The following is a 53229-nucleotide window of genomic DNA, read 5'->3' on the forward strand; positions in this document are numbered from 1 at the left end:
CGTTCTGGCCGCTTCCACTGCCGGTGCCGACCAAGGCACGATCGACGAACACGTTGACGTGGCAGCAGGTGCTGGCCTGGGGCGTGATCATCGCGATCGCCGCTCCGGTCGCCATTACCGTCGCTGCCATGGTCATCATCGCCCTCGAGCTCTTGTTCGGCGTCCATCGATAACAGCGGCGCCGTATGCGCCCTGGGAGGCGTGAAATGAATGACCTGGCAAGCTCGAGCCGCGTAGTGGCAACGGACCTTCGGCGTGCGGAGCGCTCGATCAACATGGCGGCGCGCGACACTGCGCAATTTCTGCTGACGACGCTCGATGTGACCGAGACCCACAAGCTTTCTCCGGCGATCGTCCATCGCACGGTCAAAGCGACAGTGAGCGCTCTGGCGGCATTGGTCGAAAGCCAGGAGCAGATGGCACTGCGCGCTCATCTCAGCATCGAGAAGGTAGGCGTGGGGCTGGGTCTTACCGAAACTGATTGGGGGGAGAGCCTGCCAAAGCCGGCAATCGAGCCGCAGGAATCCTTGGCTGTGGTCGTGGCCTGAGTAGCTTTGCCAAGGAGCGAAACATATGCGCAGGTGGTGCGATGGATACTCGTATAATCCTTGCCTGTGCCTTCAATGGCACTCTCTTCGCAATCTGCAGCTTTGCGCTGTGGCGAGGCGGGAGACCGGAACGGGTCGGTGCTGTGGTAAACCTGTTCGGGTGCCTCACCACTGCGGTGGTGAGGCTTGCCTTCTCCGGGGCGTGGGCACCGGCCCACTACCTGGTGACGATCATCGATTTTGGAGTTTTGGCTGTCTTTTTCTGGCTTGCTACGCACACCACCCGCTTCTGGCCTATCTGGGCTTCAGGCTTCGCACTCGCCGATATCGTTATTACTCTGGCCGGGGCCGCCCTGCCCAAAACCCAGCTGTTCGCCTATCACACGGGGCTTGGAATATACGCGTACCTAGCCCTCGCTGCCCTCGCGATGGGCACTTATCGCCTCCCGCGCGACGCCACACCCGAACAGCGACGGGGGCTTAGATCACAATGGAAAGCCCCGATTTAGACCTGATCGACGTCAACGTGCGCCTGCCGCGTACACTCATCGAATCCGTCATCATGCAAGCAGCGGCACCTCCTGGCGATCAGCCGGCGCGACGATTGGCCTTCGCCAAATGGGTCTTGGGAAGCCGTCGGCGCCGATCGAAGGCGCTGAAAAGCCTCCGCCTCGGCGAACCGACTTGGGATATGATACTCGACCTTTACATCGCCGATCGCGAGGGACGGCGCGTCGATGTCTCAAGCCTTTGCCTCGCCAGCGGCGTCGCGCCTACGACGGCCAATCGATATGTCGATCTACTCGTCGAAGATGAACTGATTTCGAAGGTCGGCGATGTCGATGACGGACGCCGCTCCTTCGTTAATATCAGCGCGGCACTGCGCGCCGCGATCGACGAGTGGTTGGATCAGGCGGAAGCGGGATTAACCGTTGCGGGCTGGACCGGTCCTTCGAACGCGATATCCGACCATGATGGGGATACCGAGCGGGCGCGCTGACAATAAGCGACCCCGAACCGCCGCGGTGCGGTCGCGCGGACGCGCAGGCAAGCGATGACGAGCCTGCGCGCCTGGCGCTCATCATCGGCGACGTGCGTGATCGATCGGCCGGCTGTCCCAAGGCGACCGAACGTGATCGTCACCAACCAAGCGCCGAACAAATCCTGTCGCGCTTCGACGCAGTAGCGTCGCCGACAATTGCGAGCGGCGTCTATCGCCGCGAGCTCGATGCTGAAACTCATGCGCACACGCTACCGAAAGCGGCATCGCCGTTCTAACGACTTGTCTGAATCACCCGGCGTGGGTGATCGATCTCCTGAATCTCCGGGGAACCGGGCGGCCCGCCAATGGCCGCCCGCGATTTTCAGGCTACCTCAAAGGGTAGCCTGGGTGGCCGATCAGCCGCTTTTGCGCGCTGCTCCCGCATATCCTACGTCCCAATATCTTGGTGCTTAGTTGGGACGCTATGTCCGTCAACAGTGCCGAAGGATGCTTCACTGGCCGCAATCAGCGACCTCGGATAGCTGTGACCTCTGCCGCGGAGCCGCGCATCCGCATGGCAAAGTCGACTCGCTGTCCGACTTTCACGGTTTTGAGCAGTGTCGGTGGGATTGCCGTGAACGCCATCGTCATCGCAGGCCAGCCCAATGCCGCGATCGGCCCATGCTGGATCGTCACCTTGGTGGCTTTGGGATCAATCGCGGTCACGACGCCACTGCCGCGACCGACCTTCACGGTCCCCTTCATCGGCATGCCGTGCATGGAAGCGCTCGACTGCGCCGATGCTGTGGTCGTCGTGAGGCCCGCGAGGACGGCGAATGCCAACAGGGTCTTCTTCATAGCGTATTCCTTTGCAGCGGTGGGACTGGGGTCGAAGGGTGAGGGGAACGCCGGGAGCGCCGCAGCAGCAGGAACGCTGCCGGCAGTACCAGCATCGAGAGCAACGGTGCGGTGAGCATGCCTCCGATCATGGGAGCCGCGATCCGGCTCATCACTTCGGAGCCGGTGCCTGTACCGATCAGAATCGGAAACAGGCCAGCCAGGATCACCGCGACCGTCATAGCCTTGGGCCGGACACGAAGCAGGGCGCCTTCGCGCACGGCAGCTTCGACCTCGGCATCGTCCGGCACCGGGCCTCGGGCATCCAGCGCATGCTTGAGGTAGATCAGCATCACCACGCCGAACTCCGCTGAGACACCGGCGAGCGCGATGAACCCGACACCGGTCGCGACCGATTGGTTGTAGCCGAGCAGATAGAGCAGCCATAGACCGCCGGTGAGCGCGAACGGGAGCGTGCCCATCACCAGCGCGGCTTCATCGAGCCGGCGAAATGTCGCGTAGAGCAGCAGGAAGATGATGACCAAGGTCGCCGGAACGACGATCTTCAATCGCTCGACTGCGCGCTGCAGATACTCGAACTGGCCGGTATAGGTGACACTGACGCCGGGCGGCAGTTTCACCTTGGCGGCGATCGCGTTCTGCAGATCACGAACGATGGTGGTGAGCGGCGCGCCGCGTCCATCGATATAGATCCACGTCACCGGCCGGCCATTCTCGCTGCGCAGCATCGGCGGTCCATCGGTGATGCGGACGTCGGCGACGGTGCCGAGCGTGATCTGCTGCCCTGCCGGCGTCAGCACGGCCAGGTTGCGCAAACCCTCGATGCTATCGCGCAGCTCGCGCGGATAACGCACGCTGATCGGATACCGCGCGAGCCCTTCGACGGTCTGGCCGATCGTCTCGCCGCCGATCGCGCCCGACACGATCGACTGCACGTCGGCAACGTTGAGGCCATAGCGTGCCGCGGCGGCCCGGTTGATATCGACATCGATATACCGCCCGCCGGTGAGCCGTTCGGCCAGCGCCGACCCCACGCCTGGTACGGTCTTCGCGACCTGTTCGATCTCGCGCGCGGCCGCATCGATCTCGGCGAGGTTCGCGCCTGCCACCTTGATGCCGATCGGACTCTTGATGCCGGTCGACAGCATCTCGATCCGATTACGGATCGGGGGAATCCAGAAATTGGCGAGGCCCGGCACCTTCACCGCCTTGTCGAGCTGATCGATCAATTTGTCCTGCGTCATGCCCGCGCGCCACTGATCCTTGGGCTTGAAGCGGATCGTGGTCTCGAACATTTCGAGCGGGGCAGGGTCGGTCGCGGTGTCGGCGCGGCCGGCCTTGCCGAACACGCTTTCCACTTCGGGTACGGTCTTGATGAGCCGGTCGGTGAGCTGGAGAAGCTGGCCGGCCTTGGCGGTCGAGATCCCGGGCAGCGCGGACGGCATGTAGAGCAGGTCGCCCTCGTTCATCTGCGGGATGAACTCGCCGCCTAGCTGGCTGATCGGCCAGAGGCTGGTCGCAAACACGAGGCCGGCGATGACCAGCGCCTCTTTCGGCCGCACCAGTACCCAGTCGAGCGCCGGACGGTAGATGTGGGTGAGGACGCGATTGATCGGGTTGGCATTCTCGGACGGGATGCGTCCGCGGATCAGTAGCCCCATCAGCACCGGGATCAGCGTGATCGACAGGATCGCCGCACCCGCCATCGCATAGGTCTTGGTAAAGGCGAGGGGCGCGAACAGCCGCCCCTCCTGACCCTGAAGCGAGAAGATCGGCACGAACGAGAAAGTGATAATGAGAAGGCTGAGGAACAGCGCCGGGCCGACCTCGACCGCTGCCGCGGTGATCACGCGCCAGCGCTCGGCACCCGCCAATGTCTCATCGGGATGATTGTGCGCCCAATGTTCGAGATGCTTGTGCGCGTTTTCGATCATGACGACGGCCGCATCGACCATTGCGCCGATGGCGATGGCGATGCCGCCCAGCGAGAGGATATTGGCGTTCAGTCCCTGCACGCGCATCGCAATGAAGGCGATGAGGATACCGAGCGGAAGCGTAAGAATGGCGACCAGCGCCGATCGAACGTGCCAGAGGAATAGCGCGCAGACGAGCGCCACGACGATGAACTCCTCGATCAGCTTACTGCGCAAATTGTCGACCGCGCGATCGATCAGGCCCGACCTGTCATAGGTGGTGACGACCTCCACGCCGGGTGGCAGGCTCTTCTTCAATTCCTCGAGCCGGGTGCGTACCCCGTCGATCACCTCGCGCGCGTTCTTGCCCTGGCGCATCACGATGACGCCGCCTGCGACCTCGCCCTCGCCATTGAGCTCGGCCAACCCGCGCCGCATTTCCGGACCGATCTGGATCGTGGCGACGTCGCCGAGTGTCACGGGCACGCCGCCAACCGTCTTGAGCGGCACGCTGCGGAAATCGTCGAGCGTCTTCAGATAGCCGGTCGCGCGGACGATATATTCGGCCTCGGCCATCTCGAGGACCGATCCGCCGCTCTCCTGGTTGCCGCGCTTCAGTGCCTCGGTCACCGCCTCGTGGGTGATCCCGTAAGCGGCCAGCTTCTGCGGATCGAGGACGACCTGATACTCTTTCACCATCCCGCCGATGCTCGCGACCTCGGCGACCCCCGGCACGGTCTTCAATTCGTAGCGCAGGAACCAGTCCTGGATGCTGCGGAGCTGTGCGAGGTCGTGACGCCCGGTCCGGTCGACCAACGCATATTCATAGACCCAGCCCACCCCGGTAGCATCCGGGCCGAGCGATGCCTTTGCACCTTCGGGCAGGCGGCTTTGTACCTGGCTCAGATATTCGAGGACCCGGCTGCGCGCCCAATAGAGATCGGTTGCGTCGTCGAACAGGACATAGACGAAGCTGTCGCCGACGAACGAATAGCCGCGCACCACGCGCGCGCCCGGCACGGACAGCATCGTCGTCGCGAGCGGGTAGGTGACCTGGTTCTCGACGATCTGTGGGGCTTGGCCCGGATAGGTGGTGCGGATGATGACCTGAACGTCGGACAGGTCGGGCAGCGCATCGACCGCGGTCGAGCGGAGCGCGCCCACCCCGACGACGATCAGCGCGAGGGCTGCGAGCAGGACGAGGACGCGCGCCTTGACGGACGCCTCGATGATCCTCGCGATCACTTCGTGTCCCCCGTGATCGGGCGCGCGGCGATGCCGGTCAGGCTCGCCTCGCTGTCGAGCAGGAACTGGCCCGATGCGACGACCTTCTCCCCTGCCGCCAGTCCTGCGAGGATTTCGGTCTGACCGCTCGCCTCGCGCCCGATACGGACCTCGGCCGGTCGGAAACGACCCTTGCCGTCGGCGAGCATGACGAGCGTGCGCTTGCCGGTGCGGATTACGGCTTCGGTCGGCACCAGCAGCGCGGTGTCGGACGTGCCGCCTAGATGGACGGTCGCGAACATGCCGGGGCGCAGGCGACCACCCGGGTTACGCAGCTCGATCCGTACAGTGAGCGTTCGGCTGTCCGCCTGCGTCGTCGGCAAGACGGCGATTACGCGGCCGGTGAAACGCTCACCGGGGAACCCCGCCAGATCGGCCGTCGCCGTCTGCCCGACTTGGACAGCGCTCGCGCGCACTTCCGGCACCGCAGCGTTCAACCAGACCGTGCCGAGGCCGTTGACTTGCGCGAGCGTCTGGCCGGGCGCGAGCGTGACGCCGGCGCGGGCATCGAGTGTCTGGATAACGCCCCCGATCGGGCTGCGGATGGTGGTCATCCCGCGCCCGCCCGCCACGCCGCCCGGAATGCCGACCAGTCGCAGACGCTGGCGTGCGGCAGCGATCAACGATGGATCGCCGGTTTTGCGCACCGCTTCATATTCGCCCTGCGCGCCGCCCCATTCGGGGACCAGCACGTCGGCGATCGGCGCCCCGGCACGAATTATGTCTCCCGGTGCGCGGCCATAGACGCGCTGGATGAAGCCTGCGGCACGTGCCTGCACGATTGCGATGTCGCGCTGATTGAAGTCGATCGCGCCGGTCACATCGAGCGTGCCGGCCAACGTGCCGGTGGTTGCGGTCGCAAGCCGAATGCCGAGGCTCTGCATTGCCGAAGGGTCGACCGTGACGCCTGGCTTTGCCGTTGGGCCGCTACTCGCGTCGGCATATTTGGGGACCGTCTTCATCCCCATCGACGACAGGGAATCCGGATCGTCGTAATGCTCCTGCGGCACCATCGGGTCGTAATAATAGAGCGGCTTGCGAGGAGTATCCGGCGTCCCGGCGGCAGGTGTCCCATTGCGCGTTCCAGCCAGATAATAGCCTCCAGCGCCCGCGACGAGGGCGACAGCGGCAAGCGTCGCAGCGATCTGCGACCGTTGAAGTGACGTGGTCATTGGTCCGCGCTCCCGAACAGGAGAATGAGCCGCGCGCCATCCGCGGCGACAGTCGCTCTGCGATCGAGCGTGGTGAGGACCGCGTCGGCAAGCGCGGCATGCGCGTCGGCGATGTCGGTGAGCGTGGCGCGCCCGGCGCTGTAACTGCCGGTCTCGAGCGTCACCCGCTGCTCGGCGAGCGGCTCCAGCACGTCCCGAGCGCGCGACCATTGCGCGTGGTGCATCGCGTGATCGGCAAGACCTGCTTCGAGATCGGCGGTCAGTTCGCGCAAACTGGCATCTGCGCCGGCGCGTGCACTGTTGGCATCGGCAGCGCGGGCCGCGATCAACGGTTCCTGACGCCGCTTTTTGAACAACGGCAGGCCGATCGTAACCCCGGCAGACACGTAATCGCCGAACCGGGGATCGCGGCGTTGGTAGGACAGATCGACGCCGAAATCGGAACGCCGTTCGGCCTCGGCGATGCGGAGGTCGGCATCCGCGCGACCGATCGTGGCACCGGCCAACACCAGCGTCGGATGCTCGCGAAGCGACGCGCGCAGGCGCGCCGGCTCTACCGTGAAGTTCGGGATAGGACCTGCGATGTCGGGGTCGGCTTCGCCCGTCCAGCGCGTGAGGTCCGCGCGCGCGCGGCCGACCATCGACACCAGCTCGTCGCGCCGGTCCTGTAATTTCGCAACGGCTTCGCGCCCGGCGAGCACCTGCGCTGGCCGCGACGCCCCCGACGCGACCGCACCGGGCGACGCTTTGACGAAGCGCTCGAGCCGTTGGAGCACCGTGTCGAGCGCTGCAAGTCGCTGCCCGGCATAAGCGAGACTGATCCAGGCAAGCGCGGCCTGAACCTTGACGATGCGGGCCACCACGCCGGTCTCTGCGTCGGCGACGCCTATGTCCGCTTCGGCGCGACCACGTTGCGCGCGACGCTTGGCGAGATTGGGAATGTCCTGCGAGACACCGACGCGCGCCCAGGTGAAGTTATCGCGCTGCGGCTCGAACGCGAGCGGTCCCGAGATCGGAAAGCTGTCGATCCCGAGCGCGAGCTTGGGATCGGGCAACTGCCCCGCGGCGCTTCGCGCCGATCGCGTAGCATCGGCGCCGAGCGACTTCGCCTTGATCGACGGCGCGTCGGCAGCAGCTTTTTGGAGTGCCGCGTCGAAGGTCAGCGGTCCGGCAATCGCCGGCATACTGACCGACGCGAGCGCGAGCCATACCAGCGCGCGCGACGCGCGGCGGCGTAAGGGGGTTCGCATTTCGTCATGTCCTGATCCTAGAGTTCACATCGCGTCGTACCCGGCGCATGCGCGCCGGGTCGCGTGACGGGCACGCGCGCGGACTTGAAATCAGATCAGGATTGAAGGCGGTTCTGGTTCCGGAGCGGTCGAACGGCCCCGTAAGGCTGCGAAGATACCGATCTGCTCGTCACGATCGGAGCGGGCCGCAGCCTGGAGAACCATCGATGCGTCGGACAGCATCATCGGTCCGCCCGACGCCATCATGGCGATGCAGCCGGCCAAGCCGCACTTGCACGGCTTGTGGGCTGCGTTCTTCTCCGCCGCTGACATGCAGTCCGGCATGGATGCCATGTCGCTGGTTGCCATCGCTGCCATGTCCATCGCACCTGCCGGCGCGGCAAGCGCCTGGGCCGGCTGCTGCACAGCCAGCCCGACCATCACGCCGATCAGCATCAGGAAAAGGAACAGGCGCTTCACATTCACTTCCTGCGGGGCGCCTCTCAACCTGTCAATCGGCCAAGTCTTCTTCGCGAGATCATCGATTTGGTTACATGATGAATCGGAAGTCCGCCCTGTTGCTCGTGCTTGATAAAACAGGGCGGCGCAACAATCGGCTCCGGCCGGGCAGAGACTGAGTAGGCAGGCTTGACCTTGACACGATGTCAGACCCTACATGCCCCCGGGTAGAAGGAGTTTCACGCCATGAACGACCCTCATTCCCATACGCCTCAAGCCAGCGGGTGCGGCTGTTCCGGGCAGAGTACCGCTGAACCTGCGGCCGCGAATGTCTCTCCCGCGCCAGCGGCCAGCTGCTCGGGTGGAGCGGCTGAGGGGCCTCCTGAGACGGCCAAAAACGACGAGCATCACTCTGAGGCTAGAGGTTGCTGCGCTGGCGGCAAAGTCTCTCAAGGCGCAGCGACCGTTACGGACCCGGTGTGCGGGATGACGGTCGATCCGGCAAAAACGGCGCATCATGCCGAGCACGCCGACCAAACCTATCACTTTTGCAGCGCCGGGTGCCGGACAAAATTCGTCGCCAACCCTGACGCCTATCTCGGCGACAAGCCGAAGCCTGAGCCAACGGCGACGCCGGGGGCTATCTGGACGTGTCCCATGCACCCGCAAATCCGCCAGGAGGGACCGGGGACATGTCCGATTTGCAGCATGGCGCTCGAACCGGAAGAACCGTCGCTTGATGATGGGCCTAATCCGGAGCTGGTCGACTTCACGCGTCGGCTGTGGGTGGCGGGCGTGCTCGCCGTGCCGCTGCTGGCAATCTCGATGGTCGCCGAAATGCTCGGCGTCCATGTCGTCAGTGCTGCCGCATCGCCTTGGGTACAGCTTGCGCTGAGCGCCCCGATCGTACTGTGGGCGGGCTTGCCGTTTTTCCAGCGGGGATGGACCTCGCTTGGCACCCGCCATCTCAATATGTTCACGCTGATATCTATCGGGGTCGGTGCCGCCTTCCTCTACAGCCTGGTCGCGACGGTCGCGCCCGGCATTTTCCCCCCGACCTTCCGCATGCACGGCGGTGTGGTCCCGGTCTATTACGAGGCGGCTGGGGTAGTGGTGGCGCTGGTGCTGCTCGGACAGGTCCTTGAACTGCGTGCCAGGGCTGCAACCGGGCGCGCGATCCGCGCCCTCATGGATCTTGCCCCCAAGACGGCGCGCCGGGTGCGATCGGACGGGTCCGAGGAGGAAGTCAGCCTTGCCGATGTGGCGGCCGGTGATCGGCTTCGCGTTCGTCCCGGGGATGCTATCCCGGTTGACGGCGTGGTGGTCGAGGGACGCTCCTCGGTCGATGAATCCATGCTCACCGGCGAGCCCGCCCCTGTCCTCAAGGAGGTTGAGGCGGCCGTCACGGGTGGAACGGTCAACGGCACGGGAAGCCTCGTCATGGAAGCGCGCGCAGTCGGGTCGGATACGATGCTGGCGCGGATCGTCCGCATGGTCGCGGACGCGCAGCGCAGCCGTGCGCCGATCCAGGCAGTCGCCGATCAGGTGTCTGGCTGGTTCGTGCCGTTGGTCGTGCTGGTTTCCATCGCAACGTTCGTGGTCTGGTCGCTGGTCGGTCCTGAGCCGCGCATGGGCCACGCCATGCTTAATGCCATTGCCGTGCTCGTCATCGCCTGCCCCTGCGCGCTGGGTCTCGCTACGCCCATGTCGATCATGGTCGGGACGGGCCGCGGGGCTCAGGCCGGCGTTCTGGTGAAGAACGCGGAAGCGCTACAGGGGCTAGAGAAAGTCGATACACTGGTCATCGACAAGACGGGCACGCTCACGGAAGGCAAGCCTAAGCTCATCGCCGTCCAGACGATCGGCTCGGTCGTGGAGAACGACATGCTAGCGCTTGCTGCGGCCGTCGAAGGGCAATCCGAACATCCGCTCGCACACGCGATCGTCGTTGCCGCCAAGGATCGAGAATTGCAGCTCGGCACGGTCACGGACTTCGCCTCGCAAACCGGTCTGGGGGTCAGCGCCAAGGTCGATGGCCGTTCGGTCGTGATCGGGAACGCCGAGCAGATGCGCCGGATCGGCGCTGATCCCAAAGCGCTCGACGCCGATGCCGATCGTCATCGTGGCGAGGGTGCAGGCGTCATTCTGGTGGCGATCGATGGCGCTCTTGCCGGCTTGCTCGCGGTCGCCGATCCGGTCCGCGCCAACGCCGGAGAGGCAATCGCCGCGCTTCGCCAGCAGGGGCTTCGCGTCATCATGCTGACCGGTGACAATCAGACGACTGCCGATGCGGTCGGCCGCGCTGTCGGCGGACTCGACGACGTGCGCGCCGGTCTGCGCCCGGAAGACAAGGCGCGTATCATCGGCGAGCTGAAGGCGAGCGGTGCCAAGGTCGCGATGGCCGGCGACGGAATTAACGATGCGCCCGCTCTGGCGGCTGCGGACGTGGGCCTAGCGATGGGCACGGGAACAGACGTAGCGATCGAAAGTGCCGGCATAACGCTCACGCGCGGCGATCTGTCGGCGATCGTGCGAGCGCGGAAGCTCGCCCAGGCGACGATGCGGAATATCCGTCAGAACCTGTTCTTCTCGTTCCTGTTCAACGGGATCGGCGTGCCGGTCGCGGCCGGGGTGCTCTACCCCGTGGCGGGCATCCTCCTATCGCCGATGCTAGCCGGCGCGGCGATGGCGCTCTCGTCCCTTACCGTGGTCCTCAACGCGCTACGATTGAACACGGTGAAGCTATGAACATCGGAGCGGCATCAGATGCCAGCGGCGTCTCGCAGCGCATGATCCGCCATTACGAGAAGATCGGTCTCGTGCCCGCGCCGGCAAGGCGTGGGAATTACCGCGACTATGCCGACCCCGACGTTCATCGCCTTCGCTTCATCGCCAACGCCCGCGATCTTGGGTTTCCGATCGAAGAGATAAGGACGCTGCTCGGCCTGTGGTCCGATCGGGCGCGTTCGAGCGGGGAAGTGAAGGCGCTGGCGGAAGCGCGCGCGGCCGAGTTGGGTCGCAAAGCCCAAGCGCTCGAAGCTATGCAACGCTCGCTGATCGACCTTGCCCAAGCCTGTCACGGCGATGATCGGCCTAACTGTCCGATTATCGACCGCTTGGCAGAATAGGTGACGTGAAGAAGCCTCTCAAACTGCTGCCGGTCCCATATAAACGGGGTTAAGCTACCTGCGCCTTCCGGCGGAATCTTTTCTTGTCGTTTCTATTCAACGCGATCGGCCGGTGGCGGACGTGCTCTATCTGGTCGCGGGCGCGGCGATGGCGTTATCTCGCTGACGGTCGTACTCAATTGGCTGCGCTTGAACAGCGTGAAGCTTTGAGGCGGCGCTAGCCGGCGGATCGGCCGCGTGCGATCTCGACGATCGCATCGAAATCTTCCGCCCGCAGGCTGGCACCCCCGATCAGCACGCCATCGACATCGGGCGTAGCCAGTATCGCGCGCGCGTTTTCGGCTTTGACCGACCCGCCGTAGAGGATGCGTATCGGTTGCGCAGCGTTAGCGAACCGCAAGTCGAGCGCCGCGCGGACATGGCCAAGCACTTCGGCGATTTGCTCGCGTGTCGGCATCGTGCCCGTTCCGATCGCCCATAAAGGCTCGTACGCGATCGAGGTGCGCGCGCCGGGCGGCATGTCGGGCAAGCTCGCCGCGAGCTGGTCGCCGCAGACCTTCAACGCGTTGCCTTTGCTGCGCTGCGCCTCAGTCTCACCGATGCAGACGATCGTCGCCAGATCATGCTGCCACGCCGCCGCTACCTTTGCGGCCACAATAGCGTCGGTCTCGTGATGGTTCTGACGGCGCTCGGAATGGCCCAGTATGACACTCGTCGCGCCTGCGTCGCGCAGCATCGCGGCATCGATATCTCCGGTGAAGGGGCCCGCTTCCGCGGCGCTGCAATCCTCCCCGCCGATCTGCAACACGCCGCCGGCTGCTTGAACGGCACCTGTGATCAGCGTGGCCGGAACGCAGACGAGCACATCGACGGCGCTCGGATGGGCCACAATCGACCGCGTGATCGCGCCAATCTCGCCGAGCCGCGCCTGCAGCCCGTGCATCTTCCAGTTGCCCGCGATCAGGGTGCGCATCGGTGCTCGCCTCCTCATTCCATCGCCGCCAGCAGCGCGTCGATCGAAACGCTGGCGAAGGTCGTGAAGCTGTCGGCGATGGCATAGGGCAGCAGCAACATACGCTGGTGCACAATTGCACCGCAGCTGTAGAGCACGTTCGGCACATAGCCGTCATGGTCGCCCGGATCGGGACGGATCAGCGGCTCGCTCAGCCGTGCGAGCAGTTTCGACGGGTCCTGCTTGTCGAGCAAGCACGCGCCAAGGCAATAATTGCGAACCGCGCCGACGCCGTGGGTAATCACCAGCCAGCCCTCGTCGAGCTCGATCGGCGAGCCGCAATTGCCGATCTGAACGATCTCCCAGGAGAAGCAAGGCGCGACGATCTTTACGCCGGCATCCCAATTATAGAGATCGTCCGAGCGCTGTAGCCAGATATTCTCGTGATCCTGCCGGCCGAGCATGGCGTAACGCCCGTCGATCTTGCGCGGGAATAGCGCCATACCTTTGTTGTCAGTGCCGGGGCCACGCAGCGCGGTGAGGTCGATGGTCCTGAAGTCGGTTGTGCGCAGTAGCTCCTGTCGGATTCCTGCCCCGCTGAAGGCGGTGTAGGTGCCGAGATAGGTCGCGTTCCCATCGTCATCGACGAAGCGGACGAGGCGGAGGTCCTCGATGCCGTGTCGCTGCGCTGGGGTGACCGGAAAGATGACGATCTCGGAAGGGTCGCGGGCGTCTTCGCAGAACAGCCGGACACCGGGATCGTCGGCCTCGCCGCCCGGAATCAGCTTAATGCGCGGCGATATCGCCTGTCCGCTTGGCGGATCGAACGCGAGCGTGCCGTCCTTCGCCAACAGGCCGGTGCGAAAGGTGACCGAGGAAATGTTTCCCTCACCAACGCCGCGCAACGACAGCAGAATGCGTACGTCGCCGTCGGCGACACCCGTCTGATCGGGATGCGGCACGATGCTGGGATTGAACAGCGCCGCCGCCTCGAACGCATATTCCTCGCTGAAATAGGCACCGATCAGCAGCGCGCGGTCTGCGTCGATCGAGCCGGGGTCGATGACCAGCCCGTTGATCTCGTGAAAGCGCCGCGAGAGGACCTCGGAAACGTCACGATGATGCTTCGACAGCTTGGCGGTGAACGCCGCGAGTTCTTCCTTCGCAGCGACAGCGTCCAGGCCAAGGATGCGCTCGGCGATGCGTTGCGCTCGCGATCTGGTCGGGCAAACGAACGGCGGCTGGTCGTCGGCCGGGATGAACGGCCGGATGACCACGCTTGAGGGGTCTGGGCGGAGCGACGATGGAAGACGCTTGGCGAGCTCAGCTCTGGCCATATCTGCTCCCGCTCGTGGATTGGCGGGGGGCCGCAGATGGCCCCCCGTTCCACTGGCAGATCGCCGGCAGATGCGGGTGGCCCGGCTTGGGCCCGAGGATGCTGACCGAGGCGGGAGCGAGCGTGAAATGTTCCGCCTCGGCGATCTCCAGTCCGATCCAGCGTGCCGCCAGGACGGCGCCGAACTGACCGTGCGAGAAGAGCGCAATGGTTCCCTCGACGGCGAGGACTCCGGCGATGAGCCGATCGGCTCGCTCGGACACTTGCGTCGGTGTCTCGCCGCCCGGACAGCCGTCGCGACATACGCTCCAATCGGGACGTTCGACGCGGATCTCGGCGCTAGTGCGGCCTTCATAGGTGCCGTAATCCCATTCCGATAGATCGGCCGCGATTTGCGCTTGCGCACCGAGCCCCGCGAGATCGCAGGTTCGCGCGCCCGCAGCAGCGGGCTGGTCAGCACCAGCGCAAAGGATGTGCTCGCCAGATAGGCCTGCAATGCGCGCGTCATCGCGATGCCGTGGTCGGTCAAGGGTAGGTCGGTCTTGCCGGTGTGCTGTCCGGAGAGCGACCATGCGGTTTCGCCGTGCCGGATCAGGCACAGCTGCGGCAGGCCAAGCATCACTGTGCCGAGACCATTCGTGGAACCGTCGCCGAATCCATCGTAGCTTCATAGGTACCTTGGCGTGCGGCCCGATCGCACCGCGCGCGGTGGGCGAGCGCGTGTTGCGATGCCTCCTGCCGCCCGTCATCGCCACCCCAGATCGCCAGCGCCGGCTGCTGGATCGCGCGGGCGAAGGAGAAGCCGAGTTCCCACGGCATGCGCCCCATGAACCGGACATTCATGGCGTTGAGCCGCGCCGACGCCAGTTCGCCCGTCTGTCCGCCGGACAGGAAGGTGATCGCCGGAACTGCGGCGGGGACGGCGCGGAGCAAGCTTTCCACCGTCGTGTCGGCGATCGTGTCGAGGTCCGATCGGTCAGGGCAGGTCGAGCCGGGCAGCACCATGTTGGCCTTGAGGATCATCGCCTCGAGTACGACGCCCTGTTCGTCGGCGTGGCGGAAGAAGGCGTGCAGCACGGCCGCGGTCACCGCACCGCAGCGGGCCAAATCGTGCGGCCCGTCCATCAGCACTTCGGGCTCGACCACCGGCAGCAGGCCGACTTGCTGACAGATCGCCGCATAGCGTGCGAGTGTCTGCGCGTTAGCCTCGATACAACCGCGCGAGGGAAGGCCGGTGTCGATCGTGATCACGCCGCGCCATTTGGCGAAGCGCGCGCCCATCGCGGCAAAGCCGTTCAACCGCCCGTTCAGTCCATCGAGTCCCTCGGTGATCTTCTCGGGCGCATGCCCGGCGAGGTCGATCGTCCCGGCATCGACCTTCACCCCCGGGATCATTCCTGCCTCGACCACGGCCACCGCAAACGGCGTACCTGACACCGTCGTCTGGCCGATCGTTTCTTCGTTCAGGATGATCGCACCAATCGACTCGGCGAGGCCGGGGGTCGTCACGATCACGTCGCGCCACGCGCGGCGACGATCGACCGTCTGCGCGATGCCGAGTGCGGCAAAGCGGCGGTTGCACGTGCCTATGCTCTCGTCGATCGCCAGAAGCCCCTTGCCGTGCGCGACCATTTGTGCGGCGAGAACGGCGAGGGTTGCGGGACTCATGTCGGGTCCTGCCATTTCCAGTTACGGATCTCGGGCAAATCCTCGCCGTGGAGATCGATAAAGCGCTTATGCTCGACCAATTTGTCGCGCATCGCCTGCTGGAGATAAGCGCCCCGGCTGCCAGTCTGCGGCAACCGGTCGATCGCGTCGATCACCAGATGGAAGCGATCGAGACCGTTCTGCACGCGGATGTCGAAAGGCGTCGTGATCGTACCTTCCTCGCGGTAGCCGTGCACATGCAGGCCGCGATTGGTGCGGTGATAGGTGAGCTGGTGGATCAGCCCGACATACCCGTGAAAGGCGAAGATTACCGGCTTGTCGCGCGTGAACAGTGAATCGAAGGCGCGCTCGCTGAGGCCGTGGGGGTGCTCGTCGCACGGCTGGAGCTTCATCAGATCCACGACGTTGACGACCCGGACCTTCAGCTCAGGCAGGTATGCACGAAGGATCGAGGTCGCCGCCATGCTTTCGAGCGTCGGCGTGTCGCCGCAGCTCGCCATGACTAGATCGGGCTCGCAATCCTGATCATTGCTCGCCCAACTCCAAATGCCGATCCCTTGCGTGCAATGCGTGACTGCAGCTTCGATCGACAGCCATTGCGGCAGCGCGTGCTTCCCCGCGACGATGACGTTCACATAGTCGCGGCTGCGCAGGCAGTGATCGACCACCGAGAGCAGGCAGTTCGCGTCGGCCGGCAGATAAACGCGTACGATATCGGCCTTTTTGCTAACGACATGGTCGAGGAAGCCCGGGTCCTGATGGGTGAATCCATTATGGTCCTGCTGCCAGACGTGGCTGGCAAGCAGAATGTTGAGCGAGGCGATGTCGCGCCGCCACGGGATTTCCTTGCACACCTTCATCCATTTGGCGTGCTGCCCGACCATCGAGTCGACGATGCGGATGAAGGCTTCGTAGCTGTTAAACAGGCCATGGCGACCGGTGAGGAGATAGCCTTCTAGCCAGCCTTCGCATTGGTGCTCGCTCAGCATCGAATCGACCACTCGGCCAGCAGGCGCGAGAAATTCGTCATTGGGCTCGGTCGCGGCATCCCATTGTCGGTTGGTCACGTCGAACACCGCGCCGAGCAGATTCGACAGTGTTTCGTCGGGGCCGAACAGGCGAAAATTGTCGGGATTTGCCGTCACGACGTCGCGCAGGAATTTGCCAAGAACGGGTGTATCGCCGGAAATGACCGCGCCTGGCGCTGACACCGTCACGGCATGCGCGCGGAAATCTGGCATGCGCAGGTTACGCAGCAGGATACCGCCATTGGCGTGCGGGTTGGCGCCCATCCGCCGCGTGCCGACGGGGGCGAGCGCCGCCAATTCCGCGATCAGCCGGCCATCTCCGTCGAACAGCTCTTCGGCGCGATAGCTTTTCATCCAGCTTTCGAGCTGGGCGACATGTTCGGGATGGCCTTCGTTCACGAGCAGCGGCACTTGATGCGAACGGAACGTGCCCTCGACTTGCAGCCCATCGACCGTCTTGGGGCCGGTCCAGCCCTTGGGCGAACGTAGCACGATCATCGGCCAGCGCGGGCGCGTGGTGTCGCCGGTGGTGCGCGCCTTGTGCTGGATCGCGTGGATTTCGGCGATCACCGTCTCCATCGTCAGCGCCATTGCTTCGTGCATGGTGTCGGGATCGTCGCCTTCGACGAAGTGCGGCAGCCAGCCATTGCCGCGGAAGAACTGGTCCAGCTCCTCATGGCTGATCCGTGCGAGGATCGTCGGGTTGCTGATCTTATAGCCGTTGAGGTGGAGGATCGGCAGCACTGCGCCATCAGTGACCGGGTCAATGAACTTGTTCGATTGCCATGCGGTTGCCAGCGGCCCCGTCTCGGCTTCCCCGTCGCCCACGACGCATGCGACTATAAGCTCGGGATTGTCGAGCACCGCGCCGAACGCATGGCTCAGCGAATAGCCGAGCTCACCGCCTTCGTGAATCGACCCGGGCGTGGTCGGCGCGACATGGCTCGAAATGCCGCCGGGAAACGAGAATTGCGTGAACAGCCGCTTGAGCCCGGATACGTCCTGCGTAACGTTGGGGAAGAACTCGCTGTACGTCCCTTCGAGATAGGTGTTGGCGACCAGTGCCGGGCCGCCATGACCGGGGCCGGCGATATAGATCATGTCGAGGTCGTGCGCGCGGATCGCGCGGTTGAGGTGGACGTAGATGAAATTCTGCCCCGGCGTCGTGCCCCAATGGCCGACCACCAGCGGCTTGACGTGCGCCAGCGTCAAAGGCTCGCGCAGCATTGGATTGTCGTAGAGATAAAGCTGGCCGACCGAGAGATAATTGGCGGCGCGCCAATAGGCGTCGGTCAGGCGAAGCTCCTCCGCTCCGAGGCAACGCTTGGCTGGCGCTATGGAGAGGTCGGCGGAGAGGTCGGCGCGGGGTACCGCCTCCCGTGTGAGAACAGATGCATCCATGAGACTGCGGCTCCACGCATTGCAGGATCGCTTGGCGGCGATCGTCCGGGGCGATGCACATGCCCCGTCGGGGCCGCGCGCTCGCCTGTCCGAAATGGCATAGCCCGGTTGCCCCCGAGCGGAGCAGGTTCGGAAAGTACCTACGCGGCTGTGGCTGCCCGACATTGGTAGTTCCCGAGGGTGCCGCGCAACCCGGCCGAGTGCGATTGACCTGCCAGCGCGTGCGATCCGGCTTTTCCATAGGGGAGTCTGCCGCGCCGCATGGAGACACCGTTGCCTCAAGCGAGCCCCACGCCGAAGACGCCCGACGGAATCGTGATCGCAGTGCGCGGCGCGGTCGTCGACGTGTCTTTTGCCGATGCAGAATTGCCGGCGATCGACACTGCGCTGATCGTCGACTGGGATCGGCCCGAGACGCTCGTCCTCGAAGTCCACAGCCATGTCGATCCGCAGACGGTCCGCGCGATCGCGCTGCAGGCGACGATGGGTCTGGCCCGCCAGACCGGGGTCCGGGCGACGAGGGTGCCGGTCACGGTGCCCGTCGGCGATGCGGTGCTCGGGCGACTGCTCGACGTGGTCGGCACAGTGCGCGACAATGGCCCCGCGCTGCCCGACGACACACCGCGCCGCAGCATCCACCAGAAGCCGCCCGCGCTCGAAGATGAGACCTCGGCGACCGACATTTTCGAGACCGGCATTAAGGTGATCGATCTCCTCGCCCCGCTCGCGCAAGGCGGCAAGGCCGCGATGTTCGGCGGTGCCGGGGTCGGCAAAACCGTGCTGGTGATGGAACTGATCCACGCGATGGGCGCGAAATACCAGGGGCTGTCGGTGTTCGCGGGGGTCGGCGAGCGCTCGCGCGAGGGGCACGAATTGCTCACCGACATGCAAAGCTCGGGCGTGCTCGAGCGCACCGTGCTCGTCTATGGGCAGATGAACGAGCCGCCGGGCGCGCGCTGGCGCGTGCCGTTGACCGCGCTGACGATTGCCGAATATTTCCGCGACGAGAAGCACCAGAACGTGTTGCTGTTGATGGATAACGTCTTCCGCTTCGTCCAGGCCGGCAGCGAATTGTCGAGCTTGCTCGGGCGGCTGCCGTCGCGCGTCGGCTACCAGTCGACGCTGGCGAGCGAAGTCGCCGCGCTCGAAGAACGGATCGCTTCGGTGCCCGGCGCGTCGGTGACCGCGATCCAGGCGGTTTATGTCCCGGCGGACGATTTCACCGACCCGGCGGTGACGGCGATCTCGAGTCACATGGACAGCATCATCATGCTGTCGCGCAAGCTCGCCGCCGAAGCCTTTTACCCGGCGATCGACCCGTTGGCGTCGTCCTCGGTGCTGCTCGATCCCTTGGTGGTGGGCGAAGACCACTATGCGCTCGCTGAGCGGGCGCGTGAGGCGCTCGCGCGGTTCGAGGAATTGCGCGACATCATCGCACTGCTCGGCGTCGAAGAACTCGGGGCCGACGACCGGCTGATCGTCAAGCGCGCCCGCCGCCTCCAGCGCTTCCTCAGCCAGCCGTTCGTCGTCACCGAAGCTTTCACCGGCACGCCCGGCGAGAGCGTCAGTCGTGCCGACACGCTCGCAGGGTGCAAGGCTATCCTCGATGGCGAGGCCGACGATTGGGCGGAGAGTTCGCTCTACATGGTCGGCACGCTCAACCAGGCGCGCGCCAAGGAAGCGGCCTCCCAAAAGGTCGCTAAGCCATGAGGCTGCGCATCGTCACCCCGCTGTCGGTGGTCGTCGACGAGGACACACTCGCGGTGCGCGCCGAGGATGATAGCGGCAGCTTCGGCATTTTGCCCGGCCATGGCGATTTCCTGACCAGCCTGGCGATCTCGGTCATCGGCTGGAAGCGGAGCGACGGGTCGCGGCGTTATTGCGCGGTGCGCCGAGGGATGCTGTCGGTCTCCGCCGGCAAGGACGTGGCCGTCGCGACGCGTGAGGCGATTGCGGGCGACGATCTCGCGACTCTTGATACGACCGTGCTCGACCGTTTCCGCACCGATTTCGAGAAGGAGCGCAGCGACCGCTTTGAGAGCAATCAGCTCCAGCTCAATGCAATCCGCCGGATCGTCAGCCGGCTTGGATCGAGTGGCGGGACGACCTTCGCATGAGCGCCCTCCAAACGCCGCCTGAAGACCCGCTGATCGCTAGCGTTCGGCTGCGCGGCGTACGCCGCGCGCGCTGGCTGCGCGATGGCGAGGACTCGGTGGCGCGGCGGCTCGCACAGATCGGCGTGCTCGGCTGGATCACCGTGATCCCGATGCTAACCGGCATTTTCGCCGGACGCTGGCTGGACCGGACCTATCATAGCGGCATCTTCTGGACCGCGCCTTTGCTGATGCTCGGCGCAGGCCTCGGCTGCTGGTCGGCCTGGCGCTGGATCAAGGGCACATGATGCAAGGTCTTGTCCTCGCGTTTTGGCTGGTCGTCGGCATCCTCGCCGGTATCGTCTATTTCATGAGTATTTGGTGGAGCGCGCAGCGCTTCACCCATGAGGGCGGGCTGACGACGACGCTCGCCGTGGCGCTGTTGCGGCTGGCCACGCTCGGCGGGTTGCTGGTATTCGCCAGCTTCCAGGGCGCGGGGCCGTTGCTGGCGATGGCGCTGGGCGTCGTGCTCGCGCGCTTCGGTGTGATGCGGCGATTCCGCGCGGTCGCATCATGATTTCGCCGCTCGCCAGCGTCACGCTGTTCCATGTCGGCCCGGTGCTGGTCTCGCAGGCGGTCGTCACCACATGGGTGATCATGGCGGTGCTGACCGGCGGCGCGATCCTCGTCTCGCGCACGCTGAAAGCGGCACCGTCGAAGACGCAGGCCCTGTTCGAGCTGATCGTCGACACCGTCGATAGCGAGATTCGCAACACGATGCAGGTAGAGCCGGATCCGTATCGGGCGTTCATCGGCACGCTGTTCGCCTTCATCTTCGTTGCGAACTGGTCGACGCTGGTTCCCGGTGTCGCGCCCCCGACCGCGCGTCTCGAGACCGATGCCGCGCTCGCCATGCTAGTCTTCGTGGCGGTGATCTGGTTCGGCATCCGCGCGGGCGGACCTGGCGGCTATCTGTCGACCTTTGCCTCGCCTTCGCCGTTGATGATTCCGCTCAACCTGATCGAAAGCGTCACGCGCGCCTTTTCGATGTTCGTGCGCCTGTTTGGTAATGTGATGAGCGGCGTGTTCGTGATCGGCATCGTGCTGTCGCTGGCCGGGCTGCTCGTGCCGATCCCGCTGATGGCGCTCGATCTGCTGACCGGCGTGGTTCAGGCGTACATCTTCGCGGTGCTGGCGATGGTGTTCATCAGCAGCGGCCTGCCGGCCAAGCTCATTCCCAAGTCTCCCCCAGAAAGGACGGCACCATGAACTGGTTGGCCCTGTACAGTATATTTTCGGCGGCGATGGCGGTGTCGTTCGGCGCGATCGGCCCCGCGCTCGCCGAGGGGCGCGCGGTCGCCGCAGCGATGGATGCGATCGCGCGCCAGCCCGAATCAGCCAGCACCATCTCGCGGACCTTGTTCGTTGGGCTGGCAATGATCGAAACGATGGCGATCTATTGCCTGGTCATCGCGCTGTTGCTGCTGTTCGCCAACCCGTTGCTGAAGTGATGCCATGACGATCGACTGGTGGACACTGGGTTTTCAGACCGTCAACGTCGCGGTTCTGATTTGGCTGCTCGGGCATTTCTTCTGGAAGCCGGTGGCGGCGATGATCGCAGCGCGCCGCGACGCGACGCAGAAGTCGACCGACGATGCCAAAACGGCGAGCGACACGGCAGCGGCCGCGTTGGCCGACGTCGCGAAGACGCGTGCGGGCTTCGCCAAGGAGCGCGAGACGATCCTGGGTGACGCGCACAAGGCTGCCGATGCCGCGCGCGCGGTGGTGCTGGCGAAGGCCAAGAGCGATGCGGACGCGCTGCAGACCGCCGCGAAGGCCGACATCGCAAAGGACACCAAGGCGCAGGAGGGCGCTTGGGCCAAGCGGTCGGCCGACCTTGCGGTAGATATTGCCGGGCGGCTGGCGGGGCGGCTCGATGGCGACGCGGCGCAGGCTTGCTTTCGGCAATGGCTGATCGAAGAGATCGGCAAGCTTCCCGCCCCGGCCCGGAAGGCCGCCGCGGCCAAGGAAATGAAGCTTAAGCTTGCGAGCGCGGTACCGCTTGATGCGGCGACCCAGCCCAGCTTTGCGAAGGCGATCGGTGAAGCACTGGGAGGCGATCCCCAGATCGCGTTCACCACTGATTCCACGCTGATCACTGGCTTCGAACTGAGCGGCGAGCATCTGATCGTGCGCAGCAGCTGGCGGGCAGATCTGGCGACGATCCGGGCCGATCTGGCGAAATGACCGCTCCCGAAACTTGGCTGAAGGACGCGCAGGCTCGACTCGGCGGCACCACCCTCGGCGCTCAGGCCGAACAAATCGGGCGGGTCGAGGAGGTCGGTGACGGCATCGCTTTGGTTTCGGGGCTGCCGGATGTCCGGCTCGACGAATTGCTCCGCTTCGAGAAAGGCCAGTTCGGCTTTGCGCAAATGCTCGATGAGGATCGCATCGGCTGCGTGCTGCTCGACGACGTCGAGGGGGTCGAGGCGGGCGACAGCGTGCGCGGCACCGGTGAGGTCGTGCGCGTGCCCGTAGGGGCGGGGCTGCTCGGCCGCGTAGTCGATCCGCTCGGCCGCCCGCTCGACGGGAAGGGGCCGATCGCCAGCGAGGAGCGGCATCCGATCGAACGGCCCGCGCCGGCGATCATCGACCGCGATCTGGTGGTTGATCCAGTGCAGACCGGGCTGGTGGTGATCGACGCCTTGTTCGCGCTCGGCCGCGGTCAGCGCGAGCTCATCATCGGTGACCGCGCGATCGGCAAGACGACGATCGCGATCGACACGATCATCAACCAGAAGGATAGCGATATCGTCTGCGTCTATGTCGCGGTCGGCCAGAAGAGCTCAAGCGTGCGCCGTGCGATCGACGCGATGCAGGGCAGCGCCGCGCCCGAACGCTGCATCGTCGTCGTCGCAAGTGCGGCGAGTTCGCCTGGACTGCAATGGATCGCGCCCTTCTCCGCCATGACCATGGCCGAATATTTCCGCGATTCGGGCGGACACGCGCTGATCGTGATCGACGATTTGACCAAGCATGCCGCCACCCACCGCGAAATCGCGTTGCTGACGCGCCAGTCGCCGGGGCGCGAGGCCTATCCCGGCGATGTGTTCTACGTCCATGCGCGGCTACTCGAACGCGCATCGAAGTTGTCGAAGGACAAAGGCGGCGGATCGCTCACCGCGCTGCCGATCGCCGAGACCGATGCGGGCAACCTCAGCGCCTATATTCCGACCAACCTCATTTCGATCACCGACGGCCAGATCGTGCTCGATGCGAAGCTGTTCTACCAAGGGCAGAAGCCGGCAGTAGACGTTGGCACCAGCGTAAGCCGCGTCGGCGGCAAGACGCAGGCACATGCCTTGCGCGAAGCGGCGCAAACGCTGCGTCTCGATTATGCGCAGTTCCTCGAACTCGAGAGCTTCACGCGCTTCGGCGGCATGCCCGATACCCGCGTGCGCCAGCAACTGACACGCGGTACGCGGATTCGCGCGATCCTCGACCAGATCCAGCACACGCCGCTCAGGCTTGCGGACGAGGTCGCGCTGGTGCTCGCGGTGCAAGGCGGGCTCCTCGACGCACTTCCGCTGCCCGCGATCCCGGAGTTCCGCAAAGGCCTGGCCGAGATGATCGATCGCGACGCGGCCGATGCCGTCGCTATGATGCAGAAAGATGGCACGCTCGACGATAATGCGAAAAAGGCGCTGCTTGGCGCGCTGAAGGCGTATGCGGCGAGCGCCGCCCCCCCGCCCAAACCCACCCTCGCCGACAAAGCACCATGACGCTTCGGCTTGCCGATATCGACACACGGATCGAGGGGGTCGAACAGCTCGGCGCCGTGGTCAACGCGATGCGTGGCATCGCCGCGGCGCGCGCGCAGCAGGCGCGCGCGCAGGTCAAGGCCGTCGACAGCTATGCCGCGACCATCGCCGCCGCGATCGGCCGCGCGCTCTCGCTAATGCCGGCGACTCCGCAAGAACGGCTAGCGGCGGACACGCATCCGGCGCTGGTCGTGTTCGCCGCAGAGCAAGGCTTTGCGGGCGCGTTCAGCGAACACGTCTTCGCATCCCTCGGCGACGACCTGGCAGGGTCACCGCTATTCCTCGTCGGCACGCGCGGTGCCACCGTCCTCGCCGAGCGCGGGATCCACCCGGCATGGCGCGGCGCGATGCCGTCGCACTCTGCGGGCATCCCCAAGCTGGCCGATCAGGTCGCGGAGGCGCTCTACAGCGGGGTGGCAAAAGGGGAGATCGTCGCGCTGGACGTCGTCTTCAGTCAACGCGATCCGGGCCATGACCCCAGGATCGAGCGGAACAGGCTGCTCCCGCTCGATCTGAGCCGATTTCCCGCGTCCGTGCCCGGTCCCCCGCTGCACAACCTCGCGCCGACGGAGCTGCTGGCCGGGCTGACTGCAGACTATCTCCACGCGCAGTTGTGCCACGCAGCGCTTCACGCCTTTGCCGCCGAGAACGAAGCGCGAATGGAGGCGATGGCGGCGGCGCGCGATCAATCCACGCGCCAGCTGGCCGATCTTCAGGCCCAGGCGCGGCTCGTGCGACAGGAAGAGATCACCGCCGAGGTCATCGAACTCGCCGCCGGGGCGGCGGCAAGCCACGCGAGCTAGGTAGTTTCCGACCCGCGAGCCGGTCTGGCGACCAAGCTATGACACATCCTATCGCTGGTCCAGCATTGCGACGGGAGCGGTCGAGACTCGTGTCAATCTGCTAACAGGATACTTCCCATGATCGCCAGGGCAATCGACATTCTGTATACGCAAATTCGCCTCGACCAGACGCTTTCGCTGGCGGAAGATGCGACTGAGGGGTGCGCCAAAGCATCACACCTCGGGCTGGCCAATCTGTACAGGGCCGAGCTCGTCAGGCTGAATGCTGCGATGCCTCATATCGCGCCGAAGCCTACGCTTCTGACCTGATCTTCTGCTGACGAGTTGATGATCGACGACCGTCGCGCACCGGATTTAGCGTATGCGCGAATGATCACCGAATCCACGTGATGAGGCCGGCACGTCGCGTGATCGCGAGGATTCGTCAGCCCGGCCTGGTCGATCGGCCCAGCTTCGACCTTGGCGGATCGGCGCGTGACATCGCCCCGGGCCATTGACTCGAACTAGGCATCAGCGGGGGGAACGGCTGAATTGCCCCTGAGGGAGGTCGTACGCTGGTACAGCTGACCCATGGAATTCGGGATCGTGCACCTCGCGGATTTGATCGGTGGACGAAATCATGACGTTCGGAGGTGAACCTGTGATAGGATCGCGGCAGACGATCGGGGCCAGTCTGCTGGCCGATCATGTCCGGCGCCGGCCCGAACTTCATCGGGACATGCCGCTATCCGCTTCGCGTATCGATTTTTGGCATGACGCCCGCGCAACCCGCCGGTGATGACGCGCGCTTGCTTGGCGAAGAGTTGGCGCTGCTGATCGACGGGGCGACCAATTACGCGATCTATATGCTCGATCCGCGCGGGTATGTGACGATCTGGAATCGCGGCGCCGAACGGATCAAGGGCTGGACGCAGGTCGAAGTCCTCGGTCAGCACGCCGCACTCTTCTACATCCCGGAAGATGTTCTGGCCGGCAAGCCGCATGCCGATCTCGCGCGCGCTAGCGTTAAGGGTCGCTTGGAGGAGGAAAGCTGGCGGCTGCGCAAGGACGGGTCGGAGTTCCTCGCCAGCGTGACGATCACCGCGCTGTACGACGATGCGGGCGCGCTGCGCGGTTTCGGCAAGGTCGTGCGCGACATTACCGACCAGAAGGCGGCCGAAACTGCGCTGATGCGGCGCGAACAGCATCTGCACTCGATCCTGGAGACGGTGCCCGACGCGATGATCGTGATCGACGAGCGAGGCCGGATCGCGTCGTTCAGCGCGGCGGCAGAACGGATTTTCGGTTATGCCGAGAACGACGTGCTTGGCTGCAACGTCGACTTACTGATGCCGGCGCCCGATCGGCAGCGGCATGACGGCTACCTTGCCGCCTATTTGGCCGGGGGCGCGCGCACGGTTATCGGGGCGGTTCGTGCTGTCACCGGCGTGCGCCAGAACGGCGACACCTTTTCAGCCGAGCTGGCGGTCGGCGAGACGCTCAGCGGGGGGCAGCGGATTTTCACCGGCTTCGTTCGCGACCTCACCGGACGGGAGCGGACCGAGCGCCGTCTGCGCGAGCTTCAGTCTGAACTTATCCACGTCTCGCGGTTGAGTGCGATGGGAACGATGGCCTCGACCCTGGCGCATGAGCTCAATCAGCCGTTGACCGCGATCGCCAACTATCTCGAGACGACGCGCGATTTGCTGGTCGATCCGTCGGCGGAAACGGTGGCGCTGGTGCGCGAAGCGTTGGACGATGCTGCCGGCCAGTCGCTCCGCGCGGGACAGATTGTCCGCCGCTTGCGCGAGTTCGTCGCGCGCGGCGATGTGGAACAACGCGCCGAACCGCTCAACGCGCTGGTGCGCGAAGCGGCGAACCTCGGCCTGATCGGTGCCGCGCAAGCGGGCGTCGAAACGGTGATGCATTTCGCACCCGATGCCGAGCTGGTTCATGCCGATCGCATCCAGATCCAGCAAGTGCTCGTCAATTTGATCCGAAACGCCCTCCAGGCGATAGCCGCGTCGCCACGCCGGGTGCTCACGATCACGACGACGGTCGAGTCGGAACATTGCATGCAGGTCTCGATTGCCGATAGCGGAGAGGGAATTGCCCCCGAAATGGCGGATCGCCTGTTCCAGGCGTTCGCCTCGACCAAACCCGACGGCATGGGCGTCGGGCTGTCGATTTGTCGCACGATCGTCGAGGCGCATCATGGCCGCATCTGGGCGGACTCGCCCCCCGGCGGCGGGGCCGCGTTCCACTTCACCTTGCTGCGGGAGCACCGCAATGTCGGATAAACGCACCGTCCATCTGGTCGATGACGACGACGCGATTCGTCGCTCGGCCGGCTTCCTGTTGCGCTCGGCCGGGTTCGACGTCGTCAGCTACGGGTCGGGCACCGAGTTTCTTGGCGGTGTCGGCCAGGCGTCTCCCGGCTGCATCCTGCTCGACATCCGTATGCCGGGCATCGACGGGCTCGAGGTCCAGCGCACGCTCGGCGAACGCGGCATCGGCTTTCCCGTTATCGTGCTGACTGGGCACGGCGACATCACGCTGTCGGTCCGGGCGATCAAGGCGGGTGCCGTCGACTTTCTAGAAAAGCCCTTTGAGAAAGCGACGTTGCTGCTCGCGATCGAGGAAGCGTTCGGCCGGTTGTTCGAGACGCAGACGCAGCAGCTCGACGCGAGCGATGCCACGATCCGCCTCGCTGCACTCACTCCGCGCGAGCGCGACGTGCTCGAAGGGCTGGTCGCCGGCCAGCCGAACAAGATCACCGCCTACAAGCTCGGCATCTCGACGCGTACGGTGGAGGCACACCGCGCCAATTTGACGAACAAGCTTGGCGTGCGCTCGATCTCGGATGTGCTGCGGCTGGCGTTCGCCGCCAATCTGGGTGCGCCGCCCGCCGGGTGACGTCAAACGCCGGACACAGCTTCAGTTTCTACGTACAGACTGCTGCCACGGATTCGTCGATGGTGCGTCGATGGATCATACCCGCACAATAAAATTCCCGCGGTGACGGGCATGCAGATCGCCTTGATCGATGGCGTGCCGGCGGTCCGCCACGCGCGCCAGTTGATGCTGCGTGCCGAGGGGTTCGACGTGCGCACCTACGCCAGCGCCGTCCCCCTGCTCGCCGACCCGCTTGCGCTGGCCACTAGCTGTATGGTCGCGGAGGTGGCGATGCCGGAAATCGACGGCGTAGCGCTAGTGCAGGCGATGCGCGGTCAGGGGTGGCAGGGCGCCGCCATCCTGCTGGCGGGCGTCGTTTCCTCCGCGCTGGCGGCGCTCGCGATCGAACAGAAGTTCACCGTGATGGTCCCGACCGGATTGGCCGACCGTCTGTTGCTGGCGGGGATCCGCACGGCGATCGCCGTGCATTCACGCTAACCCAAGAGCCGCCCGACATGCCGCGCGATCTGTGCGCCTTCCTGCGACGGCAGCGTCCGCACAACGATTGGCCCGGCAAATGCGAGATCGCCGCAGATTGCCGTGCGTACCGCCGCGTCGTGCTCGCCGATACCGCCGGTAAACACGATCAGATCGGCACCGCCCAACACTGCGAGCATGGCTGCGATCTGTTTGGCGACCGAGCGGCAGAAGATGCGGATGGCGAGCGCTGCGTCCGCAATGTCGCTAGCATGCAGTACGCGCAGGTCGGCCGAGACACCCGACACGCCAAGGAGGCCTGAGCGGCGGTAGATCAGATCCTCGACCGCGGTGGCGTCGAGCCCGCGTTCGCGCAGCAGATAGAGTAGCACTCCGGGGTCGATGTCCCCACTGCGCGTCCCCATCACCACCCCGCCCGACGGTGTCAGCCCCATGCTGGTATCGACCGAGTGCCCGGCGCGCACCGCTGTCACGCTCGCGCCATTGCCGAGATGCGCGATGACAAGCTGATCGGGCGGGGTATGGCCCAATTGCGCGAGGATAGATTCGCACGACAGGCCATGAAAGCCGTAGCGCCGAACCCCCTCGGCATGCAGCGCCTTCGGGATCGGCAGCACCGCCGCGAGATCTGGCAGATCCTCGTGGAAGCCCGTGTCGAAGCACGCGACTTGCGGCACGTCCGGGTAATGCGCTTGCGCCGTCGCGATCATTGCCAACGCTGCCGGCGCGTGTAGCGGCGCGAACGCTGTCGCGCGCTTCAGTCGGCCGAGCACGCCGTCATCGATCACGACGGGCGCGAAAAGATCGATCCCACCGTGAACGATGCGATGACCGATCGCATCGGGGCGCACGTCGCCAATCTGGTCGAAAAAAGCGCCCCCTGCATCGGCGCGCTCGACCTCGCCGGTCGAGACTTCCGTCACCGTATTGCCGACCGCATAGACGCCGAACTTGACCGAGGACGATCCACCGTTGAGCGTTAGGACGCGCATGGCGTTCGCTGCCGGTCGCGCAACTCGGGCAAATCGCTGCCACCCTTGGCGATGGAGAACCTGTGGCGATCGAGCGCCCAGCGGTAGCGATCAAGATCGCGGAGCACGGCGACGACGGAAATGGTCATTGGGATTCCTGTGGACGGGGCTCGGGCTCGCAAGGCTATGCGGGTCGCATCGCTCGCAGGGCAGCTTCGGGAACTACGCAGGTGCCGGCTTGCGTAGTTCCCGAAGCTGCGTCGGCTTCGCACTGCGCGCTAAAGCGGTGGCTACACGAGTTGGAAGCGAACATGCGATGGTCAACACCCTCCTCAAACCCGATGCCCTCGCCCTGGCCGCCGAACGCGCCGCGCGACCAGTCGTCCATCATGTGCCGCACGGCTTCGCCGATCAGTTCGCGCTCGGCTTCACGAAACTGTTGCGCTTCTGCGCCGACATTTTCTTCGCCAAGCGATACGGTCACCGCGCGATAGTGTTGGAGACGGTAGCGGCGGTGCCCGGCATGGTCGGCGCGATGTTCACTCATCTCAAATGCTTGCGATGGATGCGCGACGACCAGGGGTGGATCCGCACGCTGATGGAAGAGGCCGAGAACGAGCGAATGCATCTGATGACCTTCGTCGAGATCGCCAAACCGACCTGGTTCGAGCGCACCGTCATCCTGCTGGTGCAAGGCGTGTTCCTGATCGCCTTTTCGCTGCTCTACTTGCTCTCGGCCAAGACCGCGCACCGGGTGGTGGGCTATTTCGAGGAAGAGGCGGTGACAAGCTACACGCTGTACCTGCAAGAGATCGACGAGGGCCGCTCGCCCAACGTGCCGGCCCCGGCGATCGCGCGGCATTATTGGAAGATGGCCGACGATGCGACGCTGCGCGACGTGGTGCTGGTGGTGCGCGACGATGAAGCGCATCACCGCGACGTCAATCACGACTTCGCCAGCACGATCGGCGGCCTGCTGCGCGACCGCGCCAGCGCGCCCTACCCGCCACACGCGACGGAGCTCGCCTGACCCGGCTGGATAGACGGGCGCAGGCGCTCGCCGTTTGCCTGTCGGCGATCGCCGGCTATGTGGATGCGGTCGGGTTCCTCGCGAGTGGAGGATTCTTCGTATCCTTCATGAGCGGCAACTCGACACGCCTTGCTGTCGGGATCAGTCGCGGCACAGCCAGTGCCGGAATCGCCGCGGGGCTGATCAGTGGATTCGTTACAGGCGTGGTACTCGGTTCGCTGTGTGGAACGCTGGCGGGCGCACACCGACGCTCGGTCGTGCTCGTCTTGGTCTCGGCGCTGCTGTCGGGCGCGGCGGTTTGCGGCATGGCCGGCGTGCAGGGCGTCGCCATCGGACTGACCGCGCTTGCAATGGGGGCGGAGAATGCCGCCTTTGAACAGCCTGGCGGAAGCATCGGCCTGACCTACATGACCGGTGCGCTGGCCAAGGTCGGGCAGGGGATCGCTGGAGTGCTTCTCGGCCGTAGCGGCTTCGCGTGGCTGTCATACCTCGCTTTATGGACGGGGCTGGTCGCGGGGGCGATCCTGGGCGCGGTGGAATATCCAACGTTCGGCATAGCCGCCTTGTGGTTGCCAGCCAGTCTCTCGCTCCTTGTGGCGATTGTGACACTAACGCTCGGCGGCCGGGGGTCGGCACCTTGAAGCTCGGCACGCACTGCGGCGATGTTGCTACGGTTGCGATCGAAGAAGGGAAGCGGGGAAGCTATGCCGGCGATGACGGCCGGGCCGCTAGCTGCGCCAAGCTGACGCACACCGGCCCGTGCGGAGTCTTTGATTCGACGATCGGCTTGAACTACCGGTCCAGTCGCCTTTCCTGGCGTCCGTAAGGGTATACCCTGGAGGCGCACGTTCTATGGAACATCATCTGCGTCTTATCAGGGTCCTTATGATGGATATTGAACACTCCGTGCGAGAGGTCTAGAGCCTGGTCGAACAGATGAGGCTCAAATGGCGCTATTTGGTTACGCACGTGTATCGACGTCTGAGCAGGATCTTGGAATCCAGCAGGCGGCGCTCCTTGCCGCGGGATGTCAAACGATCCGCGCGGAGAAAAAGTCCGGGACTGAGCGCGGGCCGCGAACAGAGTTGCAAATCCTGCTCGACTTCCTCCGAGAGGGGGACACACTGGTGGTGACGCGGATTGATCGGCTCGCCAGATCGATGAAGGATCTGCAAGATATCGTTCATGAGCTGAAGGGCAGGGGGGTTGCACTTAAAGCAACCGAACAGCCGATCGACACCGGCACCGCAGCTGGTAAAGCGTTTCTCGATATGCTGGGTGTGTTTGCAGAGTTCGAAACCAACCTACGACGGGAGCGTCAGACGGAAGGTATAGAAGCTGCCAAGGCGAGGGGGGTATATAAAGGTGGTAAGGCGCGGATCGACCCTGAAGCCGTCCGGAAGCTTGCTGCCGACGGGGTAAAGCCCGCCCATATTGCGAGGCAGCTCGGCATTTCCCGAGGTACCGTGTATCGGTTTATCTCAAAGTCGGAGGATGTCGGATCAACATAGAACTCGCCGAACAGCACGAGGTCGCAGGCTTGGATCGCGTCTGATCGTGCGTCTATGTTTTTATTGCCCGCAAAATGCTCGGTACGTTAAGGGGACCAAAATAGGCTAAGCAAACGCTGAGCGCCTGAGATGTTCAGGATAAGTTTACAAAGCTCTCAATACCAAGCGCCTTGGAAGGAAATCTAGATTGACTGACGAAACTACGAACACCGTTGAACTCGCGACCGAATTAACGATGGCATGGCTGTCGAACCCGAATACGCGCACGTCGGCGGAGGATGTCCCTGCATTCTTGAAGTCGATGCATGACGCGGTGATCGGCCTCTCAACTGCGCCGGCGGAGGCTCCCTCTGCGGAAGCGACTCCTGAATTTACAGGCGCTGTCACTGTGCGGAAGTCGTTGGCAAATCCTGATGTCATTATCTCAATGATCGACGGGAAGCCTTACAAAACGCTGACGCGGCATCTCTCTACCAACGGTCTGACACCCGCAGAATATCGCGCGCGCTATGGTTTGAAAGCCGACTACCCCATGACCGCACCATCCTACTCGGCGATGCGCCGGGATATGGCGAAGAAGATCGGCCTCGGTCGAAAGCCGGGCTAGAAAGCATCCGTGAAGGCAGACGCTGTCGCATCCGCACCAAAGCGTGGTCGTCCCGCGAAAGTGGGCGAACCTGCTTAAGGCGACAGGCGGCGAACATGCGAGGCATGTTTGCCGCCGTCCGAGCCGACGCTTCAAACCATTCATCGCAAGGAATTGGGGGACTCCCACACCCTCACAAAAGAAAAGTCGCTGAAATTTGGCTGGCGGGCGGACCGGCTGCTTTTAGGGTCATTTGGGTGGATTGCGGCCTGACCGCTTCGGGCGGAAATCGCCGGTAACCATCCGTTCGTTCAGGTTGTGGGCAGGGGGCCTAATCGGCAAATTTCTGGTGGAAATCGGACTGTACGCTATCCCGGCGCCGCTTCATGATCCCTATCGCCGATCAAGGAACCGCCAGCAGGATTCCGCTCGCCATGCGCTTCTTAAGCCAATCGTGAATGGCGTCGGCGCCCATGCCCTCCTGTTCGAAGCGTTCGGCAGCGTTCGCCCTCCAGACCAGATCGCCGGCCTGTCCAAACGTTCGCCTGAGATCGCGAAGCGCGCTTAATGCCTTAACGGCCCAAGTTCGGAACGATGTGATCTCCCAGAGGGCCACCGTGTGGAGGTGCGGCACGGCGCCAGATTTCGCTTTTGTCACAGGCGACACCAGCACAGGCATGATCGTGGCAGAGTCAGGCAGTAAGACGTGTTCGCGGATCCAATTTGGATGCGAGAAGGCCTGTCTCGCCTTCGTTGCGTCGAGCACGTCGTTGGTCGCGCCCGCATGATCCTCGAAGACGAAGCACAGATCACCGACTGCCCACCAGGGATCGGGCGACGCATCGACCTCGCGTTTGCCCGAAAGGAAGCCGAGCATCTCCCCTAGATGCACTTGGGCCTGCTCGAAGGTGTCCGGTGACGCGAGACCCTCCAGGATCTCACGCTCACGTTTGTTGAATTCTCGATCAGTCACATTCCCTAATCGCTCCAAGACGCCTTCGACGCGCTCGATCTGTTCAAGCAATCGCGGACTGCGGCCGGATGGTGGCTCGCCAGGCGTCTGATAGCGCGCCAATTTTACGAGCCACGGCAGATCCACGGCAGCCCGCTTCGCCAGACTGAAGTGGCTCCGCGCCTTCATTCCTAGCGAAGCGATACCGGCACGCTCCCCATACCAGGCTGCGGATCCAGCGAGGTAGTGCCAGAGCGCCCGGTACCCCCGCAGATCGGAATCCGTGAGATTGCCCAATGCGGACTCTGCTGCCTCGACGGCGCCCTCGTAGTCCCCCTGCCAAAGCCTGGCCTGGTAATCGATCTCGGAGCCGACGATAGTCTGCAGTTCTCCGAGAGCCGGGAACGGCAGCTGGACGGCAACTGCACGCTTGCGCAGAATGTCGTTGTTGGCCGCATCCCAGCGCGCGTCGTTCGCTAGGAAGATCTCGAAATTCTCGATGATGTCGGCCTTGGTTGTACCGGCCGACTGCTCGCTGCCGAACTCGAGTTCGGCCTGAAGTTCGGGATGGAGGTGAACCCTGCGTCGTCGATCCGCGAGATAGTCGGGAAGCTCCTCACCTGACACCACCACAGCGGAGTAGTCCTGTAGAGATCGCGTGCAGCGACCTATGGCCTGCAGCACTCGGGTCTGCACGCGTTCGTTGAAAAGTTGCGACGCTCCCATCCGAAGCATGATGAAGCGTTCCTGGAGGTTAGCCGCCCGCGGAAGACCCTCTATAAATAGGAGCCGGCAGTCGTTGCCCGGGAAGTCGATGCCATCATAGCGGTTCGCGATGACCGCCACGGCCTGCGGCATCGCGACAAAGGGCTGTTTCGACTCCTCGATGGCATCGGCCCCAAAGGTGTCAAAACCGAGATTGATTTTCACATCCTCGCGGATTTCGTCAGCCTGCTGTTCACTCGGCACGAGGACGAGGCTCCTGCCCGCGCGTTGCATCAACTGGTGGCGCAGTGTGACGGCGTCGTCTGCTTCAAGAGAGCTGTCGGGGAAAATGAAGAAGCGGCGCCCGATGCCTTGACGGTCCCAGCCCTCGGGCACCTGCAGCCGCTTGATGCTGCGCCGACCGGTCAACCGCTCGAGATCGCCACCAGAGCCAAGTGTCGCGGACATGAAGATCCGCTGTCTGGCATTCCGATAGGGTGCGTGTTGCCACGTCGGCGATAGCAGCGGCCGGATGAGCAGTTCGGTGGCCGAGATATAAAGGTGGCAGGCCGCGAGGTGGCTGCGGATTATCGACCACGGCCATCGTATGTCCAGATCGTCCGCGTGTGCATCGATCACCGCAGAAAATTCGTCGGCGATTTCCGCAAAGACCGGCGTCGGTAGCTTGTCGACCCACCGTCGGTCTTCGGGATTGCTGTCCCATCGGCCCGTGAGGCGCGAAAAGTCATGGCCGTCCAAATGCGGCCTGAGGACACCTGTGAGCGCCTCGAAGAGTACTCGATGCTGGGGTCTGGTCCGTTGAACGCGAACCGTCCACATCTCGCCGATGTAATTTTCAGCGGCGTGGGCGTCATCAATAATGACGATGTCGGGGTTCGAGAAGAACGGGTTGGTGTTGAAGAGCGAGTTGTAGGTCGTAACTGCGACACGGTCGGCGTTTTGATATTCCGCCTTGGCCTGCGGATCATATTCCCGCTTACCGCCCGTGAATCCGTTGACCGTCAGTCCATACTGGTCCCGAGCTTGGCCCACGGCTTGATTTACCAGCTGTCTCGTCGGGCAGAGGTATACGACCCGTTCCCTGAACTTGCGGCGCCGCCATTCGGCGATCATCAGTCCGACCAGTGTCTTTCCGCTGCCCGTAGGAAGCTGCAGCGCGACGTCAGGCTCGGAGACAGCTTGGCCTGCATAGCTCCTCATGATCTCGCCTTGATGCAGGAGCACGCCGGGGATCGTGCGGCGGGGAAGCGTTAACAAAATCTCCTCGGGGCTCGTGGGCACGATTTCGGTTGGTGCCGCACTTTTGAATGCCATCGTTCGCTCTCCTGCCGGATGTAACTCTTACCATCTATCCGCGGAGGGCTCCAGCCGGGCACTTGGGATGTGCATCTGCCCACGGCTTTTGCGGGGCCAATGAAGGCCGCCGAAACGGGTAGGACAGTCGTTGGCCGTTAAACCGCAACGACCGTGCTGCTCGACGGCGCCTTGTATTTGGTCAATGGATTGGCATACCTTAATTCATGGGGGTTTCATTGAGCAACGGGGCTGACCAGTTTATGGCGGGAGCGTCCGCCGTCGGCTATCTATACCAGGCTCGGCTCGCGCTGCTCTTATGTATTCCGCATGTGAACACGGGTGTAGAGGTCGACGTGTCGATCGAACGCCTTGATGATGTGTCCTTTCAGAAGGGCACCGCGTTGGAGCTGCTGCAAACAAAGCATCACATCGATCGTGTGGCCAGTCTGAGTGACGCGAGCGAAGATCTCTGGAAAACTTTGCGTGTTTGGTCGGTCGCCGCAAAAGATGATCCGTCGTTGCCGTCTCGGGCGAGATTGGCATTGATAACGACTGGATCGGCGCCCGTGGGGTCTGCCGCATCGCTGCTCCGACCGCCTGGTGCATATGCGCCGGGTGCGAAACGTGATCCGAAGTCCGCCAATGAATGGCTGACCGAGGTGGCCCAAACATCCAGGAACAAGGCGTTGGCGCCGGCGTTTGCCGCGTTCCTAGCGCTCTCGGAACCAATGCGGTCAGCTTTGTTGAGCGCTGTGGAAGTGCTCGACAACCAGCCCTTAATTACTGACCTAGGTGGTGAGCTGGAGCACGCCCTGCGTCTTGTCGCACCCCCTGGAAAAGCCGCAGCTGCGCGCGAAATGCTGGAGGGATGGTGGTGGCCGTTGGTTTGCGGGGTGCTCATGACGAGGCCGCCTTTACCAATTGCAATTGGCTTAGTTGAGGCCAAGCTCGACGACATTCGTGAAATGCTCAGGAGGGATTCCCTCGTTGCAGACTTCGAACATGCTGAACCCGATGAGCTCGAATACGCAGGATACGACGGATTTCGTTTCGTGCAGCAGCTTCAGGTCATCGGGCTCGGCGGCAACCGTATGCGCTTCGCCAAGCGAGATTTCTACAGAGCGTTTGCTCAGCGGTCGAAATGGACGCGCGAGCATGTGGTGCTTGACGATGAGGTCGAGAAATTTGAGCAGCGGCTGGTCGAAGAATGGCAACCGCGGTTCGAGGCGATGTGCGATGGCCATACTGATAGCGCGGAGGACGAGGCCGCCCTGAAGCAGGGCGGCCAGATCCTATATCAGTGGGTCGAGAACGAAGCGAGATTCCCCTTCCGCTCGCTCACGGCGCGCTTCCTGAATGTTGGATCCTACCACATCCTAGCCAACGACCTTCGAATTGGCTGGCATCGAGATTATGTCACCATCTGCGTGGCGGAGACCTGAGATGCCGGGCCAAACGCGGTATGAGCTCCTGTGGCGCGACCGTCCGCAAGAAGAAGCTGCTCACTTCAATCCCGCATTCTGCGGTGAGCTTCTGGCCCGAACCATCAATGAATTTAGCAAGCAGGCAGGTCGGTCGATGCCCTTGGCCTATGCTTTTCTAGTCGCGCCGCTGGTCTTGCATCCCAGTTCTCGAAAAGCGCTTCCGGGCAGGGCTAACACCGCCTTCGCGTCTTGGGCTGGCGACAATGCCGACACGCTGAGCACGCTCGCGGACAGGACGTTGCGGCTCCGACCAGTGACCCGGGAGGCGCTGCTATTCCTTGTTCAAATTGGAGCTGTGAAGATCAGCGGCGACGGCCTCGGGATTGGCAACCGCCCGCTAAAGCTGAGTGCCAAGCCTTCGGTGTCAACGGATGAGGTTGATGAGATGCGACGGGCTTCCGGAATGCTCGGTAGGTGGTTCGGCAACCAAGCCGAGCCCGCGGCTGTCTTGCAGACTATGGGAGTTCGGGTGTGACCCTTCAGATCAGAGCGATCGCAATCTACTCTCATGACGGCGAGCGTCGCGATGTGCGCTTCAATCTAGGTGCGCTCAACATCGTCACCGGCGCATCCAAGACCGGCAAGTCCGCGCTGCTAGACATCGTCGACTATTGCTGGGGTCGTTCGGAATGCACCATTGCCGAGGGTGAGATCCGGCGTGGCGTTTCATGGTTCGCGGTGATCTTTGACAATGATGGCGAAGGGATCCTCGTCGCAAGGCGCAATCCCGGACCGGCTGGCAAGGCCAGCGACGAGATTTACTTCGAACGGAATGTTGAGGACTTCCCAGAAACAACTGTTCCTCTCGTCAAGAACTCAACCGCTGATGGACTCCGTCAAAGGCTGTCTGCAATCCTCGGCGTGGCGGAAAACCTCTATATCCCAGAGCCCGGCAGCACCCGTCGCCCGCTGGATGCATCTGCCAGCCAAGCAATCTTCTTCTGCCTCCAGAACCAAGATGAAATTGCCAGTCGCCGCCTCCTTTTTCATCGGCAGGGGGAGGAGCGGATCCCCCAAGCCATCAAAGACACACTTCCATACTTTGTTGGCGCCATGGGTGAGGATCACTTCCTCAAGCAGAAAAGGTACGAGGACGCTCGTCGCCGATTGAGGGCCCTTGAGCGAAGCTACGCGGATGCGCTAGCCCTAACCGATGAGGCCTCCGGCACCGCGCGTAATCTCCTTCAAGAGGCGAAGCGTGTTGGATTGCTAGACCTAGATGCGTCGGCCACATCCCTTGAAGGTGTTCGGGCCTTATTGGGACAGGCTGCGGGCCCAAGGAGCCTGGAGTACGCTAAAACCGACGATCCAGCGGCGGATCTCACCGACTTGGAAGAACGACGCCGTCGCATTCGGATTGAGCTCCAGGAGCTGCGCGACGACATCAAAGATCTCCAACGCCTGACGAGGGAGGCGTCTGAATTCGAAACGGAAGCTCGGGAGCAGCAGGCCAGACTGGCCTCGATCGAACTGGTTTCCCACGATGCGGCCGCCCATGAAACCTGCCCGTTATGCGATAGCCATCTCGCCGTAGCGGTCCCTGCGGTAGACGAAATTCGAAAGTCTCTTGGTCGCTTAGATCGTCAGCTGAGCAGCGTGCGCCGGGACAACCCTCGACTCCAGGGGCACATCGCCGATCTGGAAACGAAGCGGACAAGCCGCGAAGTTGAGCTCACGAGCGTTCAGGGAGACATCTCCACCCGGATTGCCGACAATGAGCGGCTCCGAATTGAGCAGGATCAGTTTACTGAGCAGGCCCGCGTTGCTGGCCGCATCGGCTACTACCTTGAAAATGCGCGAACGCTCTCTGACGGTGAGGGCCTCCGCTTGCAGTTGGCCCGGGTGAGGGCAGAAGTCGGAGAGCTCGAGGCCGCCCTGGACCAAGAGGCCATGGAGGAACGGCTAACGACCGCCCTCGGATTGATCGGTCGCGACATTACCGACTACGCTGGTCGGCTGGAGCTTGAACATGGCGAGAACAGCCTTCGCCTTGATCGCAAAAATCTTACTGTCGTAGCCGATACGATCAACGGACCGCTTTTTCTCTATCAAATTGGCAGTGGCGAAAACTGGGTTGGCTATCACGTCGCTGCGCATCTCGCGTTGCATAAGCTGTTCCGCACACTAGATCGCCCCGTGCCAGCCTTCGTCATGCTCGATCAGCCTTCTCAAGCTCACTATCCGAAGGAAAAGGATGTCGGCGAAATATCTGGCGCAGAAGACGAGGACCAGCTTGCGGTCGCCCGTCTATATCGATTGCTGCTTGATTACTGTGTAAGTATGGCGCCCAGCATGCAGATCATTGTGGCTGACCACGTCGATTTACTCCAAGAATGGTTTCGAGAGTCGACAGTTGAGCGCTGGAGAGATGGGATAAAGCTCGTTCCCATGACTTGGCTCCGCTAGTAGCAATTGCGCTTGGTACATTGATCGTCAGATCTCAACGGCCGAAATTAAAAAACGATTTAGCGGGGCGGATGTCCAAATGTGGGCACAGGCGGCCAGCTAAACAAAGGTCCGGTTCCTCGGGTTGGACGCCAAGAGCCGCTGATCAGCAACCCGCCGAGTTTCGGCCGCCGGACAGCGCCTGGACCAACGGCCGGTTTCCGGGTAATTAAAGCCGCCACGAACGTCGCATTGTGGGTCGTCCATGGATCGCCGTTTTCCGACCAACTGGAGATATTTAGCGTGATCGAAGCGAGCGTCGGCTGCTGGTGAAACCCGCCATTCGGCCGCGCTAACTAGCCGGTCGGCTTTGCGCTCCTAAGTGGCCGATCATTGCAGCCGTCAAAGTTTCCGAAAGCGGCAATCACATTGATCGGTCGGCCCGCACAGACTGCTGGTCATGCCACCAAAGGTAGTATTGCCTCTTCTTGAGCCTACATATGTCGCTGGCGCATATAGGCTTGAACGCGGGGCCTTCATCCAATTTGCGGGGCAGTCGAACGGTCGTTCGCAACCAATCCAAGGATGCGTCCGAAATGGGCGGAGGACTGTCGCGGAACTGACGCGATGGGCTGGCATACTTCGCAATAGTTATGTATCAGATCATCCTGTTTGTTGAGTCTGCTTCCGTCAAATGGGGGAAACGATGTCGCTGACTTCCACGCAGATCAACTACGCAAGCCTGTCGCTGAAGGACCTTCTGGCAGCTCGCGACGCCTATCACTGGCACCTGATGAATAAGGCTAACGTGGTCGGCACCGCTGTCGGCCTATACCTGATCCGCAAGCAGGGCGTCGACGATAAGGAGCCTCGGACGTTCGCGAACTCCGAGGTCCGGTCGAACTCCTGGCCGTGCGTCGTCGTGCTCGTGAACGACTGGGTAGCGTCGACGGAGTTTGGCGGCGACGCCGGCATCGATCCGACCCACATGGTGCCGAGAACGCTGTATCTCTCGGACGGGCGCGCTGCTCCAGTCTGCGTCGTGCTCGTGAAGCCCGGTACGCCTGCTCAAGCGGCGCCTGCGCTGATCCGCTGGCCCGAGAGCTACGTCGGCGGAGGATGTCCACTGTTCGCTGAGGTGCAGGGCGATGTGCGCCGGGGCACAGTCGGCTGTCTCGTAACCGATGGCCACAAGACGTTCGCGCTCACCAACCGGCATGTCGCTGGGGAGCCAGACACGGTACTCTCGGCAAGCCTCCGCGGCGACGTAACGCCGGTCGGCGTGGCGTCCAAGCGATCGCTGACCCGGCTTCCGCTCGACGATGTCTTCCCAACGTTCAGTGCGCAGCGGACCTTCCTCACGCTCGACGTGGGGCTGGTTGACGTGGACGTCGTCGGGGACTGGACGAGCCGCGTCTTTGGGCTCGAGGGCGAGCTTGGGGCGGTGGTCGACCTCAACGAGGATAATCTCGGCACGCAGCTCATAGACCAGCGGATGGAGGCGTTCGGAGCCGTGTCCGGCCACCTCGTCGGCCGCATCAAGGCGCTGTTCTATCGCCACAAGGCGCTAGCCGGATACGAATACGTGTCAGAATTCCTGATCGCCCCCGAGGACGGCCAGGCCCAGACGTGCCCTGGCGACTCCGGCATGGTCTGGCATCTCGTCCAGACGGATGCGGCGAGCGGTGATCGAACCCTCCAGCCGCTTGCGGTCGAGTGGGGAGGTCAGGGGCTAATCGGTTCCGATGACCGGACGCTCAATTTTAGTCTCGCCACGGGGCTCGCCACCGCGTGCCAGCTTCTGGACGTAGATCTTGTCCGGACAGGCGACACGGGTGCTCAGCCGTTCTGGGGACAGACCGGCCACTACAGCATCGCCGAGGCCGCCATCGAGCTCGTGCGCGATCCGACGCTTAAGGCGTTCCTCAAGGCCAATCTCGAGCGTATTAGCTTCAGGCCAGACCAGCTCTCCGCGGACCAGATCAGGGCGGCTCTGAGCGCCGGAGATTTCGTCGAGCTGGCCGACGTGCCGGACCTCGTTTGGAAGAAGGTCAAGGGAGCGGTGCCTGGCGGACGCGACTATCATCAGAACGCAGGACCCGAGCATCCCAATCACTACGCCGACATCGACAAGCCGGATGCGAACGGCGGCCAGTCCTTGCGCGATATGGTCATAGGCAACCGGAGCAAGCTGACCGTCGGTGACTGGCAGGCGTGGTATGAGGCCAACAGCCAGAAGGACGCGGCGCATCAGGGCATCCTCCCGTTCCGCGTATGGCAGCTCTTCAAGGTCATGATCGACGCGCTAGTGGGACAGCGGCCGGAAGTGGAGCGTTTTCTCTGCGCAGCGGGCGTCATCTCCCACTACATCGGCGACGCGTGTCAGCCGCTGCACGGGTCCTATCTGTCGGACGGTTATCAGGACCGCCCTGTCGCAACGACGGGAAAGACCAAGAAGTGGCAGGGGAAGGGGGTACACAGCGCCTATGAAGACAAGATGGTCGACATGTTCTCAGGCCCGCTGCTCGACATGATCCTCCCGGCTGCACGGGCGTTCGCGGAACCGATTCCGGCCATGACCGACGGATCCGACGCCGCCTTCGCGACGGTCTCCCTCATGGCCTACTGCGCGGGCGTCATCCCCCCCTCCGAGCTCTGCGATAAGTACATAGAGCTAGGGGGCGGCACGTCCAAGCCCGTCATCCAGGGTCTGTGGACCGCCTTTGGGCCGAGAACTGGTGAGGTGATGGCCGCCGGGGCCTGCTACCTCGCCGCGGTTTGGGACGCCGCGTACCTCGCGGGCGGTCAGCCCGCCTTGGCGGCCGCGCAGGTTTCCGACACCACGCTCGCCGGCATCTACCAGGATGAGGCGTTCGCCCCGTCTCTGACGCTCGACAAGATCGGGGCAGAGCTTTGAGAGGCCGCGGGCGACGCTGGGGCGGTGGTGCGGTCCGCCTGGGCGATCAAGACTGAGGCGTTGTGCGCCGCCCTCGCGAGGTAGGATCCCGCGAGAACGGTCAGGCGATCAGCTAGCCGCTCCTCCCGTCGGCAGGCTGGACATTTGCACTCGGCGAGCGCCGCTAGATCCGTGTCAGTCAGCATTAGGCGGGAGTTGGCGCGTTTGCGCCCCCGTTCCGAGACGAACCGCTCGGTTCCGCCGGGCATGAAGATCGTGCCAAAACCTGCCGCTCGCCGCCAGCCGACGGAGTCGACCGAGTCCGCGCCTCCTTCGAACGCAGCCGCGATGGTCCTCGGTGCGCCGACACCTAGGACGTGGAGCCGGGAGCCCGGGAAGGCCTGGCGAACAAGCGTCACCGTCTCATGGAACTGGCGGCGCGCCTCGATGGCCTTCTGTCGGAGCTGACCAGATTGGCGGAGGAGCGGAACCTGCCCACCCAGGCAGACCCAGGCGGGCGTGTGCTCTATCCGTCGTATCCCTGCGCAGTTCCGTTCGATCTCTTCGACGGACGTCCCGTGGACCACGGGGGCGAGTCGGCCGTTGCCGATCTCCGAGTGCAGGTGCTCGTAGTTGGCGAGCGTGCGGACATACTTCTCCTCGCGGACTTCCCGCGTGTCGGACCCGAGCGGAGGATGATCAAGGGATATGACGACATCGGCATTGGCGGTCGAAAACACCCGCGCCACGTCGCGGAGACTGATAGCACCGTTCCTCATCATCAGCGTGAAGCCGCCGGAATCCAGCATCAGTGGTCCGTCGATCGCGAGCCTCTCCTTCAGTTTTGGCCCGAAGACCGTATCCAGCATGCGGGGACGGTGGATGGCGTCGCCAAGGCTCGCCATCCACCGCGCGGACGCCAGCTCTGGATAGTTCCGCGTGACCACAGTCGTCCGCGCGCTCTGACCGAGCCAGAGGAAACGCCTGCGCGGCGCCGCTGCACCGTCATTTTGAAATGTCACGGCCGGGGTAGCTTCTTGACCTTGCGGTACGGACCCGGCCGAATCTCTCCGATCAGGCCCTCCCTGCGAATTATTTGAAGGCAGTCGCGGTAGGGCTCGAACTCGAGGCAGTCGATGACGACCTCGTAGTGCACCTTTTCGAAGAAGGCGCGCATGAGCCTCAGCACCCGATAAATGTCGGGGACCCCGGAATCATATGCAAGCACTACAGGATCAGACCAGAAGGCGGATGGGATGACGCCGAGCGAGCTGATAACGATTCGGTCGGCTGATGCGACGGACGCGCCGAGACCCTTGTCCAGTCGCCGATGCGTCTTGCTGCCATCGTATGGTCGCCCCCTCGCACATGGCAGAAGGATGGAGGTCGCGGAAGACGGCGAGGCGCCCGCCAGGACGCGTGCCTCGAAATCGAGGACTTCGGGGCGGCCGTAGGACTGCCAGCCAGTGAAATGGATCTTTCCGTCCACCGACGTGAGAGCTCTCGTGCCTCGCCTGTCTAGGCGGTGCAGGACGTCGGCGACGAGTGGATCGAGCGCCGCCACCGCCTCGACAAGGATTCGGAGCCGTCCCTCCCGTCGCGCCCTCTCGATCGTCGCCTTCAGATCATCGGGTTCCAGGTCCGAAATCAAAGGGATGAAGTCGCCGGGGCGGCTGGAGTCGGCCCAGTCGGCCCCCATGAGTTCGAACAGGGCGTTCCACTGGGCGGGGAAACCGACGAGCTTCGTGGCCCCCTGGCTCGACTGGTCTATCAGGCGGGCCATGAGCTCAGCGCCGCGGTACCAGTCGCTGCGGAGTTCTGAGAAGCTGGTCGTAGGGTTTGGCATCAGGATTGTCGCTGGACGCGCCCGTCCTCGAACTTCCAGTGCCACGTGGTCTTGCTCCAGCCGTTGGCGGCAGCGTCCTTTGAGGCTGCGTTCGACCAGCCCCACAGAGTGAAGTCAGCGCCCTCAAGCCGCTCCCAGGCGGTCTGCCCCAGATGGGTTCCCGCGTTAAGAGCCTCCTTGGAGTCGCCCTGCTCGATCAGCTTCGCGACGTGCTTGATCACCTGCAGCGCCGCGATTCGCGCGATCCCGACCTGTCCCGTACTGTGGAATGTGATCTCCTTCTGTTCTGGGAGCGCCCTGAGCGCTCCCTCCTGTAGTAGGAGCCAGGTCTGATGCTTCGAGAACGGCTGGGCGAACGCGCCGTGGCTATTCGGGATGGTCTTCCACCGAATGAGCAGCTTGATCAGTTGCGGCCGCATGCCAAGGCTGTCCAGCCTAGGGAACGTCCGCAGGCGGCGGTCCAGCCAGAAGGCCTGGCCGCCGAAGAACCTCGCGAATGCGGGTACTAGCCCGAGGACGTCGCCCTTCGCCTTCTCGTTCAGCAGGTTCCATGTGCGGACGACATCGGCGGCAGCGGCGAGGCCCCGGTCCGGTGGGCAGGGCTGGTGCTGCGTTTTGAGTGCCGCCTCCAGCCGGTCGCGTAAAGCCTCGAAGAACGCCTGCCCGCTGGGAAAAGATGTCAGGTTCGCTGGCGCAAAGATGGGGTTGGGACCCAGCTCGATGTCGGCGAGGGCAGCGAAGAACTTCGACCATTCGGGGCGCGGCCAAACCTGAGCATAGTAAACGGCTTCGAGTATGCAGCCGAACAGCGCGACGTTCGCCTTCACGTCCGGTGGGAGATTGGGTTCGGACGCATAGTCTCGGGACTTGGTCTGCCCAATTTTGGCGAGGGTCGCCCACGCGACGCGTTCCACTGCATCCCGGTCGACCATCAGCGGCTGCCCTTTGTCAGGGCCTTCAACGACCGCCGCGGTCTGATGCCAGCCCACGCTTTCCCCATTAGGGCCGAACCGGTTCTGGAGGCCCTTGATGGGCAGCATCGACAGTAGTCGGGCAAGCCCCATGAAAAAACGCGGCAGGAAGTTCCAGTAGGCTATTCCGCCAACGAGAGGGACGGCGAAGATGACCCAAATGGTGGTTTCGGGCGCGAGGGCGGGCGCAATGAACTTCGATAAGCGACCCGCCGTCATAACGCCGGGGTGCAGCGTGTCGAAGAAGACAACGAGAAGATCGAGGAACAATGCGCTAGTGATGAAGATAAGGAGTAGTTGCGGGAACTGGTAGAACAGGCGGAAGCCGGGCTCGAGGCTCCCAATCTCGTTCCGCACGGCGCGGATGCGTTCCAGCTTCGGTTCGAAGAGCTTATACCCGCCCAGCGCCGTCACCACGGCGGCGGCGATCGCGGCGTAGTTCGCCGCCTCTAAAGGCTTCATAGCCGTTGTCGTGTGTGGCGTCGGCATCAGTTGTCGAGGGCGCGCGAGCCGCTCTCGTCCCACTGCGTCACGCGAGAGGTGAGATAGGGGTCGAGGGTCGCCTGATAGGCGCGCGCGGACGCCTCGTCGTCGAAGGCCTCCTTGCGATGGTCCTTCCAGGCCAGTGAGCGCTGATCGCGCACCTGGACCTTGAAGTAGGGGAAGGCGTGCCCCTTGCCGGGATGAGAAGGCAATGCGCTGCTCCCTTGGAATCTATCGAACTCATTAGCCTAACGGTCGGTGCGGCGCCACTGGCGTCGTGCAACTGTCTCGAGGCCATCGCGCCGATGAGCAGGACCATTTCCTGCTGGCTTGCCGTATCCTCAGGGGCGAAGGTCATCAGCCAGTGACACCTAGGAAAACGAACCCGTCCGGTCGTGGGTCGCCAGAACCGTCTGGTCGGGGACCTGGTCGCCGCGCCCCATCGCAGTCGGTCAACCGACTAGGGCTGCTAGATGACTACGGGGATAGGACTTAATTCCATTTCGCACATACGCCGCGGTAATTGACCGGCAGCTACCATTAGGCTTTCGGCGCTGCAGCGTTAGGCTGCCTGGGTCTCGAGGCGAGCAGCAGGCGCGCGGTTTCGCGGGGTCAGAACAACGACAGTGTCGAGCTTAGTCACCCGGCGACCGCGCGTATCGAGACGTGGTTCGCTCGGCACGACATCCTTGAGCGAGAGTTTATATTCGGGGAGATCATCGCGGGCCTCGACCGCTTTTAAGTGCTGTTTGAACTTGGAGGCTTCCGCGGTCGAGCCGACCTTGCGTGACAGAAGCTCGATCGGCAGTTCAATCTCTTCGCCTTCGCAGTGACAATGGGCGATCTCGTAAAGGCGACGTTCGATCGTGCCGAGGCGGAAATAGTCGTGGTGATAGTGGTAAATATGGCCATCGAGCTGAATGGCCCGGTGAAGCCAAGGGCACAGGCGGACCTTCACGACCCTTAGCTGCTGCTCGCCATTCGGGAGAACCGCGTACTCAGCCGTGGCTTCCGATAGCCACGAAAACCAACCCTTTTCGATCTTAGAACCGGTCTGGATATTCGTCTTGATCTGAGTGCCCTGCAGGCGCTCCAGTGCGTCGGTGAAGCGATCATAATCGCGCTTGGATGGACGCGCGACACCGGTGATGCGGAAGAAATCGTGCGCGGTGAAGGTAAAGTTCTGATCGACTTCCTCGCCCCGGCTGATCGCCTGCGCCATCAGCGACGCGACGTAGAGGATGATCTCCTTGTCGTACATCGTCGCGATGCCGGTCGCGCTCGGCCTAATCTGGATGCTCAGCTTCCCGATCTTGAACTCGAGCTCTTTGTCGACCGGCACCTTGGAAAGAGCAAAGAAGGGGAAGTCCATGACGCTGCGCTCGCCGCGAACCTTGCCGTGAAGCGGGCTATCGGGTTCAAACAAATTGCCTTGGCGCGTGACGACGGCTTGCTTGCTCATGGCGGTCCCTCAGGGCCTGATTCTTCTTCCCAGATCGTAACGTCATTTCGGAGACGATGCACCGGCTAACGACGACGATCTGCCCGAAAGCACGAGTCGAGTGGCAGGATGGTGTGGCAAGCCGGCTCAACCCAGCGTGTCGAACAGCGTGGAAGGGTGGATGAGCTCGTGCTTTCGGGCAGATCGTCCCGAACGCACTGCGTGTCGTTCCCAGCTACTCGGATCATGACGATCTGCCCGAAAGCACGAACTGGCTCATGGTGCGGCGGGCGATGTCGCCGACAGAGCGCGGGTCGCCTCCCGCTTGCATGGTACGCATTGCCCCGGCCTGCCGAAGATCCTTCAGGCCATGGAAGGTGCGACCGAGATTGAGTTCGCCCTTAGCGGCGCGCCCACTCATTCCCCGCAGATATGCACCGGGCCGCTCGACCTCGCCGGCCTGGTATTTGCGAACGGTGGCAATGACCGAGGCAGCAGCGCCCCGCTGGCCCATGATCCGACATGCTTCGTGCCAGGCATGGCGATGGATGTGGTTCTGGTCGGCAAGCTTTTCCGCAAGGTGGACTAGCTCTCCCCAACCGGGCTCCCCCAAACCGAGCGCGCCGCATAGCTCAGGCGTGACTGATTCGATGAAATTTGGATCGACGCCATGCTTCTCCAGGTCCTCCTCAACCTCGGTCTGAGGGAGAGGCGACCTCACATCGTAATCCCTGCTACTTCTTTTCGCCAAGCTCCTACTTGTAACTGCTTTAGCAGTTTGGGGTTGGATTGTAGTTGTAGAGTGGATGCAATCACTCACACCCGTGGGTGCAATATCATTAGGTTCAATAGACTGATTGAGCGCTTCGCGCTCGAGAAGGGCAGCAGCGACTTTGGCCGCCAGCATCCGTCCACGCTGCTCGAGCTGCTCAACGCAGCCGGTCAGCAAGGCGATGTCGCGGACACCCCGCATCTGTCGGGCGGCACTTTGCGCCAACGCCAGTTCCTCCTCGGCGCCAGTGCCGAAGACCATGCCGTCGAGGGCCGCCTGGGCGAGGCTGGACGTACGACGACGAGCGGCGGTCAATCGGCGTTTCAGAGCGTCGATCTCCTCATCCTCGCGCGCACCACGTGCCGCGATGGCCCTGAATTCCTCCATGCGGGTGCCGATCGGGCTGAGCACGATGCCGTAAGCCCATTTGATCGTGCCATCCGCCGCCCTTACGCCGCCGCGGTGCCCGTTCGGACTGTCCTTATGGCTGATGAGGCGGAGAGCAATCGCGCGGTCGAGCAGATTTTGCACTTGCCGCACCTTCAAGCCCAACTTGCGCGCAAGCTTGTCGTTGCGTGGCCATACGATCGGCGTCGAAGCCGAGCGCCAATCTTCGGGCTTTGTCCAAGCGAACAGGACATCGATGAGCTGCACCACACTCGGGGGGACCGCGAGATAGGCAGCCGCGCGTTTGAAGGCAGCGAGCGCCTGTCCCGGGCCGCTCCCCTCGGGCAGGCCACGAAACGCCTGAGCAAGCTGGTCGGCGGAAGCCGCAGCGTTGTCGAAACGGCGGAAGCCCGCGCCGGGATGATAGGCATAGGTCATCGTTCGGTAACTCCCCCTTTGGAGCCCGTGCGGACACACAGCTAGGTGGCGCAGAACGCGCGTTTCGCTTGTGGATTTGTGGGGTGTTCGCTAAGAAGTGACTTCCACCTCGCTCCTAGTGAGCACCCCGAAAAGCCCGGCCTCGCGCCGGGTTTTTCATGTCAGCACGGCATCTCCCTGGCACTTAGATGGCACCGGCTGGGCGTGCTTCACCTGCCAGCGGCGCGTTGCATTTCCTATCGTCGGACCGGGTCGGGTCGAATCAGGGAATGTCGCGCAACTCGATTGTTACGGGTGGGGAAGCGAACCGGCGCGTGCCGATGCTCGTGCTATCGGGCAGAACGCGGCGGAAATGCTCGTGCTTTCGAGCAGGCCGTCGATCCTTTTACCAACGACGCTGACGCAAGGACTCGTGCTTTCGGGCAGATCGTCTCGGATGTCGTGCGATCTCCGCCGGAATCCGTGGCGTCTGGGCGCGCCCGCTCGCGCGCTCCGCTCTATCCCTCGTGATAGGCAATTGGCCTTGGGGAACAGCGTGATGCGCGCAGTAGCCAGATCGACAAATCCAGTCGGACAATGCAAATCGGGTATGGCGCCGGCAGCGCTATGATCCTCTCTCTCGCCGTCGCCGCTGGCCTCGCCAATAAATGCGCGCCGAGGGTCGCTCGCGAAACGTTGCTCTCTGTCGTCTATCACGAAAGCCGGCTCGACACGCTCGTGATCGCCGACAACACAACGGGACAGCGCTTCCATCTCCCATCGAGGCCGCAGGCCATCGCGACCGCGAAAGCGCTTATCGCGCGCGGCCACAGCATCGACATGGGTATAGGACAGATCAACTCGCGAACAGCGCCCGATCTCGGCCTCAGCGTTCCCGATGCCTTCGACGCCTGCCGGAACATGGCGGCCGCGGCCACTCTCCTGGAGCGTAACTATCGCAAAGTGGGCAGGGGAAGGTCCGCACAAACCTCCCTCGCTGCGATGCTGTCGATGTACAACACCGGCAATGCATGGCGCGGGTTCGGCAACGGCTATGTCGGCCGGGTCTATCAGGCCGCCGCAACCATCGTGCCGCAACTCGGCCGCACCCAGCGGGTCAACATAGACCCCGCATCGATCGATCCGATCGTCGGCGACGGGCCGGCAGAGGCTGCAGGGACACCGACGGCGCCAGCAGCAGGACCGCGGGCGGTCGATGCAGTAGTGCGGCCGATACCGGCACCAGCGTGGGTCGCGTTCGGGAATCCGACCAACGTCATGGTGTTCGAAACCAGTTCCGCGGGTGCGGGAACCTTCGATCGCAAGGAGAAATCGCAATGAGCAGCTCACGGAACGGGGCGTTTCGGTCGCCGACCTTTTGGGTCATCGCGATCGTGGCAGCCTTGACCCTTTCAAGCCCGGCCATGGCGCAGGGGACGACGGACATCCAAGGCTTCGTCGACAACATCAAGAGCTGGCTGACCGGCAGTATTGCCAAAAGCGTCGCCGTTATTGCTGTGGCGGTTTGCGGCTACAGATTCTTCTCAGGCAGGGCGAGCGCCGGTCCGCTCGTGGCCGTCATCGGCGGCATTTGTCTTATCTTCGGCGCCTCCTGGGTGCTCACGCAGATCACCGGCGGGTGATGACACGCGAGGACGAGCCCTTGATCGTCGAGCCGGTGTACCTCGCGCTCACCCGGCCGCCGATGTGGCTCGGCGTCCCGCTCGACGCGGCCGTGCCGCTGGCGATGTTTGGCGTGCTGGTGCTCCTCCTTGCCAATCCGCTCTATGCAATCGCCGTTTCGATCGTCGGCTTCGGTGCTGCGCGGCTTATCGTGCGACATGAGCCCAACGCCTTCCGGCTGCTTAATTTGGCGCTGCGCACCAAGTGGACCAATCGCGATCGGCGCTGGTGGGGCGGGAGTTCCTATTCGCCGCTGCCCGTGGCGCCGCTCAGGCGGAAGGGATTCGGCTGGTGAGGGCTGCAAAACTTGACCAGGCGGGCCGCGCGCCGTTTTCGATCGCGCGGCGCGAAAAGGAGCCGACCGACTTTCTGCCTTACGCACGGCATGCCGATACCGGCACGATCGTCACCGACGGCGGTGCGCTGATTGCCGTGGTGCAGCTTCAGGGCGCGTCTTTCGAGACGCTCGACCAGAGCGATCTCAACGGCATGCACGAAAAGATCAATAGCACGCTGCGTAACCTGTCGGATGAACGGGTCGAGTGGATCACGCATACAATCCGGGAGCGCAGCGAAGTCTATCCCGCTGGCGAGTTCCGATCCGACTTCGCCTGTTGCTTCGATGCCGCCTATCGTCGTCGCACGGCTGGCGAGCACGGCTTCATCAATGAGCTATACCTGTCGATCGTCGAAAAACCTGCGGTCGGTGCCGCCGACAAGATCGCGGTCGCACTTGGCGGGCTCTTCTCTAAGTGTGAGAAGGTCGGCCCCTTGGTCGACGTCGAGACCGACCGATTGCAGCGTTTTAATGAACGTGTCGGGGAAACGATGAAGCTGCTGGGCCGGTTCACGCCGCGTCGGCTCACGCTTTACGAGTATAATGACCTGACGTTCTCGGAGCCGCTCGAGGTTTTTGAGCTGATCCTGATGGGACGACGCCGTCGCGTACCGCTGGTGCGCGGTCATCTCGGGTCCGCACTCTATGGCGATCGCCTGATCTTCGGGCGCGAGCTGGGCGAGGTCCGTGCGCATGATCGCAGCCAGTACTTCGGCATCTTCGGAATACGGGAATATCCGGCGGCGACGCGGCCTGGCCAGCTCGATGCGCTCCTGAGCGCGAACTACCAATGCTGCATCACGCAAAGCTGGGCCCCTTCCGCGCGGGCCGATAGCGCCGATCGCGTGCGGAAACGTCGTCGCCAGCTCATCTCAACCGATGACGATGCACGCAGCGCCGCAGACGCGCTCGACGAAGCTGCCGACGATCTCGCGAGCAACCATTTCGTGATGGGCGAACACCATTTCAGCCTCGCGGTCTTCGGTGAAACCGTGCGGGCGCTGAACGACAATCTCTCGGCTGCGCGCAGCCTGCTCGCAGATGCAGGTCTGGTTGCGGTACGCGAGGAAAGCGCGAACGAAGCGGCCTGGTGGGCGCAGCTTCCCGGCAACGCGCGCTGGCGCGCACGACCGGCGATGGTGACCTCGCGCAACTTTGCCGCGCTCTCACCCTTCCACACCTATCCCGCGGGGAAAGCGGACGGCAACCATTGGGGGCCGGCGATCATGATGTTCCAGACCACCGCGCTGTCCTCTTTCTATTTCAGCTTCCACGTCCAGGACGTCGGCTTCACGGGGGTCATCGGTCCCACGGGATCGGGCAAGACGGTCGGCCTCAATGCGCTAATGGCAATGACCGAGAAAACCGGCGCGCGGCAGATCTTCGTCGACAAGGATCGTGGCGCCGAGATCTACATCCGCGCGTCTGGCGGCACCTACCTCGCGCTCAAGAACGGGCATCCGACCGGCTTCGCGCCGCTCAAAGGCGAGGACTACTCGCCGCATTACCGTGCCTTTCTCGGGCGCTTCGTCCGCCAACTCGTCCAGCATGACGGCAAGCCGCTCACCGTCGGTGAGGAGAGGCTGATCGACGAGGGCTTGGTTGCCCTCGGCCGACTCCCGGTCGCGCTTCGGACGTTTGGAGAGTTGCGCGAGGTGTTGGGCTTCCGCGACGCCGAGGGGATCGGCGCCCGGCTCGAGCGCTGGGGGCAGGGCGGGGCGCTCGGCTGGGTGTTCGACAATGACGAGGATCTGGTGAGCCTCGAAGGACGGTTTGTCGGGTTCGACATGACCGACTTCCTCGACAATGCTGAGGTCCGCACACCGATCATGATGTACATGTTCGAGCGGATCGACGCGTTGTTGGCGCGCAAGGAACGCTTGGTCGTCGTCATCGACGAATTCTGGAAGGCGCTCGGTGATCCGCAGTTCGCCGGCTACATCGAGAACGCGCTCCTCACCTGGCGCAAAGCCAACGCCTTTTTGATCTTTGCGACCCAAAATCCCGAGCATGCGCTCCGTTCGCCGATCGCGAGCAGCATCATCGGCCAGACCCCGACATGGATCCTATTCCCCAATCCTCGCGCGGACGAGCAGGACTACCGCATCGGGCTTGGCCTGACCGCGAAGGAATATCGCCTGATCCGCTACGAGCTCGTGCCGGAATCGCGCCAATTTCTCATCAAGCAGGGGCAGGATTCGATCGTCGTGAAGCTCGATCTCGACGGCATGGACGACATGCTCGCGATCCTATCAGGCCGCGCTTCGACAGTCGGTCTTGTCGACGAGCTGCGTGCCGAACTCGGCGATGATCCGAACGATTGGCTGCCCGTGTTCCATCAGCGGCGGCGGGGATTGCGATGAGGAGGGAAGCTATGCTCAAGCGGATGATGCTTGCGGGCGCGACGGTCGCACTGGCGTCTTCTGCGCCGGCGACGGCGCAGATGGCCGTATTCGACGTCAAGAGCTACGCTCAGATCGTCCAACAATTGAAGGCGGCCCAGGATCAGCTCGCCGTCGTGACCAAGACCTATAATCAGGCCGTGGACGCCTATAACGACGTTCACGGCCTGACGAACGTCGACGGCGTGGCCCAGCTCCTCAACAGCGATGCCTCGAAGAAATGGCTGCCGAGCGGCGCGCGCGATATCGAGCAGCTCGCCACTAGCAGCAGCAGCAGCCTCGGTACGTTCGGTCAGCAGGCAGCCAACATCCGCGCTGGACGCAAGGTGAATTTGCCGGCGCTGCCCGGGTCGGCGACCGATGCTGATCGGAGCCGACGCGCGGCACTGGAGGCGGCTGGCGACACGGCTGCCAAGAACGCGGCGATTGCCGATGCCGCTTACGGCGCGACGGCCACGCGATCGGCGGGCCTGGATCAACTTCAACAGGCGCTGGCAAGCGCGACCACTGAGAAGGACCGACAGGCGATACAGGCGCGTATCGGTATCGAGGTTGCTCGTATCCAGAACGACACGATGCAGCTGCAGGCCGTGAAAATGCGGCAGG

The 53229-nt window shown here is 63.5% G+C and carries 50 protein-coding genes and 2 pseudogenes; 31 read left to right on the forward strand and 21 right to left on the reverse strand.

Features of this window, described 5'->3' with window-relative positions; genetic code table 11:
- Positions 1–206: 206 nt before the first annotated feature.
- From RH90_RS21240 to RH90_RS22345, 3 genes are all read left to right on the forward strand, one after another.
- Positions 207–548: a hypothetical protein gene (locus RH90_RS21240; RefSeq protein WP_010188974.1), complete on the forward strand. Its 342-nt coding sequence runs from the start codon at positions 207–209 to the stop codon at positions 546–548.
- 143 nt (positions 549–691) lie between these two features.
- Positions 692–1057, forward strand: coding sequence for a hypothetical protein (locus tag RH90_RS22340; protein ID WP_232280472.1), 366 nt, complete (start codon positions 692–694; stop codon positions 1055–1057).
- Positions 1039–1548 (forward strand): MarR family transcriptional regulator, encoded by a 510-nt coding sequence (locus tag RH90_RS22345; protein WP_010188977.1) that lies wholly within the window; start codon positions 1039–1041, stop codon positions 1546–1548. The genes RH90_RS22340 and RH90_RS22345 overlap by 19 nt, the downstream gene beginning before the upstream one ends.
- Here the strand turns inward: RH90_RS22345 and RH90_RS23040 are convergent.
- The 6 genes from RH90_RS23040 to RH90_RS21275 form a co-directional block, all read right to left on the reverse strand.
- Complete coding sequence (locus tag RH90_RS23040) at positions 1458–1790, reverse strand: WGR domain-containing protein (protein ID WP_010188979.1); 333 nt, start codon at positions 1788–1790, stop codon at positions 1458–1460. The genes RH90_RS22345 and RH90_RS23040 overlap by 91 nt on opposite strands.
- A 265-nt stretch (positions 1791–2055) precedes the next feature.
- Positions 2056–2388 carry a copper-binding protein gene (locus RH90_RS21255; RefSeq protein WP_010188982.1) on the reverse strand — a complete coding sequence of 111 codons (333 nt, stop codon included), beginning with the start codon at positions 2386–2388 and terminating at the stop codon, positions 2056–2058.
- On the reverse strand, positions 2385–5546 hold the full coding sequence (locus tag RH90_RS21260; RefSeq protein ID WP_010188984.1) for an efflux RND transporter permease subunit: 3162 nt from the start codon (positions 5544–5546) through the stop codon (positions 2385–2387). Before RH90_RS21260 ends, RH90_RS21255 begins: the two co-directional genes overlap by 4 nt.
- On the reverse strand, positions 5543–6757 hold the full coding sequence (locus RH90_RS21265; protein WP_010188986.1) for an efflux RND transporter periplasmic adaptor subunit: 1215 nt from the start codon (positions 6755–6757) through the stop codon (positions 5543–5545). Before RH90_RS21265 ends, RH90_RS21260 begins: the two co-directional genes overlap by 4 nt.
- On the reverse strand, positions 6754–8007 hold the full coding sequence (locus RH90_RS21270; RefSeq protein ID WP_010188988.1) for a TolC family protein: 1254 nt from the start codon (positions 8005–8007) through the stop codon (positions 6754–6756). The genes RH90_RS21265 and RH90_RS21270 overlap by 4 nt, the downstream gene beginning before the upstream one ends.
- Before the next feature lie 90 nt (positions 8008–8097).
- Positions 8098–8466 carry a hypothetical protein gene (locus RH90_RS21275; protein ID WP_010188990.1) on the reverse strand — a complete coding sequence of 123 codons (369 nt, stop codon included), beginning with the start codon at positions 8464–8466 and terminating at the stop codon, positions 8098–8100.
- Positions 8467–8922: 456 nt separating this feature from the next.
- Between RH90_RS21275 and RH90_RS21280 the strand changes: the two genes are divergently transcribed.
- Positions 8923–11193, forward strand: coding sequence for a heavy metal translocating P-type ATPase (locus RH90_RS21280; RefSeq protein WP_086011239.1), 2271 nt, complete (start codon positions 8923–8925; stop codon positions 11191–11193).
- Positions 11190–11573 (forward strand): MerR family DNA-binding protein, encoded by a 384-nt coding sequence (locus RH90_RS21285; protein ID WP_010188993.1) that lies wholly within the window; start codon positions 11190–11192, stop codon positions 11571–11573. The genes RH90_RS21280 and RH90_RS21285 overlap by 4 nt, the downstream gene beginning before the upstream one ends.
- A gap of 217 nt (positions 11574–11790) precedes the next feature.
- Here RH90_RS21285 and tpiA read toward each other — a convergent pair whose 3' ends face one another.
- The 6 genes and pseudogenes from tpiA to RH90_RS21310 form a co-directional block, all read right to left on the reverse strand.
- Positions 11791–12546 carry a triose-phosphate isomerase gene (gene tpiA / locus RH90_RS21290; RefSeq protein ID WP_010188994.1) on the reverse strand — a complete coding sequence of 252 codons (756 nt, stop codon included), beginning with the start codon at positions 12544–12546 and terminating at the stop codon, positions 11791–11793.
- Between the two features lie 14 nt (positions 12547–12560).
- Positions 12561–13862 (reverse strand): glycoside hydrolase family 130 protein, encoded by a 1302-nt coding sequence (locus tag RH90_RS21295; RefSeq protein WP_029625580.1) that lies wholly within the window; start codon positions 13860–13862, stop codon positions 12561–12563.
- Positions 13849–14358, reverse strand: coding sequence for a histidine phosphatase family protein (locus RH90_RS24885; protein WP_442852481.1), 510 nt, complete (start codon positions 14356–14358; stop codon positions 13849–13851). The genes RH90_RS21295 and RH90_RS24885 overlap by 14 nt, the downstream gene beginning before the upstream one ends.
- A pseudogene (locus RH90_RS24670) lies at positions 14343–14480 on the reverse strand (histidine phosphatase family protein); the annotation flags it as partial. The gene RH90_RS24885 and the pseudogene RH90_RS24670, both read right to left, overlap by 16 nt.
- On the reverse strand, positions 14480–15529 hold the full coding sequence (locus RH90_RS21305; protein WP_010188997.1) for a class I fructose-bisphosphate aldolase: 1050 nt from the start codon (positions 15527–15529) through the stop codon (positions 14480–14482). The gene RH90_RS21305 and the pseudogene RH90_RS24670, both read right to left, overlap by 1 nt.
- Entirely contained in the window at positions 15526–17958 is a 2433-nt protein-coding gene (locus tag RH90_RS21310; protein ID WP_010188998.1) for a phosphoketolase family protein, read from the reverse strand. Before RH90_RS21310 ends, RH90_RS21305 begins: the two co-directional genes overlap by 4 nt.
- A gap of 261 nt (positions 17959–18219) precedes the next feature.
- Between RH90_RS21310 and atpD the strand changes: the two genes are divergently transcribed.
- The 13 genes from atpD (at position 18220) to RH90_RS21375 (ending at position 28047) form a co-directional block, all read left to right on the forward strand.
- A complete protein-coding gene (gene atpD, locus RH90_RS21315) occupies positions 18220–19668 on the forward strand; it encodes a F0F1 ATP synthase subunit beta (protein ID WP_010189000.1) in 1449 nt (482 codons plus the stop codon).
- On the forward strand, positions 19665–20075 hold the full coding sequence (locus RH90_RS21320; protein WP_010189002.1) for a F0F1 ATP synthase subunit epsilon: 411 nt from the start codon (positions 19665–19667) through the stop codon (positions 20073–20075). Before atpD ends, RH90_RS21320 begins: the two co-directional genes overlap by 4 nt.
- A complete protein-coding gene (locus RH90_RS21325) occupies positions 20072–20359 on the forward strand; it encodes an AtpZ/AtpI family protein (RefSeq protein ID WP_010189004.1) in 288 nt (95 codons plus the stop codon). The genes RH90_RS21320 and RH90_RS21325 overlap by 4 nt, the downstream gene beginning before the upstream one ends.
- A complete protein-coding gene (locus RH90_RS21330) occupies positions 20356–20628 on the forward strand; it encodes an ATP synthase subunit I (RefSeq protein WP_010189005.1) in 273 nt (90 codons plus the stop codon). The genes RH90_RS21325 and RH90_RS21330 overlap by 4 nt, the downstream gene beginning before the upstream one ends.
- Positions 20625–21320, forward strand: coding sequence for a F0F1 ATP synthase subunit A (locus tag RH90_RS21335; RefSeq protein WP_010189006.1), 696 nt, complete (start codon positions 20625–20627; stop codon positions 21318–21320). The genes RH90_RS21330 and RH90_RS21335 overlap by 4 nt, the downstream gene beginning before the upstream one ends.
- Complete coding sequence (locus tag RH90_RS21340) at positions 21317–21562, forward strand: F0F1 ATP synthase subunit C (RefSeq protein ID WP_029625583.1); 246 nt, start codon at positions 21317–21319, stop codon at positions 21560–21562. Before RH90_RS21335 ends, RH90_RS21340 begins: the two co-directional genes overlap by 4 nt.
- A 4-nt stretch (positions 21563–21566) precedes the next feature.
- Positions 21567–22298 (forward strand): F0F1 ATP synthase subunit B family protein, encoded by a 732-nt coding sequence (locus RH90_RS21345; protein ID WP_010189009.1) that lies wholly within the window; start codon positions 21567–21569, stop codon positions 22296–22298.
- Positions 22295–23833, forward strand: a complete 1539-nt coding sequence (locus tag RH90_RS21350) for a F0F1 ATP synthase subunit alpha (protein WP_010189016.1) — start codon at positions 22295–22297, stop codon at positions 23831–23833. Before RH90_RS21345 ends, RH90_RS21350 begins: the two co-directional genes overlap by 4 nt.
- Positions 23830–24675, forward strand: coding sequence for a F0F1 ATP synthase subunit gamma (locus tag RH90_RS21355; RefSeq protein WP_010189018.1), 846 nt, complete (start codon positions 23830–23832; stop codon positions 24673–24675). Before RH90_RS21350 ends, RH90_RS21355 begins: the two co-directional genes overlap by 4 nt.
- A 117-nt stretch (positions 24676–24792) precedes the next feature.
- Positions 24793–24984, forward strand: coding sequence for a hypothetical protein (locus RH90_RS21360; protein ID WP_010189020.1), 192 nt, complete (start codon positions 24793–24795; stop codon positions 24982–24984).
- A gap of 443 nt (positions 24985–25427) precedes the next feature.
- A complete protein-coding gene (locus tag RH90_RS21365; protein ID WP_157134810.1) occupies positions 25428–26954 on the forward strand; it encodes a PAS domain-containing sensor histidine kinase in 1527 nt (508 codons plus the stop codon).
- Positions 26944–27570, forward strand: a complete 627-nt coding sequence (locus tag RH90_RS21370; protein WP_010189023.1) for a response regulator transcription factor — start codon at positions 26944–26946, stop codon at positions 27568–27570. Before RH90_RS21365 ends, RH90_RS21370 begins: the two co-directional genes overlap by 11 nt.
- Positions 27571–27681: 111 nt before the next feature.
- Positions 27682–28047, forward strand: coding sequence for a response regulator (locus RH90_RS21375; RefSeq protein ID WP_010189025.1), 366 nt, complete (start codon positions 27682–27684; stop codon positions 28045–28047).
- On the opposite strand, the gene RH90_RS21380 is transcribed toward RH90_RS21375, so the two are convergent.
- Entirely contained in the window at positions 28044–29039 is a 996-nt protein-coding gene (locus tag RH90_RS21380; protein ID WP_010189027.1) for an acetate/propionate family kinase, read from the reverse strand. The genes RH90_RS21375 and RH90_RS21380 overlap by 4 nt on opposite strands.
- Entirely contained in the window at positions 29027–29167 is a 141-nt protein-coding gene (locus tag RH90_RS23785) for a hypothetical protein (RefSeq protein WP_157134811.1), read from the reverse strand. Before RH90_RS23785 ends, RH90_RS21380 begins: the two co-directional genes overlap by 13 nt.
- Before the next feature lie 167 nt (positions 29168–29334).
- On the opposite strand from RH90_RS23785, the gene RH90_RS21385 reads away from it, so the two are divergent.
- From RH90_RS21385 to RH90_RS21400, 4 genes and pseudogenes are all read left to right on the forward strand, one after another.
- A complete protein-coding gene (locus RH90_RS21385) occupies positions 29335–30048 on the forward strand; it encodes an alternative oxidase (RefSeq protein ID WP_010189029.1) in 714 nt (237 codons plus the stop codon).
- A 38-nt stretch (positions 30049–30086) separates the two neighbouring features.
- Positions 30087–30689: a YoaK family protein gene (locus RH90_RS21390; RefSeq protein ID WP_332306578.1), complete on the forward strand. Its 603-nt coding sequence runs from the start codon at positions 30087–30089 to the stop codon at positions 30687–30689.
- 306 nt (positions 30690–30995) lie between these two features.
- Positions 30996–31559 carry a recombinase family protein gene (locus RH90_RS21395; protein ID WP_010189035.1) on the forward strand — a complete coding sequence of 188 codons (564 nt, stop codon included), beginning with the start codon at positions 30996–30998 and terminating at the stop codon, positions 31557–31559.
- A 187-nt stretch (positions 31560–31746) separates the two neighbouring features.
- Positions 31747–32244: pseudogene (locus RH90_RS21400) on the forward strand (MucR family transcriptional regulator).
- A 304-nt stretch (positions 32245–32548) separates the two neighbouring features.
- Here RH90_RS21400 and RH90_RS21405 read toward each other — a convergent pair.
- Entirely contained in the window at positions 32549–35137 is a 2589-nt protein-coding gene (locus RH90_RS21405) for a DEAD/DEAH box helicase (RefSeq protein ID WP_010189037.1), read from the reverse strand.
- Positions 35138–35355: 218 nt separating this feature from the next.
- On the opposite strand from RH90_RS21405, the gene RH90_RS21410 reads away from it, so the two are divergent.
- The 4 genes from RH90_RS21410 to RH90_RS21425 all read left to right on the forward strand — a co-directional run bounded on the left by RH90_RS21410 (position 35356) and on the right by RH90_RS21425 (position 41905).
- Positions 35356–36561 carry an ABC-three component system protein gene (locus tag RH90_RS21410; protein ID WP_198283487.1) on the forward strand — a complete coding sequence of 402 codons (1206 nt, stop codon included), beginning with the start codon at positions 35356–35358 and terminating at the stop codon, positions 36559–36561.
- Between the two features lies 1 nt (position 36562).
- A complete protein-coding gene (locus tag RH90_RS21415) occupies positions 36563–37078 on the forward strand; it encodes a three component ABC system middle component (protein ID WP_010189039.1) in 516 nt (171 codons plus the stop codon).
- Positions 37075–39009 carry a DUF3732 domain-containing protein gene (locus RH90_RS21420; protein ID WP_010189041.1) on the forward strand — a complete coding sequence of 645 codons (1935 nt, stop codon included), beginning with the start codon at positions 37075–37077 and terminating at the stop codon, positions 39007–39009. Before RH90_RS21415 ends, RH90_RS21420 begins: the two co-directional genes overlap by 4 nt.
- Before the next feature lie 685 nt (positions 39010–39694).
- Positions 39695–41905 (forward strand): hypothetical protein, encoded by a 2211-nt coding sequence (locus RH90_RS21425; protein ID WP_010189043.1) that lies wholly within the window; start codon positions 39695–39697, stop codon positions 41903–41905.
- Here the strand turns inward: RH90_RS21425 and RH90_RS21430 are convergent.
- The 6 genes from RH90_RS21430 to repC all read right to left on the reverse strand — a co-directional run bounded on the left by RH90_RS21430 (position 41845) and on the right by repC (position 48222).
- Positions 41845–42753, reverse strand: a complete 909-nt coding sequence (locus RH90_RS21430; protein ID WP_010189045.1) for a tRNA-ribosyltransferase — start codon at positions 42751–42753, stop codon at positions 41845–41847. The genes RH90_RS21425 and RH90_RS21430 overlap by 61 nt on opposite strands.
- Before the next feature lie 149 nt (positions 42754–42902).
- A complete protein-coding gene (locus tag RH90_RS21435) occupies positions 42903–43667 on the reverse strand; it encodes a DUF5591 domain-containing protein (protein WP_157134812.1) in 765 nt (254 codons plus the stop codon).
- Between the two features lie 62 nt (positions 43668–43729).
- The gene (locus tag RH90_RS21440) at positions 43730–45163 is read right to left on the reverse strand and encodes a hypothetical protein (RefSeq protein ID WP_010189047.1); all 1434 of its coding nucleotides are present in this window, start codon (positions 45161–45163) and stop codon (positions 43730–43732) included.
- 26 nt (positions 45164–45189) lie between these two features.
- Positions 45190–45396, reverse strand: coding sequence for a hypothetical protein (locus RH90_RS21445; protein ID WP_010189048.1), 207 nt, complete (start codon positions 45394–45396; stop codon positions 45190–45192).
- 350 nt (positions 45397–45746) lie between these two features.
- Entirely contained in the window at positions 45747–46646 is a 900-nt protein-coding gene (locus RH90_RS21450) for a replication initiator protein A (protein WP_010189050.1), read from the reverse strand.
- A gap of 223 nt (positions 46647–46869) precedes the next feature.
- A complete protein-coding gene (repC, locus tag RH90_RS21455) occupies positions 46870–48222 on the reverse strand; it encodes a plasmid replication protein RepC (RefSeq protein WP_010189052.1) in 1353 nt (450 codons plus the stop codon).
- Between the two features lie 606 nt (positions 48223–48828).
- Between repC and RH90_RS21460 the strand changes: the two genes are divergently transcribed.
- From RH90_RS21460 to RH90_RS21480, 5 genes are all read left to right on the forward strand, one after another.
- Positions 48829–49542: a lytic transglycosylase domain-containing protein gene (locus RH90_RS21460; RefSeq protein ID WP_157134813.1), complete on the forward strand. Its 714-nt coding sequence runs from the start codon at positions 48829–48831 to the stop codon at positions 49540–49542.
- A complete protein-coding gene (locus tag RH90_RS21465; protein WP_010189056.1) occupies positions 49539–49844 on the forward strand; it encodes a TrbC/VirB2 family protein in 306 nt (101 codons plus the stop codon). Before RH90_RS21460 ends, RH90_RS21465 begins: the two co-directional genes overlap by 4 nt.
- Complete coding sequence (locus tag RH90_RS21470; RefSeq protein ID WP_010189058.1) at positions 49844–50179, forward strand: VirB3 family type IV secretion system protein; 336 nt, start codon at positions 49844–49846, stop codon at positions 50177–50179. Before RH90_RS21465 ends, RH90_RS21470 begins: the two co-directional genes overlap by 1 nt.
- Complete coding sequence (locus RH90_RS21475; protein ID WP_010189060.1) at positions 50176–52584, forward strand: VirB4 family type IV secretion/conjugal transfer ATPase; 2409 nt, start codon at positions 50176–50178, stop codon at positions 52582–52584. The genes RH90_RS21470 and RH90_RS21475 overlap by 4 nt, the downstream gene beginning before the upstream one ends.
- An 11-nt stretch (positions 52585–52595) precedes the next feature.
- Positions 52596–53229: type IV secretion system protein (locus tag RH90_RS21480; RefSeq protein ID WP_010189062.1), on the forward strand; the 634-nt coding region annotated here is incomplete at its 3' end.

The sequence above is a fragment of the Sphingomonas sp. PAMC 26605 genome (assembly GCF_000241485.1).
Taxonomy (GTDB): domain Bacteria; phylum Pseudomonadota; class Alphaproteobacteria; order Sphingomonadales; family Sphingomonadaceae; genus Sphingomonas.

Bases quoted from the DNA above. Each gene is read 5' to 3' on its own strand.
- RH90_RS23785 (WP_157134811.1), bottom strand. From the start codon at position 29,167: ATGACCATTTCCGTCGTCGCCGTGCTCCGCGATCTTGATCGCTACCGC.
- RH90_RS21435 (WP_157134812.1), bottom strand. From the start codon at position 43,667: ATGGCCCGCCTGATAGACCAGTCGAGCCAGGGGGCCACGAAGCTCGTC.
- repC (WP_010189052.1), bottom strand. From the start codon at position 48,222: ATGACCTATGCCTATCATCCCGGCGCGGGCTTCCGCCGTTTCGACAAC.
- RH90_RS21355 (WP_010189018.1), top strand. From the start codon at position 23,830: ATGACGCTTCGGCTTGCCGATATCGACACACGGATCGAGGGGGTCGAA.
- RH90_RS21370 (WP_010189023.1), top strand. From the start codon at position 26,944: ATGTCGGATAAACGCACCGTCCATCTGGTCGATGACGACGACGCGATT.
- RH90_RS21285 (WP_010188993.1), top strand. From the start codon at position 11,190: ATGAACATCGGAGCGGCATCAGATGCCAGCGGCGTCTCGCAGCGCATG.
- RH90_RS21325 (WP_010189004.1), top strand. From the start codon at position 20,072: ATGAGCGCCCTCCAAACGCCGCCTGAAGACCCGCTGATCGCTAGCGTT.
- RH90_RS21460 (WP_157134813.1), top strand. From the start codon at position 48,829: ATGATCCTCTCTCTCGCCGTCGCCGCTGGCCTCGCCAATAAATGCGCG.
- RH90_RS21305 (WP_010188997.1), bottom strand. From the start codon at position 15,529: ATGAGTCCCGCAACCCTCGCCGTTCTCGCCGCACAAATGGTCGCGCAC.
- RH90_RS21430 (WP_010189045.1), bottom strand. From the start codon at position 42,753: ATGCTGGATACGGTCTTCGGGCCAAAACTGAAGGAGAGGCTCGCGATC.
- RH90_RS21335 (WP_010189006.1), top strand. From the start codon at position 20,625: ATGATTTCGCCGCTCGCCAGCGTCACGCTGTTCCATGTCGGCCCGGTG.
- RH90_RS21295 (WP_029625580.1), bottom strand. From the start codon at position 13,862: ATGGCCAGAGCTGAGCTCGCCAAGCGTCTTCCATCGTCGCTCCGCCCA.
- RH90_RS21415 (WP_010189039.1), top strand. From the start codon at position 36,563: ATGCCGGGCCAAACGCGGTATGAGCTCCTGTGGCGCGACCGTCCGCAA.
- RH90_RS21350 (WP_010189016.1), top strand. From the start codon at position 22,295: ATGACCGCTCCCGAAACTTGGCTGAAGGACGCGCAGGCTCGACTCGGC.
- RH90_RS23040 (WP_010188979.1), bottom strand. From the start codon at position 1,790: ATGAGTTTCAGCATCGAGCTCGCGGCGATAGACGCCGCTCGCAATTGT.
- RH90_RS21240 (WP_010188974.1), top strand. From the start codon at position 207: ATGAATGACCTGGCAAGCTCGAGCCGCGTAGTGGCAACGGACCTTCGG.
- RH90_RS21440 (WP_010189047.1), bottom strand. From the start codon at position 45,163: ATGAAGCCTTTAGAGGCGGCGAACTACGCCGCGATCGCCGCCGCCGTG.
- RH90_RS21385 (WP_010189029.1), top strand. From the start codon at position 29,335: ATGGTCAACACCCTCCTCAAACCCGATGCCCTCGCCCTGGCCGCCGAA.
- RH90_RS21330 (WP_010189005.1), top strand. From the start codon at position 20,356: ATGATGCAAGGTCTTGTCCTCGCGTTTTGGCTGGTCGTCGGCATCCTC.
- RH90_RS21465 (WP_010189056.1), top strand. From the start codon at position 49,539: ATGAGCAGCTCACGGAACGGGGCGTTTCGGTCGCCGACCTTTTGGGTC.
- RH90_RS21380 (WP_010189027.1), bottom strand. From the start codon at position 29,039: ATGCGCGTCCTAACGCTCAACGGTGGATCGTCCTCGGTCAAGTTCGGC.
- RH90_RS21360 (WP_010189020.1), top strand. From the start codon at position 24,793: ATGATCGCCAGGGCAATCGACATTCTGTATACGCAAATTCGCCTCGAC.
- RH90_RS21405 (WP_010189037.1), bottom strand. From the start codon at position 35,137: ATGGCATTCAAAAGTGCGGCACCAACCGAAATCGTGCCCACGAGCCCC.
- RH90_RS21265 (WP_010188986.1), bottom strand. From the start codon at position 6,757: ATGACCACGTCACTTCAACGGTCGCAGATCGCTGCGACGCTTGCCGCT.
- RH90_RS21255 (WP_010188982.1), bottom strand. From the start codon at position 2,388: ATGAAGAAGACCCTGTTGGCATTCGCCGTCCTCGCGGGCCTCACGACG.
- RH90_RS21345 (WP_010189009.1), top strand. From the start codon at position 21,567: ATGACGATCGACTGGTGGACACTGGGTTTTCAGACCGTCAACGTCGCG.
- RH90_RS21365 (WP_157134810.1), top strand. From the start codon at position 25,428: ATGACGCCCGCGCAACCCGCCGGTGATGACGCGCGCTTGCTTGGCGAA.
- RH90_RS21395 (WP_010189035.1), top strand. From the start codon at position 30,996: ATGGCGCTATTTGGTTACGCACGTGTATCGACGTCTGAGCAGGATCTT.
- RH90_RS21320 (WP_010189002.1), top strand. From the start codon at position 19,665: ATGAGGCTGCGCATCGTCACCCCGCTGTCGGTGGTCGTCGACGAGGAC.
- RH90_RS21450 (WP_010189050.1), bottom strand. From the start codon at position 46,646: ATGAGCAAGCAAGCCGTCGTCACGCGCCAAGGCAATTTGTTTGAACCC.
- atpD (WP_010189000.1), top strand. From the start codon at position 18,220: ATGGAGACACCGTTGCCTCAAGCGAGCCCCACGCCGAAGACGCCCGAC.
- RH90_RS21425 (WP_010189043.1), top strand. From the start codon at position 39,695: ATGTCGCTGACTTCCACGCAGATCAACTACGCAAGCCTGTCGCTGAAG.
- tpiA (WP_010188994.1), bottom strand. From the start codon at position 12,546: ATGCGCACCCTGATCGCGGGCAACTGGAAGATGCACGGGCTGCAGGCG.
- RH90_RS21375 (WP_010189025.1), top strand. From the start codon at position 27,682: ATGCAGATCGCCTTGATCGATGGCGTGCCGGCGGTCCGCCACGCGCGC.
- RH90_RS22345 (WP_010188977.1), top strand. From the start codon at position 1,039: ATGGAAAGCCCCGATTTAGACCTGATCGACGTCAACGTGCGCCTGCCG.
- RH90_RS21270 (WP_010188988.1), bottom strand. From the start codon at position 8,007: ATGCGAACCCCCTTACGCCGCCGCGCGTCGCGCGCGCTGGTATGGCTC.
- RH90_RS21310 (WP_010188998.1), bottom strand. From the start codon at position 17,958: ATGGATGCATCTGTTCTCACACGGGAGGCGGTACCCCGCGCCGACCTC.
- RH90_RS21340 (WP_029625583.1), top strand. From the start codon at position 21,317: ATGAACTGGTTGGCCCTGTACAGTATATTTTCGGCGGCGATGGCGGTG.
- RH90_RS21470 (WP_010189058.1), top strand. From the start codon at position 49,844: ATGACACGCGAGGACGAGCCCTTGATCGTCGAGCCGGTGTACCTCGCG.